This window comes from Sphingomonas sp. NFX23, assembly GCF_049887795.1.
Lineage (GTDB): Bacteria > Pseudomonadota > Alphaproteobacteria > Sphingomonadales > Sphingomonadaceae > Sphingomonas.
This window is the reverse complement of record NZ_JAGEKH010000004.1, coordinates 112,643-170,313: the sequence shown is the minus strand read 5'-3', so window position 1 is coordinate 170,313 and position 57,671 is coordinate 112,643. Positions and strand designations below refer to the sequence as shown.

At 66.4% G+C, this 57,671-nt stretch carries 43 protein-coding genes (2 of these 43 running past the window's edge); 20 read left to right on the top strand and 23 right to left on the bottom strand.

Going from position 1 to position 57,671, the window contains the following annotated elements; translation table 11 throughout:
- The 10 genes from trxA to J4O76_RS11695 form a co-directional block, all read right to left on the bottom strand.
- On the bottom strand, nt 1-223 hold the 5' portion of the coding sequence (trxA, locus tag J4O76_RS11740; RefSeq protein WP_055877560.1) for a thioredoxin TrxA. It extends 101 nt beyond the left edge of the window; 223 of the gene's 324 nt are visible here — the first part of the coding sequence; its start codon is at nt 221-223; its stop codon lies beyond the left edge, outside the window.
- A gap of 64 nt (nt 224-287) precedes the next feature.
- Nucleotides 288-3,710, bottom strand: coding sequence for a double-strand break repair helicase AddA (gene addA / locus J4O76_RS11735; protein ID WP_426281996.1), 3,423 nt, complete (start codon nt 3,708-3,710; stop codon nt 288-290).
- Entirely contained in the window at nt 3,700-6,660 is a 2,961-nt protein-coding gene (addB, locus tag J4O76_RS11730; protein WP_426281995.1) for a double-strand break repair protein AddB, read from the bottom strand. The genes addA and addB overlap by 11 nt, the downstream gene beginning before the upstream one ends.
- The gene (locus tag J4O76_RS11725) at nt 6,653-7,408 is read right to left on the bottom strand and encodes a nucleotidyltransferase family protein (RefSeq protein ID WP_426281994.1); all 756 of its coding nucleotides are present in this window, start codon (nt 7,406-7,408) and stop codon (nt 6,653-6,655) included. Before J4O76_RS11725 ends, addB begins: the two co-directional genes overlap by 8 nt.
- Nucleotides 7,405-8,373, bottom strand: coding sequence for an aminoglycoside phosphotransferase family protein (locus J4O76_RS11720; RefSeq protein ID WP_426282436.1), 969 nt, complete (start codon nt 8,371-8,373; stop codon nt 7,405-7,407). Before J4O76_RS11720 ends, J4O76_RS11725 begins: the two co-directional genes overlap by 4 nt.
- The gene (gene tsaE, locus J4O76_RS11715) at nt 8,370-8,819 is read right to left on the bottom strand and encodes a tRNA (adenosine(37)-N6)-threonylcarbamoyltransferase complex ATPase subunit type 1 TsaE (protein ID WP_426281993.1); all 450 of its coding nucleotides are present in this window, start codon (nt 8,817-8,819) and stop codon (nt 8,370-8,372) included. Before tsaE ends, J4O76_RS11720 begins: the two co-directional genes overlap by 4 nt.
- A gap of 118 nt (nt 8,820-8,937) precedes the next feature.
- On the bottom strand, nt 8,938-11,298 hold the full coding sequence (locus J4O76_RS11710) for a PAS-domain containing protein (protein ID WP_426281991.1): 2,361 nt from the start codon (nt 11,296-11,298) through the stop codon (nt 8,938-8,940).
- Nucleotides 11,299-11,442: 144 nt separating this feature from the next.
- A complete protein-coding gene (locus J4O76_RS11705; RefSeq protein WP_426281989.1) occupies nt 11,443-14,598 on the bottom strand; it encodes a TonB-dependent receptor domain-containing protein in 3,156 nt (1,051 codons plus the stop codon).
- 184 nt (nt 14,599-14,782) lie between these two features.
- Nucleotides 14,783-16,216 carry an adenosylhomocysteinase gene (gene ahcY / locus J4O76_RS11700; RefSeq protein ID WP_107954828.1) on the bottom strand — a complete coding sequence of 478 codons (1,434 nt, stop codon included), beginning with the start codon at nt 16,214-16,216 and terminating at the stop codon, nt 14,783-14,785.
- Between the two features lie 229 nt (nt 16,217-16,445).
- Complete coding sequence (locus J4O76_RS11695) at nt 16,446-17,006, bottom strand: YqgE/AlgH family protein (RefSeq protein ID WP_426281987.1); 561 nt, start codon at nt 17,004-17,006, stop codon at nt 16,446-16,448.
- Nucleotides 17,007-17,115: 109 nt separating this feature from the next.
- Here J4O76_RS11695 and J4O76_RS11690 point away from each other — a divergent pair, with 109 nt between their 5' ends.
- The 3 genes from J4O76_RS11690 (at nt 17,116) to J4O76_RS11680 (ending at nt 19,772) form a co-directional block, all read left to right on the top strand.
- Nucleotides 17,116-17,595, top strand: coding sequence for a peroxiredoxin (locus J4O76_RS11690; RefSeq protein ID WP_107954829.1), 480 nt, complete (start codon nt 17,116-17,118; stop codon nt 17,593-17,595).
- Nucleotides 17,596-17,776: 181 nt separating this feature from the next.
- The gene (locus J4O76_RS11685; RefSeq protein WP_426281985.1) at nt 17,777-19,213 is read left to right on the top strand and encodes an AMP nucleosidase; all 1,437 of its coding nucleotides are present in this window, start codon (nt 17,777-17,779) and stop codon (nt 19,211-19,213) included.
- 64 nt (nt 19,214-19,277) lie between these two features.
- Nucleotides 19,278-19,772, top strand: a complete 495-nt coding sequence (locus tag J4O76_RS11680; protein ID WP_426281983.1) for a hypothetical protein — start codon at nt 19,278-19,280, stop codon at nt 19,770-19,772.
- Nucleotides 19,773-20,037: 265 nt separating this feature from the next.
- Here J4O76_RS11680 and J4O76_RS11675 read toward each other — a convergent pair whose 3' ends face one another.
- From J4O76_RS11675 to J4O76_RS11650, 6 genes are all read right to left on the bottom strand, one after another.
- Nucleotides 20,038-21,867 (bottom strand): M2 family metallopeptidase, encoded by a 1,830-nt coding sequence (locus J4O76_RS11675; protein ID WP_426281981.1) that lies wholly within the window; start codon nt 21,865-21,867, stop codon nt 20,038-20,040.
- Between the two features lie 206 nt (nt 21,868-22,073).
- Nucleotides 22,074-22,850, bottom strand: a complete 777-nt coding sequence (locus J4O76_RS11670; protein WP_426281979.1) for an alpha/beta fold hydrolase — start codon at nt 22,848-22,850, stop codon at nt 22,074-22,076.
- Between the two features lie 143 nt (nt 22,851-22,993).
- A complete protein-coding gene (locus J4O76_RS11665) occupies nt 22,994-27,736 on the bottom strand; it encodes a beta strand repeat-containing protein (RefSeq protein WP_426281977.1) in 4,743 nt (1,580 codons plus the stop codon).
- 457 nt (nt 27,737-28,193) lie between these two features.
- Nucleotides 28,194-29,219: an aspartate-semialdehyde dehydrogenase gene (locus J4O76_RS11660; RefSeq protein WP_426281975.1), complete on the bottom strand. Its 1,026-nt coding sequence runs from the start codon at nt 29,217-29,219 to the stop codon at nt 28,194-28,196.
- 382 nt (nt 29,220-29,601) lie between these two features.
- Nucleotides 29,602-30,318, bottom strand: coding sequence for an MgtC/SapB family protein (locus J4O76_RS11655; protein WP_426281974.1), 717 nt, complete (start codon nt 30,316-30,318; stop codon nt 29,602-29,604).
- A 6-nt stretch (nt 30,319-30,324) separates the two neighbouring features.
- A complete protein-coding gene (locus J4O76_RS11650; RefSeq protein ID WP_426281972.1) occupies nt 30,325-32,637 on the bottom strand; it encodes a DPP IV N-terminal domain-containing protein in 2,313 nt (770 codons plus the stop codon).
- Nucleotides 32,638-32,843: 206 nt separating this feature from the next.
- On the opposite strand from J4O76_RS11650, the gene J4O76_RS11645 reads away from it, so the two are divergent.
- Both J4O76_RS11645 and J4O76_RS11640 read left to right on the top strand, forming a co-directional pair.
- Nucleotides 32,844-33,578: a DUF6975 family protein gene (locus tag J4O76_RS11645; protein WP_426281971.1), complete on the top strand. Its 735-nt coding sequence runs from the start codon at nt 32,844-32,846 to the stop codon at nt 33,576-33,578.
- A gap of 66 nt (nt 33,579-33,644) precedes the next feature.
- Entirely contained in the window at nt 33,645-34,499 is an 855-nt protein-coding gene (locus J4O76_RS11640) for an AAA family ATPase (RefSeq protein WP_121885167.1), read from the top strand.
- Between the two features lie 57 nt (nt 34,500-34,556).
- Here J4O76_RS11640 and J4O76_RS11635 read toward each other — a convergent pair whose 3' ends face one another.
- The gene (locus J4O76_RS11635; protein WP_426281970.1) at nt 34,557-34,982 is read right to left on the bottom strand and encodes a hypothetical protein; all 426 of its coding nucleotides are present in this window, start codon (nt 34,980-34,982) and stop codon (nt 34,557-34,559) included.
- A 364-nt stretch (nt 34,983-35,346) separates the two neighbouring features.
- Between J4O76_RS11635 and J4O76_RS11630 the strand changes: the two genes are divergently transcribed.
- The 4 genes from J4O76_RS11630 (at nt 35,347) to J4O76_RS11615 (ending at nt 39,632) form a co-directional block, all read left to right on the top strand.
- Nucleotides 35,347-35,913, top strand: a complete 567-nt coding sequence (locus J4O76_RS11630; protein ID WP_056482168.1) for a CHAP domain-containing protein — start codon at nt 35,347-35,349, stop codon at nt 35,911-35,913.
- Nucleotides 35,914-36,111: 198 nt separating this feature from the next.
- Nucleotides 36,112-38,025: a CocE/NonD family hydrolase gene (locus J4O76_RS11625; protein ID WP_426281969.1), complete on the top strand. Its 1,914-nt coding sequence runs from the start codon at nt 36,112-36,114 to the stop codon at nt 38,023-38,025.
- Between the two features lie 12 nt (nt 38,026-38,037).
- The gene (locus tag J4O76_RS11620; protein ID WP_353442901.1) at nt 38,038-39,216 is read left to right on the top strand and encodes a vWA domain-containing protein; all 1,179 of its coding nucleotides are present in this window, start codon (nt 38,038-38,040) and stop codon (nt 39,214-39,216) included.
- Nucleotides 39,217-39,305: 89 nt separating this feature from the next.
- The gene (locus J4O76_RS11615; protein WP_136190376.1) at nt 39,306-39,632 is read left to right on the top strand and encodes a hypothetical protein; all 327 of its coding nucleotides are present in this window, start codon (nt 39,306-39,308) and stop codon (nt 39,630-39,632) included.
- A 292-nt stretch (nt 39,633-39,924) separates the two neighbouring features.
- Here the strand turns inward: J4O76_RS11615 and J4O76_RS11610 are convergent, their stop codons facing one another.
- Nucleotides 39,925-41,067, bottom strand: a complete 1,143-nt coding sequence (locus J4O76_RS11610) for an anhydro-N-acetylmuramic acid kinase (protein ID WP_426281968.1) — start codon at nt 41,065-41,067, stop codon at nt 39,925-39,927.
- A 94-nt stretch (nt 41,068-41,161) separates the two neighbouring features.
- On the opposite strand from J4O76_RS11610, the gene rimO reads away from it, so the two are divergent.
- Complete coding sequence (rimO, locus tag J4O76_RS11605; RefSeq protein WP_426281966.1) at nt 41,162-42,517, top strand: 30S ribosomal protein S12 methylthiotransferase RimO; 1,356 nt, start codon at nt 41,162-41,164, stop codon at nt 42,515-42,517.
- Between the two features lie 94 nt (nt 42,518-42,611).
- Here the strand turns inward: rimO and J4O76_RS11600 are convergent, their stop codons facing one another.
- Nucleotides 42,612-42,758 (bottom strand): lmo0937 family membrane protein, encoded by a 147-nt coding sequence (locus tag J4O76_RS11600; RefSeq protein ID WP_107954842.1) that lies wholly within the window; start codon nt 42,756-42,758, stop codon nt 42,612-42,614.
- A 167-nt stretch (nt 42,759-42,925) separates the two neighbouring features.
- Between J4O76_RS11600 and J4O76_RS11595 the strand changes: the two genes are divergently transcribed.
- Together J4O76_RS11595 and J4O76_RS11590 are read left to right on the top strand one after the other, a co-directional pair.
- Nucleotides 42,926-44,317 (top strand): serine hydrolase domain-containing protein, encoded by a 1,392-nt coding sequence (locus tag J4O76_RS11595; RefSeq protein WP_426281964.1) that lies wholly within the window; start codon nt 42,926-42,928, stop codon nt 44,315-44,317.
- Nucleotides 44,314-45,699, top strand: a complete 1,386-nt coding sequence (locus J4O76_RS11590; protein ID WP_426281962.1) for a leucyl aminopeptidase family protein — start codon at nt 44,314-44,316, stop codon at nt 45,697-45,699. The genes J4O76_RS11595 and J4O76_RS11590 overlap by 4 nt, the downstream gene beginning before the upstream one ends.
- Nucleotides 45,700-45,815: 116 nt before the next feature.
- Here J4O76_RS11590 and J4O76_RS11585 read toward each other — a convergent pair whose 3' ends face one another.
- Both J4O76_RS11585 and tpiA read right to left on the bottom strand, forming a co-directional pair.
- Nucleotides 45,816-46,514: a hypothetical protein gene (locus tag J4O76_RS11585; protein ID WP_426281961.1), complete on the bottom strand. Its 699-nt coding sequence runs from the start codon at nt 46,512-46,514 to the stop codon at nt 45,816-45,818.
- Nucleotides 46,515-46,681: 167 nt separating this feature from the next.
- Nucleotides 46,682-47,425 (bottom strand): triose-phosphate isomerase, encoded by a 744-nt coding sequence (gene tpiA, locus J4O76_RS11580; protein WP_426281960.1) that lies wholly within the window; start codon nt 47,423-47,425, stop codon nt 46,682-46,684.
- Between the two features lie 150 nt (nt 47,426-47,575).
- Between tpiA and J4O76_RS11575 the strand changes: the two genes are divergently transcribed.
- Nucleotides 47,576-49,531 (top strand): SurA N-terminal domain-containing protein, encoded by a 1,956-nt coding sequence (locus tag J4O76_RS11575; RefSeq protein WP_426281959.1) that lies wholly within the window; start codon nt 47,576-47,578, stop codon nt 49,529-49,531.
- Nucleotides 49,532-49,535: 4 nt separating this feature from the next.
- A complete protein-coding gene (trpE, locus tag J4O76_RS11570; RefSeq protein ID WP_426281957.1) occupies nt 49,536-51,029 on the top strand; it encodes an anthranilate synthase component I in 1,494 nt (497 codons plus the stop codon).
- Between the two features lie 151 nt (nt 51,030-51,180).
- On the opposite strand, the gene J4O76_RS11565 is transcribed toward trpE, so the two are convergent.
- Complete coding sequence (locus J4O76_RS11565) at nt 51,181-51,585, bottom strand: hypothetical protein (protein WP_426281956.1); 405 nt, start codon at nt 51,583-51,585, stop codon at nt 51,181-51,183.
- 184 nt (nt 51,586-51,769) lie between these two features.
- Here J4O76_RS11565 and J4O76_RS11560 point away from each other — a divergent pair, with 184 nt between their 5' ends.
- The 4 genes from J4O76_RS11560 to moaC are packed head-to-tail and all read left to right on the top strand — an operon-like array spanning nt 51,770 to nt 54,684.
- Nucleotides 51,770-52,453, top strand: coding sequence for an anthranilate synthase component II (locus tag J4O76_RS11560; protein WP_426281955.1), 684 nt, complete (start codon nt 51,770-51,772; stop codon nt 52,451-52,453).
- A complete protein-coding gene (gene trpD / locus J4O76_RS11555) occupies nt 52,450-53,442 on the top strand; it encodes an anthranilate phosphoribosyltransferase (protein WP_426281954.1) in 993 nt (330 codons plus the stop codon). Before J4O76_RS11560 ends, trpD begins: the two co-directional genes overlap by 4 nt.
- A 1-nt stretch (nt 53,443) precedes the next feature.
- Complete coding sequence (gene trpC, locus J4O76_RS11550) at nt 53,444-54,220, top strand: indole-3-glycerol phosphate synthase TrpC (protein ID WP_056048598.1); 777 nt, start codon at nt 53,444-53,446, stop codon at nt 54,218-54,220.
- A complete protein-coding gene (gene moaC, locus J4O76_RS11545) occupies nt 54,217-54,684 on the top strand; it encodes a cyclic pyranopterin monophosphate synthase MoaC (protein WP_426281953.1) in 468 nt (155 codons plus the stop codon). Before trpC ends, moaC begins: the two co-directional genes overlap by 4 nt.
- Before the next feature lie 85 nt (nt 54,685-54,769).
- On the opposite strand, the gene J4O76_RS11540 is transcribed toward moaC, so the two are convergent.
- Nucleotides 54,770-55,510, bottom strand: coding sequence for an energy transducer TonB (locus tag J4O76_RS11540; protein ID WP_426281952.1), 741 nt, complete (start codon nt 55,508-55,510; stop codon nt 54,770-54,772).
- 492 nt (nt 55,511-56,002) lie between these two features.
- Between J4O76_RS11540 and glp the strand changes: the two genes are divergently transcribed.
- A complete protein-coding gene (gene glp, locus J4O76_RS11535; protein WP_426281951.1) occupies nt 56,003-57,184 on the top strand; it encodes a gephyrin-like molybdotransferase Glp in 1,182 nt (393 codons plus the stop codon).
- Nucleotides 57,185-57,252: 68 nt separating this feature from the next.
- Nucleotides 57,253-57,671 carry the 5' portion of a transcriptional repressor LexA gene (gene lexA / locus J4O76_RS11530; RefSeq protein ID WP_426281950.1) on the top strand. The gene runs 256 nt beyond the window's last position, so the window shows 419 of its 675 coding nt (coding positions 1-419); the start codon lies at nt 57,253-57,255; the stop codon falls past the right edge of the window.

The window sequence follows — 57,671 nt, the reverse complement described above, 5'->3', positions numbered from 1 at the left end:
GGATGCCGCGGACGCCGTACTTGCCCGGCGCGTCGGGGTTTTCATCGATGTTGAGCTTGGCGATCGTGACCTTCTCGCCGAGCTCTTCCGAGATTTCCTCGAGCGACGGCCCGATCATCTTGCACGGGCCGCACCATTCCGCCCAGAAATCGACGAGCACGGGGCCGTCGGCGTTCAGTACGTCCGCATCGAAGCTGGCATCGGTAATCTGCTTGGTCGCCATCGTGAATTCTCCTTGGTTGAGTCGTATCTAAGGTCGCTCGCGTGTGCGCTCAACCACCGGGGCGCTAGCTTTGCTCCGTGGGGCGATAGTGCGGCTTGTTCGCGGCCAGCGTCTCGTCGTTCAGCACGATCAACCGCGGGCCGGCCGTGTACAGCAAGGCCGCCTCGACCGACCGCCCCGGAAAGATCACGCTCAAGGCTTCGGCATAGGCCGCCATCTGCTTCAGATGATATTCCGGGACGTCGTCGAGGCCACGGGGAGCGCGGCGGCCAGTCTTGAAGTCGACGACTCGGATGCGGTCGGGCTCGATCAGCAGGCGATCGACCGTGCCCGACACGACCATGCCGTTCGCGAGGGTGGCGGCGATCGGCGCCTCGGCCAGCGTCTCCGCGGTGAACAGTTCGGCAAAGCGCGGATCGTCGAGCACTGCGACCACGCTCTGCACGATTTCGGACCGTGCCGCGGCATCGTCGACGCCGCCTGCTTTCGCGAGCCAGCGATCGGCTGCCATCGCACGATCGGAGGAAGCAACGGCCGGCAGACGCTCGAACAGCGCATGGATCAGCCGCCCCCGCTCCGCCGCGACGCGCATAGCTGGCGTCGGCGGTGGATCGGACACCGCGTCGTCACCCAGCGCCGATGGCGACAGCGGACGAGGCGGACGCGCTTCTTGCGGTGCCGATTCATGCGCCCAGGCCGGCAGCTGCGTATTAGCCGCGATCTCGACCGAAGCCGAAGCCTTGGCGATCACCCCAGGCTGAGGCTCGACCCCGGCGAACGTCCGCGCGCCCTCACCCATCGGCACTTCGAGCGCCGTCAGTGCCCGATCGGATGCCGCATACCAGCTGTTCTCCGGCGGCACGCCCTTCGCGCGAGGCCCCAGCGCACCGGCGATCACCAGCCGCTCTTCGGCGCGCGTCGCGGCGACGTAGAACAGCCGCCAATGCTCCTCCAGTTCGCGCTGCTCGGCCGCCGATACGACCGCATCGAGCGGTCCGCCGCGCTCGCTCGACCGCGGCCGGAACACTGGGATCGGCGCGGCTCCTGGCTCGGGCGCCCATTTCAGGATCGAGCGCGGCGCCGCCGACGGGTCCGCCGTCGCATCCGCCAGAATCACCAGCGGCGCCTGCAAGCCCTTGGCGCCGTGTGCGGTCATCACCCGAACGGCATCGAGCGGCGCCGACGGATCGCGGACGATCTCGACATCGCCGCGGTCGAACCAGTCGAGGAAGCGCTGCAACGACGGCGTCGTCGTGCTCTCGAACGTCAGCGCGGCGTTGAGCAGTTCCTCGATCGGATCGCGCGCCTCGGTCCCCAACCGCCGGATCAGTTTGCGGCGTCCGTCGAGCGGCCCCGACAGTAGCTCCTCCAGAAACTGATACGGCGTGGCGATATCGGCTCGAGCGAGCATCGCCAGCAAGGGGGCGAGCCGCGTCGCGGGTTGCGTGCGTTGCAAGTGGCGCCAGAGCGGCCCGGCCTCGCGCGGGGCCGCCGCCATCAATTCGTCCTGCGTCCAGCCGATCAGCGGCGACACGAGCAGCGCCGCGACGGACAGGTCGTCCTCGGGCTGCAACACGAAGCGGATCGTCGCGAGCAGATCCTGCACCGCGAGCGGCGCGTTCAGTCGCAAGCGATCGACGCCCGCCACCGGCACGCCCTCGGCATAGAGCCGCGCGACGATCAGCGAGGCGAGATCGCCGCGACGCTTGACGAGGATCATAACATCCTCGGGCCGCAACCGCCGCCCCTTGCTCTCCAGCATGAGGCCGGTGTCGGGGGCGAGCCAGCCCTTCACCGCACGCGCGATATCGCTGGCGAGTTTGCGCACCGCGTCATCGACCCAGCCTTCTTCGTCGTCCTCACTGCCGCCCGCCGATACCGTCGGCCACAAGGTCACAGTGCCAGGCCCAGCTACCTCGCTGGCGTGCGGTTCCGTAGTCTCGATACCAAGCCCCGGTTCGCCGATTGCTTCAATAGCTGCGTCAACAAACTCTAGAACGGGCAGCGTCGACCTAAACGAATGCGTCAGCGACAGCGCCGATAAAGGCAAACCACGCTCGTTCTCCGGCCAGTCGTCGTCACCAAACGCCTCTTCGGCGCGCCGGGAGAAAGATATCTGCGCGGCTTCGAACTGTCGCGGATCGGTGCCCTGGAACCCGAAAATCGCCTGCTTGTAATCGCCGACCGTGAACAGCGTGCGCGTCGATGGCGCATAGATGCCGCGGCCGACGAAGAACTCGTCGGCCAGCGCGCGGACGATCCGCCACTGGTGGCCGTTGGTATCCTGCGCCTCGTCGATGAGCAAATGCTCGGTCGCCTGGTCGAGCTTGTAGCGGACCCATTCGCCGATCCCCGGCTGGTCGAGCAACGCCACCGTCGTCGCGATCAGGTCGTCGAAATCTACTGCGCCTACACGCCGCTTGGCCAACGCATACCCCCGCGCATAATCGCGCCCGACCTCCAGCCCGTCGGCGAGCAGGTCGCAATAGGTCGCGCGCTGGACCATCGACAACACGTCCGTGCACGCTTCGCCCAAGTCGCGCGCGAGGACTTCGTAATCGGGCTCGGCATCGATCAGTTTCTTCGAGGCTTTGCGCTGCGTGCCCGTGCCGGTCAGCACGACGCTGGCAAGTTCGTCCAACGTCGCCGCGCGATCCTCGGAGTCGAGCCAGCGCTGCACGGTCGCTGCCGCGGCCTGTCCGGTAGCGGTCCCCCAGGCGCGATTGGCCGCTGCAATGCGCGCGATCGCGTCGAGGTCGAGCGCGTCGCACCACTCCGCGATCGCTTCGTCGATGTCGCCGGACGGAAGCCCGAGTTCGCGACGGAGCCATGGCTGGATCCCGACTGGGAGGGCCTCCAACGCCGGCAGCGCGCGCGCGCAGGCGAGCAGGAAGGCCTCCGCCCCGCCCTCGCCCATCCTTAGCGACAAGCGACCGACGATCTCGACCGGGCGCTCGCGGCCTTCGCGCTCGGCGTCCGACAGCATCGACGCCAACGCTTCGCGTGCCAGGCCGGCTTCCTCGCGCGCTTCCAACGGGCGGAAGCCTGGCGTCAGCCCAGCCTCGACGGGGAACGCGGCTAGCAACCCCTGGCAAAAGCCGTGGATCGTCTGGATGCGCAGGCCCCCGCCCGGCGCGTCGAGCACCTTGGCGAACAGGGTGCGCGCGCGGTCCTGCAAGGCCTGTACCGGGCTCTCGCCGAGCGCGATCAGGTCCGCGGCGAGTGCCGGGGCGGGCATCCGCACCCATGCGGCGAGCCGCCCGTTGATGCGCTGCGCCATCTCGGCCGCGCCCGCCTTGGTGAAGGTCAGGCACAGGATCGCGCCGGGATCGACGCCGCGCAAGAGGAGCCGGAACACGCGGGCCGCCAGCACTTGCGTCTTGCCCGTGCCGGCCGACGCGGACAGCCAGACGTGCGAGGCGGGGTTGCTCGCATCGGCCTGCGCGCCCCTCAGCCGGGGCAGCGTGGCGCGCGCGTCACCGCTCACGACCGTACCATTCGTCGCGTCGCATCAACTGGTCATACTCGGCATAGGGGGCGTATTCGGGGACGAGTTTGGCGGTGAACGCGGCGCTGCCGGTGAGCCATTCGCCGACGACTTCGGTGAAGTTGTGCGCAGCGATCGACGTGAATTCGGCGGTCGGGATCTTGTCGCGCTTACCCTCGGGATCGACCGGGCTCTCGATATAGCCGAACGCGTCGCGCTTCTTGCCGAGCGACCAATATTCGAACGCGCCCGCGATGCCGGAGACGTCTGGGAACCCGCCGCGTTCGGCGATCAGGCCGAGCAGCCCGAGCTGGAGGCTGTACCCGGCGCGCACCGCGGTTGGGGACGGTGGCTTCCCGGTCTTGTAGTCGATCACGGCCAAGCGCCCGTCGGGCAGCTTGTCGATGCGGTCGTAGCGACCCGATAGCGTCACCCCCGCGATCTCGATCTTGCCCTTGCCCTCGGCGCTGGCGACGCTCCGGCCGTCCTCACCTTGTGCGACGATAGCGCCGGCGATCCAGTCGATCGCCTCCAGCAAGCGCGGTTGCCAGAGCGCGCGCATCATCGGATGCGTCCGCTCGTCGTCGAGCATCGCCTTCGCACGCTGGCGCAGCGTGTCGACGGTGCAGTTGTCCTGCTTCCACCACTGCTCGAGGATGTCGTGCACCGCAGTCCCGCGCCACGCCGCGCTCGGATCGGCATCCACCGGATCGAGCGGCATGAGCCCGAGCACGCGGCGTGCGTAGAAGGCGTAGGGGTCGGCCTTCAGGCGATCCACCTCGGTGACGGAGATCGCCTTCGGACGCAGCAGCGCAGGCGGCGACGGCGCGGGACGGTCGGCGGGCAGATGCTTGCCCGGATCGTCGAGCGCGCGGGTCCAGCGTTCCAGTGCCGACGCGCGTTCGAACCGGTCGCCTGCAAGCGCCTGCAACCGTAGCCAGAGACGCGAGGCCAGAGCCGGCGACTTCGCATCTTGCCGCGCTCGGGTTACGACCGCCCGCGGGGCGCCCAAAGCCTGCGCGAAATCATGCGCCGCGGTGCCGACACGCCGCTCCAACCCCGGCAGCCCAAGCTCCATGCGGATACGCGGCGCCAGCCAGGGGTCAGGCGCAGGCCGCCCCGGCCACACGCCTTCGTTCAGCCCGCCGAGCACCATGACGTCGGCGGTCTGCAACCGCGCTTCGATCAGGCCGTAGATCGCTAGCCGTGGGTGACCACCCGGCGCCGGACGCACCGCGACTTCGTCGAGCAACGTGCGCAACAGTTGCGGCAGTTCGCGCGGATCGATCCGCGGCGGCCCGGCGGGGGCTTCCGCTTCCAGATCGGCGAGGAACTCCGCTGCGGCACGCCCCGCAAGACCCGACCATAGATTGTCGCCGCACAAGGTCTGCGCCGTCTCGCGCAGGCACGCGAGCACCGACGCCAGGGGCTGCGGTCCCTGATCGAACGCGTTCGCCAGCGGCGTCAGCAAAGGCTGGACGTCGGTCCACCATGTCGATGCCGTCCCCTTCCGCTCCTCAAGATGCCCGGCGATTCCGTCGAGCCCCGCCGCCGGCCTTGGTCCACGCAACCGCCGATCGAGCGCGCGTGCGCCGTCGAGCCATAGCAAGCGATCCTCGCCCGCCCGCACCAGCGGATGCTTCAGCAACGCCAGCAGCGCGAGCGGCGAGAAACGCTGCGCCGCCGCTTCGGCCAGCGCGAGCAGCAATGTCCCCGGCGGCAGGATCGACAAGGGCCGCCCCGCGCTGTCGTCGATGCCGATACCCCAGCGCCCGAGATGCGCCGCCACTCGTCGCGCCAGCGCGCGATCAGGCGTGACCAGCGCGGCGGTGCGCTCGGGCACTTCCAACGCCTCGCGCAAGACGAGCGCGATCGCTTGTGCTTCCTCTGCGGGCGTTGCGAGTTCGGCGGCGGTCACGCCTTTCAAGCGGCGATCCTCCGCCGCGATCTGCGTCCATTTGCCGGTGAAATCCGCGGGTGCCAGCGCGTTGGCGATGGCCCGGCCGCGCGCGGGGTCGGCGTCGTGCCCGCCGCCCTCGCGCCAAGTCTGCACCTCGCCGCGGGCGACGCCCATGCGCAGGAGCATCAGCTTCGCATCGAACTGCGGATGCGTTTCGATCGAACGACGCGTGAGCCCGGTGACCGGGTTCGGATCGTCCGGGCCAAGCGCGTCCCACTCCTCGTCGGGCAGCGCAAGGTCGAGGCCGGCGAATACCACCATGCCCTGCGGCATGTCGGCGATGCAGCGGAGCAGGCGCGCGACCGCGGGCGCGGAATCGGTCACGCCGGCCGCGCAGACTATCCCGGCGGGCGGCGCGTTCCGCCAGCGCTGGGCGAGCCGGTCGAGCAACGCCGAGCGCCGCGTCGCCGCATCGATCCGCTCAAGCCGCGCGAGTTCGCCCGGCCAGCGTTGCAGCACGATCTCGAATGTGGCCAGCGCGCGCCGCCAATGTTCGGTCAGTTCGGGGCCAAGCTCGATATCGCGCAGCTTGGTCGGCGGCACTTCCTCGACCAGCAACTGATCGAGCGTCCGTGCGAGTTCGCCCGCGAGGCGCACCGCTTCGGCTGCATCGACCGGATGGCCTTCGCGCGCGCGCTCTTCGGACACTAGCCGCGCGAGGATCATGCGCCGCTGATACGGCGGTACCGCGGGCAGCGGCGGATCGATATCGTCGGCCGGATCGAGTGCGGCGCCGACTGCCTCGCCCATCTCCGGATCGCCCAGTGCGACCAGACGTGGCAAGACGAGCCCGCCGCCGCTCGCGCGCACGAACGCCTCGGTTACGGCCTTCACCGCGCGGTTGTTCGGCAGCACGACGAGCGCGCGGGCGAGTGCGAGCGGATCGCGCCCCGCCCGCCGGGTCAGTCCGGCGACCAGCGCATCGGCGAACGCCCGGTGCGCGGGGATCGTGTAGAGCGTCGGGCGATCCGCCGTGGCAATATCAGCCATCCGCGAGGATCGCCTCGGTCCTCGGGATCGCGGCGGGCGTGCCGACGTCGAACCACAGGCCCTGATGGACCTGCCCAAAAGCGCGTCCGGCGGCGATCGCGCGGTTCCAGAAGATGTTGGTCGAGAACGGCCCCTCCGGCCAGTCGGCGATCAACCGCGGGTGGAGGATCTGGATGCCGGTATAGGCGAACGGGGCGACCCGGCCGGGCTTGCGGCGGCCGGCGATCCGCCCGTCGCTGCCGAGATAGAAATCGCCCATGCCGCCGTGATTGTTCGCGCGCGCGAGCGGCACCATCAGCAGCAGCGCGTCCATCTTCGCATCGTCCCAGCGCGATGCGAGCAACTTGATCGCGTCGACCGGCCCGTCGATCCAGAGATTGTCGCTGTTGACCACCAGCACCGGCGCGTCGCCGAGCAGGTGTCGCGCCTGGACGAGCCCCCCGCCCGTCTCCATCAGCATCTTCCGCTCGTCGGAGATCACCACGTCGATCCCCTCGAACCGGTCGGTGACGTGCGCCTCCAGCGTGTCCGCGAGGTAATGCACGTTGACGACCGCGCGCTTGATCCCGGCGGCCTGCAATCGCTCGAAGACGTGATCGATCAGTGGTTTCCCTGCGACCTGCACCAGCGGCTTGGGTCGCGTCGCGGTCAGCGGGCGCATCCGCTTGCCCAGTCCCGCCGCCATCACCATCGCCGTCTCGGGCACGATCCCGCGCGGGACAGGCCGGATCGTCTGCTGTCGGGTCACGCGCTCAAGGCCAGCGGATCGCCACGCAACTCTGACGGCACATTTGCGGCGAACCATGCCGCGACCGGCGCCATGACCGGCTGGGCCAGATCGCGGTCCAGATACGTCCAGACGCGCGGGCACATCGTCGCGTAATGCGGCTTGCCGTCGCGCTTCCATAGCCGCGTGAAGATGCCGAGGATCTTCGCATTCCGCTGCGCGCCGAGCACGTGATACGCGTTCATGAAGTCTTCTCCCGCATCCGCCGCCGCGCTATATCGCGCCAGCATCGCCGCCTCGACCGCCGGATCGACCGTCCGCCGCGCATCCTGCAACAGCGACACGAGGTCATAGGCCGGATGCCCCGCCAAGGCGTCCTGGAAATCGAGCAGGCCGAGCGATCGCTCCGGCCCGACCAGCATCAGGTTTTCGGCGTGATAATCGCGCAGTACCGTAACTGGAGTCTCGGCGATCGCATGATCGAACACCGACTCCCAAGCCGCGTCCCACCCAGCAAGATCTGCCTCGATTCCGACCGCCGGGCAGTACCATTCGACGAATAGCCCCGCCTCGCGCTTCAGCACGGCGCGATCATAGGGGGGGACGGGCCCAGCCGGCTCGGCGCGCAGCCGCACCAGCAAGTCGATCGCCGGCGCATACAGCGACAGTTCCTCTTCCGGTGAAGCGTCGACTGCCTCACGCAGCCGATCGTCGCCGAAATCCTCGATCAGCACGAGCCCTTGGTCGAGATCGCACGCCAGGATTGCCGGCGCCGCGAAGTCGCGTTCGACAAGCCATTCGGCGACCGCGATGAACGGGCGGGGATCTTCGTGTGGCGGTGGCGCGTCCATGAGGATCGCTTGCCGCCCGCTCTCGACTGCGCGGAAATAGCGGCGGAACGACGCGTCGCCGGCGACCGGGAGGATCTGTGCCCCACCCCAGCCATGAGCGTCGAGAAAAGCGGCGGCGCCGGGCGGCGGGGTCATGTCGGCCATCGCGACCTCCAAGCTCCCGGGACTCCGACTGTCAAGCTGCGCGTGCCGTCCGGCTCGATCGTCAGGCTCAGGCGAAGCGCATCCGGCCAGTGATCCGGGCCTGCGCGTTCCGGCCACTCGACGAGCAGCAGCGAATCATAGCGGGCGTCGTCGAGTGCTAGTTCCTCGATCTCGGCTGGTCCGTCGATGCGGTAGAGGTCGACGTGAAGTACGGGAATGCGGACTTCGGGTGGCTCGTAGGGCTGGACGATCGCGAAGCTGGGCGATGGCGCTTCGCCGGCTAGGCCGAGTGCGGCGAGGAGTCCGCGGGCGACGCTGGTCTTGCCGGCGCCGAGCGTGCCTTCGAGGGTGATGACGTCGCCCGGGCGGACGCGGTCGGCCAATAGCGCCCCGAACGCTTCGGTCGCTTGGGGATCGGGTAGGAGGATTGCACGCATTAGCCCTCTCCCCCTCGGGGAGAGGGTTGGGTGAGGGGCTGTTCGAAGCGGTACATTGCTTGGCGGCCCCTCACCCCGGCCCTCTCCCCAGAGGGGAGAGGGAGCAGTAGATGCGCATTCATCGCCGCGGCAATTCTACGGTGATCAGCGTACCCGCACCGGGCTCCGACACCAGTTCGATCGTCCCGCCATGCGCTTCCACGAACTGTTTCGCCAACGGCAGTCCGAGACCCAAAGCGCGATCCCCCATAGGCTTCGATTCCGCGAACCGATCAAAAGCATGCGCCACCGCCTCCGCATCCATTCCGACACCATCATCCGAAACCACGATCCGCGCCGACGTCGCATTGCCATCGGTATGCAGCAGCACGCGCCCACCGTCGGGCGTCGCCGCGACCGCATGCCGCAGCAGATGCTCGACGACCTCCTTCAACCGCTTCGGATTGCCGTTCACGCGCCCAGTCGACCGCGCGACCTCGATCGCGAAATCGAGTTTGCGTCGCTTGGCCGAGGGCAGGATCGTTTCCGCCGCCGCGCGCACGGTGGCCGCGAGTTCCACGTCGCTGCGGTCGGTTTCCGCACGGTCGCTCTCCGCGCGCGTCAGGTCGAGCACGTCGTCGACCAGCAAGCCCAGCCGCTCGACTGATTCGAGGATCGCCCCGACATACCCTTCGGCTTGCGGCGTCAGCGCGCCCGCGTAGCCGCCGTGGAGCATCTCCGCGAACCCGCTGATCGACGTCAGTGGCGTGCGCAGCTCATAGCTCATGTTCGCGACGAACGCGGTCTTCACCTTGTCGGTCGCCTCGAGCGCATCCGCCCGGTCACGCAACGCCTGCTCCGCGCGGCGGCTGTCGGTGATGTCGAGCATCGTGAACAGCGCATTCCCATCCGGCAACGGCACACCCGCAAACTCGAAATGCCGCCCGTCCGCGAACGCCACGCGCCCGCCGCGCTGCTGGCGCCCGACCGTCGCCGACCGCACCAGATCCGGGATCAATGCCGACCGGCCAGGTGTCGCGAGTTTCGCACCGGCGGCTTCGGCGAACGCATCGACGCGGGGATGCGAAGCAAGGAATTCTTCCTCCAGGCCCCACAGCGCGCGAAACCGGTTGTTCCACAACTGCAACCGACCATCCGCCGCGAACACGCCAAGCGCCTCGAACAGATTGTCGAACGTCGCGGTCCGCACCCGCAGCAACGTGTCGCGCGCGCTGGCGAGCTGGACCTGCTCGGTGCGATCCTCGAAGATGAGCAACAAGCCACCATCGGGAAGCGGCTGCGCGACCACGCGGAGATGCGTGCCACCGCGCAGGTGCCAATTCTCCTCCATCGCGCCGCCACCCTGGGCCGAGCCGGTCTGCATGAACCAGTCGCGCCGCTCCGCCTTCCAGCTTGGAAAGTCGCGGACTTCAGGTAGCCGGTTAGCCTCGCGCATCCGCTCCAGCACGCGGTCGAACTCGGGGCGGTCGGCGAGCCATTCGCTCCGCATCGCGAACATCCGCCGGAACGGCTGGTTGCAGAATACGAGCGAGCGATCCCCGCCGAACTGCGCGACGCCTGCCGACAGCCGGTCGAGCATCGCTCGCTGGGCTTCCGCAAAACGCTTGGCGCCCGACCGTGCCTGCTCCAGTTCCTCGATATCGATCGCGAACCCGGCCACGCCGCCGCTCGGCAACGGTACGTCGTAGATCTGCAGCGATCGCCGCGCGCCGTCGATCGTCGCGGGCAGGACCTGTTGATGCGGACGCCCCTGCTCCCGCGCGACCGCGGCGCCAGCGAGCGGCCCACCCCGCCCCGATCCCTCGACCAATTCTAGTCCACGCGCCACGACATCCGCGGCATCGCGCCCCTCGACCGCATCGACGTAAGCCGAGTTCACCATCGCCAGCCGCAAGTCGGTCGCACGGTACCACATCGGCATCGGCGCGGCCTCGATCAGCCCGGTCAGCGACTCATACGCCTCGCCGAGCCGTGCAGTCTCGGAACCAAGTCGCGCGATCTCCGCCTCGCTGTCGGTCGCATCGAACGCCCATAGCAAGACCGCCCCGGTCGCCCCCATCTCGCCCGGCGCGCGCCCGCCGCGAAAGGTGATCGCCCGCGTCGAGCCCTGCAATCGCACCGACCGCACGAACGCCCGCCCCGACCGCTGCGCCGCCGTGACGTCGGCAATCAATCGCGCGGCATCGTCCGCAGACAGCCCCGCCCCCCCGGCAGCAAGCTCCGCGATCGACCGCGGTGCCGCGTCGAGCCCCAGCCAGTCCGCCATCCGCTGCGTCATCTCGATCCGCCCGCCCGAGCGGATCACCGTCACGATCGCCGGCGACCCATCGAGGATCGTCTGCAACTGCGCGCTTGCCTCGACTGCTTCCATCGCCCCGGCACGGGCACGCAGACCGACGTAAACCAACGCCAACCCAGCAAGGATTAGCAGAAGGAGTATTGCTCCGATCGTCACGGCGACACCGGTCCCGATGATCATGTTTAGGGAGCGCATCGCGATATCATTCGACCATGTAGGCCAAACCGTCCCCCGGGGGAAAGCCACGAAACAAGGAAAAGGGCAGGCCCGACATACGGACCCGCCCTTCGCGGTCTTTCGACCTTCAGCGATGGAGGATGCGGTTTAGAGCTTCACACGCGCGCCAACGTACATGGAGCGGCCGACGTTATCGAAAATCGCACCGTCTGCAACACCCAGCTGGCCGTAGGGCGGCTTCTTATCGGTCAGGTTGTCGACGCCACCATAGAAGGTGAAGCGCTTGTCAACGTCAACCGATGCACGCAGCGCATGATAGACGACCGACGGGTAATAGACGCGATCAGCATAGTACGGATCGAGTGCGGCCACGCCATTGGTTTCGTGCTGCGCTTCCCAATCTGTAATCGACTGGCGACCGATGTAGCGGAGCTGGTAGCCGAACGTGACTGGACCATGCGTATAATCGGCCGAGACGTTGAAGTTGTAGACCGGGTCGCCCAGCTCGCCCTTGACGCGCTCCTTCTGGCCAGGGTTGTCGAGGTACGGATAATCCGTGCGGTCGCGAACCCAGGTACCGACGAACCGCAGTGCGATCTTGTCATCGGCGAAGATGCGGCGGTTGTACGACACATCCACGTCGATGCCCTTGGCCCGCAGCGCCGCGAAGTTGACCGTGCTCTGGAGCAGTGCAGTCTGGGCGAACTCACCACTCGACTGGCGCGGATTGATCAGGCCGCAGAACTGGTTGTCCAGCGACGCTGCGTCGTAGCAGGCGTCGAGGATGGTCTGCGCGCCGACTGCGGCGATGACGTTACTGATCTTGATGTCGTAATAATCAGCCGTGATCGCAAGGCCGGGAATGAACGACGGCTGGAGGATGACGCCGTACGTCCAGCTCCGCGACGTCTCCGCCTCGAGGTTGGGGTTGCCGCCCGACAGGAACTCGGTGCTGCCGCCGCGTGCCGCATTGTTGATGAAGTTGGCGGGAACGCCAGCTGCGGCGCAGTTGGCGGCGCGCGTCGAGCGACCAGTCTTGATGAAGTTGATGTCGCAGGGATCGTTCAGAATGTCGAAGTTCTGCGACGGCGACGAGTAGAGGTCGCTCAGCGTCGGCGCGCGGACGGCCTTGGCGTAGCTTACGCGGAACTTGATATCGCGAACCGGCGCATACAGCGCCCCTGCATTCCAGGTCCAGACGGTACCCGCCGAGCCCTTATAGTCCGCAACGCGAACGGCAGCATTCGCCGACAGTTCCTCGGCAAAACGCGTTCCCTTGAGCAGTGGCAGGTTGATCTCGCCATATGCTTCTTTCACCGCAAACGATGGCGGAGCAAAATCGGGAATGGCATTGAGGAAGGTCGCGCCCGACTTCACCTGGTCGTCATACGAATACGAAGCAGTCTCACGGCGATATTCGCCGCCGAGTGCGAACTGGACCGGACCGCCGGGGAGTTCGAACAGCTGCGAACTGTCGCCGACGATATTTGCCGTCACGTCGAACTCGGTCGCCTTGCCGGTACGCTGCGAAGTCGTGTTGATGTAATTGAGGGCCGCCTGGCTGGGGGCGCCATTACCGAGCACGTTCAACGGCACGCAGTTCGGATCGGTGACGCTGGTCTGGTTGATCCGGCAGACGATGGTACCCGCGCCGTTCCGAACCGTATCTACCGCATTGTAGAAGTTCTGGTTGATGCGGTTGTTGAAGAACGACGAGCGGGTCCGGAACTCGCCATAGTTGACCGAAAAATCATACTTCCAGTCAGTGTTGAACGTTCCTTCCGCGCCGCCGACGATCCGATAGGTATCGCGGCGGTCGAATTCGTCGCGTGTCCCGAAATCGTTGTTATTGCGGTTCAAGCGGAAGAACTGTGCGCCAGCTGGCAGCAACGAACGGATCGTCGCGGCATCGCCGGGCTGCAGATATGGGTTATCGAACGAGATCGGAATGCCGATCGTCTGCCGGCTAAACCCGCCAATGGCCGCGCGCGTGAAGGGATTCCCGTCTGCGTCCTCGTCCGCGACGGTGCCTTGCTCGCCGCCCTGGGCAAAGGTCGGCGTGCCTTGGTTGAAGCTCTCGACGCGAACGAACTTCGCTTCGATGAACGGCTTGAAGGCATCGGACACGTCGAAGTGGCCGAGCAGGTTGGCGACGTAGCGCTTCAACGCCGGCTGAAGCGTGCCGCGGTCGTTGAGGATGCCGCCGTCGCCGCCGTTGTTGTTGTTCGAGCCCGCCGGGCGGAAGTCGGTACCGTAGTTATATTCGTACAGCGATCCGCCGGAGTTGAAACCGAACACGCGGGGATAGCCGTTGGCGAGGCAGCCTGCCGCCACGGTGCCGTTGGCGCAGCTGCCGATCCCGGAGCCGTTATAGGCGATGAAATTGCCGCCATTGTCGTAACCGAAGCTATGAACATTGTTGAGGAAGGTGCGGTTCGGAACCGTGTTGTCGAGCGCCGGGCTGTCCACCAGCTGGAATTGTCGACGTCCGCTATACGCACCCGTCAGACCTGGCCGGTCGGCATAGGTGACGAGGTCGGACTGGTTATATTCAAGGTTCAGCGCGATGTTGCCGCGGCCGTCTGCGAAGTTCTGACCGTAAGTACCACTGAGACGATACGTGCCGTGATCGCCCTTGTCGCTCAACCCGCTTTGCGCGTTGAGCGTGAGGCCCTCGAAGTTCCGCTTGAGCACGAAGTTGACGACGCCCGCCATCGCGTCCGAACCGTAGACCGCGGACTGGCCGCCAGTGACCGCATCGACGCGTTCGATCAGATCGGTCGGGATGGTGTTGGTATCGACCAGGAAATCACCTTCGGACGAGGTGATGTGCCGACGGCCGTTGACCAGCACCAGCGTGCGGGTAACGCCGAGACCGCGCATATCTAGGAAGTTCAGGCCCGAGGTGCCGATGAACTGCGTCGAACTGGCTTGGCTGTAGGTCGAGCGCAACGACGGAAGATCGTTCAGAACGTCGCCGACCGTGATAGCACCGGTGCGCGTGAGATCGGCAATCGTCAGCGTGGTGACCGGAGCAGGCGAGTCGAGTGTGGGACGCGCAATACGCGAGCCGGTCACGACGATTTCACTGCCGGCATTGGCCTCCGGCGCAACAGTCTGCGCAACCGCGCCCGTCGTGGTATCCGAACCTACGGGAGCGGCCGGATCGGTGCCGGGTGCCTGTGTCTGCGCGTCCACCGGCGTCGCTGTCTGCGCTGCTGCCGGAATTGCCGAGGCCAATACGAATGCGACCGTGGACGCAGTTACGAACAATCCGGACTTCCGGATCGAGATGCCAACCATACTGAGTAACCCTCTGAACCTAAGCTTTATACTGAGCCCAGAAGGACACCTTTTCTGTCTATTTTTCAATCCTTACAACGAAACATTGCGGTTATGTGACATCCTCGCAACACGGATGCGTAACGAAAAGGCCGCGCCTACCTGATGGTGGACGCGGCCCTTTACGCAGCGATCGTGTGGACGATCAGTAGCGGTAGTGGTCCGGCTTGAACGGGCCTTCGACCGGCACGCCGATGTAACCGGCCTGCTTGTCCGAGAGCTTCGACAGCTTCACGCCGAGCTTCTCGAGGTGGAGCATCGCGACCTTCTCGTCGAGGTGCTTCGGCAGGACGTAGACTTCGTTCTTGTAGTTCTCACCCTTGGTCCAGAGCTCGATCTGCGCGAGCGTCTGGTTGGTGAACGACGCCGACATCACGAACGACGGGTGGCCGGTGGCGCAACCCAGGTTCACCAGGCGACCCTTCGCCAGGATGATGATCTGCTTGCCGTCCGGGAACTTCACCAGGTCGGTGCCGGGCTTCACTTCGGTCCAGTCGTAGTTCGACAGCGCGGCGATCTGGATCTCCGAGTCGAAGTGACCGATGTTGCAGACGATCGACATCGGCTTCATCGCCTTCATGTGATCGGCGGTGATGACGTCGGCGTTGCCGGTCGCGGTGCAGAAGATGTCGGCGCGCTTCACGGCCTCTTCCATCGTCACGACTTCGAAGCCCTCCATCGCCGCCTGCAGTGCGCAGATCGGATCGACTTCGGTGACCATCACGCGCGCGCCGCCGTTGCGGAGCGACTGGGCCGAGCCCTTGCCGACGTCACCGAAACCGGCAACGCAGGCGACCTTGCCGGCGAGCATGACGTCGGTCGCGCGACGGATCGCGTCGACCAGCGATTCCTTGCAGCCGTAGAGGTTGTCGAACTTCGACTTGGTGACCGAGTCGTTCACGTTGATCGCCGGGAAGGGAAGCTCGCCCTTCTTGGCGATCTCGTACAGGCGGTGGACACCCGTGGTGGTCTCTTCCGAGACGCCCTTCAGATTCTTGACGGTCTCGGTCAAGTAGCCCGGGTTCTTCGCGACGTACGCCTTCAGCGCACGCTGCATCTCGACCTCTTCCTCGTTCTCGGGCTCGGGCATCGTGTGGCCGGCTTCGAGCTTGGCGCCCCAGAGTGCGAACATCGTCGCGTCGCCGCCGTCATCGAGGATGATGTTGGCGGTCTGGCCCTCTACGTCGCGATCCCACGAGAAGATGTCGCCGACATAGTTCCAGTAATCCGCGAGGCTCTCGCCCTTGATCGCGAACACCGGCACGCCGGTCGCGGCGATCGCTGCGGCGGCGTGGTCCTGCGTCGAGAAGATGTTGCACGTCGCCCAGCGGACGTCGGCGCCGAGCGCGGTCAGCGTCTCGATCAGCACCGCGGTCTGGATCGTCATGTGCAGCGAGCCGGTGATGCGCGCGCCCTTGAGCGGCTGCGCTGCGCCGAACTCGGTACGCAGCGACATCAGGCCGGGCATTTCGGTCTCGGCGATGTTGATCTCGGCGCGGCCGAAATCGGCGAGGCTGATGTCGGCGACGACGTAGTCGGTCGCATTGCCGGACTGCGCGGGGGCGAGGGTGGTGGCCACGATGGGTCTCCTGGAAATTCTGTGATCGGCGAGCCTCATGCCCGTGCCGGATGCCGTGCCACTTAGGCGATCGGAGGCCTCAAATCAAATATAAAGATATCTTTATATGATGCCTGGAGGAGGTCACGACGATACTCCCTGATACCCATGTTCTCCTGCGAACGCAGGAGCCCAGGGTAACGAACGGTGGCCTATGTGATCCTGGGCTCCTGCGTTCGCAGGAGAACGGCTAGGCCCGCCCCGTCTCCGCGACAAGCAAGCGCGGATCCACGCCGGCCTGCGCAAACGCCATCGTCCAGCGATCCTCCGCCACGGTCTCAAACAGCAGTTCGGCATCCCCGGCCACGTTGAACCACCCCGGCCGCGACAGCTCACCCTCGAGCTGTCCGCCATCCCAACCGGCATAGCCGAGCGCCACCACCCACTCCGAAGGGCCCTTCCCCTCGGCGATCGCGCGGAGCACGTCGACCGTGCTCGACAGCTTCCACCGCCCGGCGACGTCGACCGAATCCTGCCCACCCCAGTCGGACGAATGCACGACGAACCCGCGCCGCGACTCGACCGGCCCGCCGAAATGCACCGGCGCGTTGGGGGCGTCGCCCGGCTCGATCCCGAACTGTTCGAGCAGATCGTGAAAACCCAGACCGTCGATCGTCGCGCCGATCCCGATGCCGATCGCGCCATTCTCGTCATGGCTGCACATCGCGATCACCGCGCGGGCGAACCGCGGATCGCTCATCCCCGGCATCGCGAGCAGGAATTGTCCGGAAAGAAAGGGCGTCTTGTCCATGCGTTCGACCATAGCGACGCGGACGATCGCCCGCCACGCTTGAAATACGCGCTTCCGCGTCCAAGGTACGGCTCGCCCGCGAGAAACGCGCGGCGACAGGAGATTTCAGATGACGATCAGCGTCGGCGACCGGCTTCCCACCACCAATCTCGTCAAGGCGACCGCAGACGGCCCCGACCAGGTCGACACCGACAGCTTCTTCAAGGGCCGCAAGGTCGCGCTGTTCGCGGTCCCCGGCGCGTTCACGCCGACCTGTTCGGCCAAGCACCTTCCCGGTTTCGTCGAGAAGGAAGCCGAACTGAAGGCCAAGGGCATCGACGAGGTCGCCTGCGTCTCGGTCAACGACGCGTTCGTGATGGGTGCGTGGGGCAAGTCGGCGGGCGCTGGCGACATCACCATGCTGGCGGACGGCAATGGCGATTTCGCCAAGGCGATCGGGCTGACGATGGACGGCTCGGGCTTCGGCATGGGCACGCGCAGCCAGCGTTACTCGATGCTGGTCAACGACGGCGTGGTCGAGCAGCTGAACGTCGAGGCACCCGGCGAATTCAAGGTGAGCTCGGCGGAACATCTGCTCAGCGAGATCTGATCCTCCCCGGCACGGGGAGGGGGACCGTTCGGCACCTTTGCCGAAGGGTGGAGGGGGCTCACCGCGAGCGTTACGGTCGCGGAGCGCCCCCTCCGTCAGCCCGAGTGGGCTGCCACCTCCCCGACACGGGGAGGATTTAGGTGGTCTTGCCACCGTAACGTCCGCCACCTAACACTGCCCGATGACAATCGCATCCGACCTCGTCGCCGAACTCGACCGCCTCTACCGCGCCTCCGTCGAGCGCCTCCAAGCCGCCATGAGCGCCTATATCGCCGACGGCACGACGCCCGATCCCGACAGCCGCACCGACGGTTCGTTCGCCTATCCCGAGATCCGGCTGACCTATAAGGGCGGCGTCGACCGCCCGACCCCGCTGCGATCGTTCGGCCGTCTGGTCAACGCGGGCGAATACCGCATCAGCGTCACCAAGCCCGCGATCTTTGCCGAATATCTGATCGAACAGCTGACGCTGCTGATCGAGGATTACGACGTCACTGTCGAAGCCGTCGAAGGCCGCCAGGAAATCCCGTTCCCTTACGTGATCGAACCCGGCCACGCGCTGAGCCTCGACGAGGTGTCTGCCACCGAATTGTCGCGGCATTTCCCCGCGACCGAACTCGCGCATATCGGCGACGAAATCGCCGACGGCCTCTGGGTCGCCAACGACGAGACGCGTCCGCTCGCGCTGTTCGACGGCCTGCGCACCGATTTCAGCCTTGCCCGCCTGCGCCATTACATGGGCACGCCCGCCGAACACGCGCAGCGCTTCGTGCTGTTCACCAACTATCACCGCTATGTCGACGAGTTCGTCCGCTGGGCCGGCACGCAGTTGGGCGAAGGCTCGCGCTTCACCAGCCTGTCGGGCGCGGGCGGGATCACGATCTCGTCGGGTGACGACATCGACAAGATCATTTCCGACAGCGCCTGGCGCCGCCACCAGATGCCCGCCTATCACCTGATGGCGGACGACCGCACCGGTATCACGCTCGTCAACATCGGCGTCGGCCCGTCCAACGCCAAGACGATCTGCGATCACCTCGCCGTGCTGCGTCCCGAGGCGTGGCTGATGATCGGCCATTGCGGCGGCCTTCGCCCGAGCCAGCGGATCGGCGATTACGTCCTCGCGCATGCGTATCTGCGCGACGACCACGTCCTCGACGACGTCCTGCCCCCCGAAATTCCGATCCCCGCGATCGCCGAAGTCCAGCTCGCCATGGCCAAGGCGGCCGAGATCGTCTCGGGTCAGTCGGGCGAGGAACTCAAGCGCCGCCTTCGCACCGGCACGATCGTCACCACCGACGACCGCAACTGGGAGCTTCGTTACTCGAAGTCCGCGCTGCGCTTCTCGCTCAGCCGCGCCGTTGGGATCGACATGGAGTCCGCGACGATCGCCGCGCAAGGGTATCGCTTCCGCGTCCCCTACGGCACGTTGCTCTGCGTCTCCGACAAGCCTCTCCATGGCGAGCTTAAGCTGCCGGGCCAGGCCAACCGCTTCTACGAGCGCGCGATCAGCGAGCATCTGCGGATCGGGATCGAGACCTGCGAGCAACTCCGCCTCGAAGGGTCGAAGCTCCACAGCCGCAAGCTCCGCGCGTTCGACGAGCCGCCGTTCCGGTAAAAATCGGAGCGGATCGCACGGGAATGCGTTACGCTTCCGGAATCATTGCTGAGGGAAGATAGAAGTGGCCGACACCGACACGCCCGATACGGAAGCAAAGAAGCCCGCCGCCCGCCGTCGCGCGCCGCGCAAGACGAGCGCGCCGAAGGCTGCTCCGGCAGCGACGTCGTCCGCCAAGCCGGTCGCGTCCAAGCCCGTGCCGGTTGCGGACAAGCCTGTCACCGCCGCGTCGTCGAAACCAGTGGCCAAGCCGACGCCAAAGCCGCGCTCGACCAAGCGCAGCACGCCACGGCCTGTTCCTGCACGCAATACGGCCACGCCGGTCGCGGTCGCCAAGCCTCCGGAGAAGACCCGTGGCAAATGGGGGGCTGCTGCGATCTTCAGCGGGGTGGCGGTTGCTGGCGCAGCGGTTGGGGCGCTGCTGACCTTGCGCGGGAGCACGCCGAAGGCTCAGCCAGCGCCCAAGCCGAAGGGTACGCACGCGCATCAAGCGGACGGCACGGACTCGTCGAAGTCGTTCGACGCGGGCATTGCCGATCCAGGGACGGTCCCGGAGTAAGTATCCCCAAGATACTCCACCCCGGCGAAGGCCGGGGCCCAGTTGGAACGTCTTGTGTAACGAAGCTCATCACTCCGTTAGCGACGTTTCCCAACTGGACCCCGGCCTTCGCGGGGGTGGTGCGTTGTAGGTGTCGCCCTCGCTACTAACGTTCCCCCGCGGAGGCGGGGGCCCAGCTAAAGCCACGGAAGCGTTCATAACCCTGGGCCCCCGCCTCCGCGGGGGAACTAGGAGGAAGCGTTAGCGGCCGGTTACCCGGCGCCCCTCACCACCCAGTCGGCTTCCCCTTGTTCTGCACGTCCAGCCAAGCCTTCAACGGCGCGAAATACTCGACCAGCGCCGCGCCCGACATCTCCCGACTCCCCGTGAACACCTGCAACGCATCCGGCCAAGGCTTCGATTGCCCCATGCTCAGCATCGCGTTCAGCTTCGTACCGACCGCCTTGTCACCGTAGAACGAACAGCGATGCAGCGGCCCCTTCCAGCCCGACTGGTCGCACGCCGCTTTGTAGAACTGGAACTGCAACACCCGCGCCAGGAAGTAGCGCGTGTAAGGCACCGCTGCCGGGATATGGTATTTCGCGCCCGCATCGAACTTGGTCTCGTCGCGCGCGACCGGCGGCTTGATACCCTGATACTGAAGCCGCAACTGATCCCACGCCGCCTGATAACCAGTCGTCGGGATTGCGCCCGAGAACACGCCCCAGCGCCATTTGTCGATCAGCAGCCCGAACGGCAGGAACGCGACCTTGTCCATCGCCTGTCGTAGCAGCAGCCCGATGTCCTTGTCCGCGCTCGGCACCTTCGCCTGGTCGAGCAGCCCGATCTTCACCAGGTAATCCGGCGTGATCGACAGCGCGACGGTATCGCCGATCGCCTCGTGGAAACCGTCGTTCGCACCGTTCGCGTACAGAAACGGCTGCGCCTTGTACGCGCGCTGATAGTAATTGTGGCCGAGTTCGTGGTGGATCGTGACGAAATCGTCGGCGTTCACCTTCGTGCACATCTTGACCCGGATATCGTCCTTGGCATCGATATCCCACGCCGACGCATGGCAGATCACGTCGCGGTCGGCAGGCTTGGTGATCTGCGACCGCTTCCAGAACGTCTCCGGCAGCGGTGCGAAGCCGAGCGACGAATAGAAGCCCTCGCCCTGCTTCACCATCTTGAGCGGATCATAGCCCTTGGCCTTGAGCAGGTCGCCGGTGTCGAAACCCAGGTCGCCCGCGCCCTTGGGGGCAACGATGTCGTAGATATTGCCCCATTCCTGCGCCCACATGTTGCCGAGCAGGTCGCTGCGGATCGGCCCGGTCTTCGCCTGCACCGCATCGCCGTATTTCTCGTTCAGCTTCCACCGCGTGTAGGTGTGCAGCGCCATGTAGAGCGGCTCGACCTGCTTCCAGATCTTGTCGGTCAGCGCCGCGAACTGCTCGGGCGTCATGTCGTAGCCAGAGCGCCACAGCGCGCCGACGTCCTTGTAGCCGAGCTCGCGCGCGCCTTCGTTGGAGATCGACGTCATCTTCGCATAGTCGCCGCGCATCGGCGCACCGACCTTGTCGTTCCAGCTCGTCCACATCTCGGTCAGCTTGGCCGGATCGCGCGTCGAGCCCATCGCCGCCTCGATATCCGACCCGTTGATCGGCTTGCCGGCGAGCGTCCCCATGCCCTTGCCGTAGGACGACGACATCTTGGTGGTCAGCGTCGACAGTTCCTCGGAAGCGCCCGGCCGCGTCGGTGCCGGCAGCGTCAGCCCACCGCGCAGCAAATCGAGCTTGCGCTTGGTATCGAACGACAGCCCCGGCAGCGACGCATACCGCGCGGCGCCTAGCGCATACTTCACCCCGAGATCGGTCATCTCCGCGCCCGACTTCGCCGCCAGCGCATCGGTATCGTCAGTGATGTAGGTCGCGTTGACCCACGCCACGCGGTTCGCGTCGAGCGAGGCCGTGGCCATCGCCTTCTCGGCCTCGGCGACGAACGCGTCAGCCTGCGCGACGGTCGGCTTGCCGGTTGCGGCGGGTGCGGTTTGGGCCTGTGCGGACACGGGCGCGGCAATCGCGCACGCGAGCGCGATCAGAGAGACGGTACGGATCATGATCTTCCCCTGGATTATGCCTCCAGAGTGAGCATCCGACCCCGTCTGGTCAACGCCGATCTTTCGAATCCTCCCCCGCCAGGGGGAGGTGGCGCCGAAGGCGACGGAGGGGGAGGAACGCGCAACGGAGGTGGTCGATTACCTCCCCCTCCGTCTGGCAAGCGCCAGCCACCTCCCCCTGGCGGGGGAGGATCGAGGACGGGGCGTCAGCCTGCAAGGAAGTCCGCGATCGCCTGGCCGAGTTCGGGCTTCACCACCGCGCTCATATGCCCACCGGGAGTCTCGACATACGTCCCGTTCGGCAACGCCGCCGCCAGATCCGGTGCCGAACCATTATCCTGATCCTCACCGCCGCACACGACCAACGTCGGCTGCTGTATAGCCTTCACCGACTCCAGCGGCGTATCGACGAACGTCTCGAGGATACCGAGCAACGCGACCGGATCGCCGCCCGTCGTCTTCAGGAACGCCTCCGCCAGCCACTCCGGCGTACCCTGCACATGCTGCCCCAGCTTGGTCAGGATATTGCGGAAATGCCCGGCCCGGCGCGACGTCTGCGTCAGCCCTTCGAGACCCATCCCGGAGAAGATCACCCGCCGCGGCGTCGCGCCCGTCGCCAGCATCCGCGACGTCGTCCGCGCGCCCAGCGAATAGCCGCCAAGGTCATAGTCCGTCAGCCCGAGATGCGCGACCAGCGCGTGGCCATCCTGCGTCAGCGCATCCGCCGGATACGCTTCGAGCCCATGCGGCTTCTCGCTCTCACCGTGCGCGCGCAGGTCCGGCATGATCACCCGGAAACCCTTGGCGGCGATCTTGGCCGCGTGGCCGTAGCGGATCCAGTTGGTCTTCGCATCAGAGAAATAGCCGTGGATCAGCACCACCGGCCGTCCCTCGCCGACCTCGCGCCACGCGATCCGCGTGCCGTCGAAGCTCTCGAAAAACTGGGTCTCGGTCGGGGTGCTGGCCACGGTCACATCCTGCATTGGTTCGCCGCCAATTCGTAGCCGCCGCTTCCCAAGTCAACCCGCGCCCTCGTCTTCCCTGGTCTCCAACTCCCCGCGACCCTGAGCCTCAAACGAAAACGGGCGACCCGAAGGCCGCCCGTTCCCAACGTCCAAAGACAGGATCAGAACTGATACCCGATCCCGCCCGATGCACCGGCACGGCCCTGCGAGTCATAGGTGCCGCTCAGCTTGACGACCGTGTGGCCATCGCTGAACGCCTTCGACATCCCGACCGCGACCGCCGACTGGCCGGCATAGGTGCCGCCACCCATCGCGATCATCCCCTTGCCCGCTTCATACGCCTGCGGGAGGCCGGCGGCTGCCAGCGCGTTGGAGGTCCCGGCGAAGCTGTCCCGCCGGAGGTTGCGCAGATCGAAGTCGAGCGCCGCGATCCGTCCGTCGGTATAGGCGTTCGCCTGCGTCACCGCGGAGTTGATGCCCGAGTTCAGCTGGCCGACATTGACCGCGTCGGTGGTCGACACGCCCGCCGCGACGTTGCTCAGCACGGTCGCCTGACCGCCTGCGTTGAACGTCACGTTGGTACGCGAAGGACCGTATTGCACCGAGTTGCTGCCCAGCGCGAGCGCACTGTTCGCGGTGCCCTGTGCCGTCGCGACCGCCTGATTGGTGGTGTAGAGTTGCCCACCGTTCACCGCTTCGGCAGACCCCGCCGCGACCGTACCTGCGGCCACGTTGGCGATCGTCACCGGCGCCGCCGCATTGCCGCCCGCCAGCGTCACGGTGTTGGTCCGCACGCCGTTGGCATCGGTATTGTACGACACCGCGTTCACCGCCGTCAGCGCCAGGGCATAGACCTGCCCGCCATTGACCGCGTCGGTCGAACCCGCCGCGATCGAACCGCCCGCGACATTGTGCAGGCCGACGGGGCCAGCCGCCGCACCGACCAGCGTCAGGTCGTTGGTCTTCGTGCCACCGTTCGGCGTGGTGGCGCTGCCGGGGTTCGAGTATTGCACCGGCCCGGTCGCACCATTGCTGATCTGGTTGCCCAGGTTGGTGATCGCGGTCGTGTTGTTCGCCACCTGCGTGTTGGTCGCCGCAAGCTGCGCGCCGTTGACCGCGTCGGTAGACCCGGCGGCAACGTTGCCGGCGGCGACGTTGGTGATGACCGTCCCGCCGGCACCGCCGAGCGTGATCGCGTTCTTCGTGCCGTTGTCGTACTGGACGGTCGTGGTGCCCAAGGCCGCGACCTGCGCCGCGACGCCTGCGACCTGGCCGACGTTGGCGGCATCGGTCGCCGCGGTGCCTGCCGCGACGTTGGTGATCTGCCGAGCGCCACCGGCCGACCCGACCGACACTTCACCGACCGAGTTCTGCAAGCCCGCGAGCCCCAGTGCCGCATAACCAAGCGTACCGCCACGAAGCGCCGAGGACCCGGTGCCGATGGCGACACTGTTGTCCGCGGTCGCGGTCGCTTCCGGACCGATCGCGATGCTGTCGGTACCCGTCACGACGCTGTCGCCGCGGGTCGAGAGAACCCGGAAATACCGGATGCCCGCACCGCCGTTGATAGCGCCATCGACCGCATCGAAGACCGACTGGACGTTGCCATATTGCACCCCGCCGAACCCGATCGAGGCGAGCACGCGGTTGGTGGCAGCGTCGTAGCTCGACAGTCCACCCAGGCCTGCCGCGACACTGGTGCCGAGCCCCACGAGCTGCCCGCCGTTGACCGCTTCGGTCGACCCTGCCGCGAGCGTACCCGCCGCGACGTTGCCGAGCACGACCGGCGCGTTGCCTGCCCCACCGAACGTCACGCGCGTCCGGGTCGGATCGTCATACTGCACCGACAGCGCGGCGAGGTTGCCGACCTGGCCGGAGACGGTCGCCAGCTGGCCGCCGTTGACCGCATCGGTCGAGCCGGCCGCAACCACGCCGTTGCCGACATTGTGCAAGGCGACGGCACCAGCGGCACCTCCGACGAGCGTCACGTCGTTCGACGGTACGCCGCCGTTCGGCGTGGTTGGTGCGCCTGCGCTCGAATATTGCAGCGCACCGATCGCGCCATTCGCGATGCTCGTCGTCAGGTTGGTGACGTTGGTGTTGGTCGCGAACAACTGGCTACCGTTGACCGCCTCGGTCGAGGTCGCGCCAAGCGCGCCTGCCGCGACATTGCCTATCACGACGGGCGCTGCGCCCGTACCGACGCCGCCGAGCGTGATCCGCGAGCGGCCGACATCGTCATACTGGACCGCGAGTGCGGACAGGCCGCTGACTTGCCCGGAGACGCTGGCGAGCTGTCCACCGTTGACCGCGTCGGTCGACCCCACCGCGACATTGCCATTCGCGACATTGTGCAGTCCGACCGCGCCAGCCGCCGCACCGACCAGCGCGACGTCGTTGCTCGGCACGCCGCCATTTGGGGTGGTCGGCGTCGCGGCGTTGGAATATTGCACCGCGCCGATACCGCCATTGGCGATGTTGGTCGTGAGATTGGTCAGTGCCGTGTTGGTGTTCGTGACGTTGGCGTTGGTCGTGAACAACTGGCTGCCGTTCACCGCCTCGAGCGAGGTTGCGCCCAGCGTTCCCGCGGCGACGTTGCCGAGCACGACGGGTGCCGCACCCACGCCGCCGAAGGTCACGCGCGATCGGCTGAGGTCGTCATACTGTACCGCCAAACCGTTCAGCGTGCCGACCTGCCCCGAGACCAGGGCAAGCTGACCGCCATTGACCGCGTCGGTAGAACCCACCGCGACCGCGCCATCGGCCACGTTGTGCAGCGCGACCGCGCCGGCGGCACCGCCCACCAGCGTGGCGTCGTTCGACGGCACGCCTCCGTTCGGCGTGGTCGGCGCACCCGCGCTGGAATATTGCAGCGCACCGATCGCGCCATTGGCGATGTTGGTCGTCAGGTTGGTGACGTTGGTATTGGTCGCGAACAGCTGGCTGCCGTTGACCGCATCGGTGGAGGTCGCGCCGAGCGCACCTGCCGCGACGTTGCCGATCGCCACCGGAGCGGCCCCCGTGCCGAGACCGCCCAGAGTGACCCGAGCCCGCGTCGCGTCGTCATACTGGACCGACAGCGCGGCGAGGTTCCCGACCTGGCCGGTCACCGTGGCAAGCTGACCGCCATTCACGGCGTCGGTCGACCCGGTCGCGACAGTGCCATCGGCAACGTTGTGCAGAGCGACCGGTCCTGCCGTTGCACCGACCAGCGCGACGTCGTTGGTCGGAACGCCACCGTTCGGCACGGTCGGCGTCGCCGCGTTCGAATATTGCAGCGCGCCGATGCCGCCATTGGCGATGTTGGTCGTCAGGTTGGTCAGCGCGGTATTGGTGGTGGTGACGTTGGTGTTGGTCGCGAACAGCTGGCTGCCGTTGACCGCGTCGGTCGAGGTCGCACCGAGCGTGCCGGCCGCGACGTTGCCGAGCGCGACGGGCGCTGCACCAGTCCCGACACCGCCCAACGTCGCCCGCGTCCGCGTCGCGTCGTCATACTGGACGGCGAGCCCGGCCAGCGTGCCGACCTGATCCGTCACAGTCGACAATTGTCCGCCGTTGACCGCGTCGGTCGATCCGGCGGCAACGACGCCATTGGCGACATTGTGCAGCCCGACCGGGCCCGCCGCGACACCGACCAGCGCAGCGTCGTTGGAGGGAACGCCGCCATTCGGAACGGTCGGCGTCGCGGCGTTGGAATATTGCAGCGCGCCGATCGCGCCATTGCTGATGTTGGTCGTCAGGTTCGTGACGTTGGCGTTGGTCGCGAACAGCTGACTGCCGTTGACCGCATCGGTCGAGGTCGCGCCGAGCGTGCCTGCCGCAACGTTGCGGAGCGCCACCGCCGGCGCGCCGGTACCGGCTCCCCCCAGCGTCACGCTGGTACGGGTCGTACCGTCATATTGGACCGCACCGCTTGCGAGCGTGCCGATCTGCGCCTGGACGCCGGTGAGCTGGGCGACGTTGACCGCATCGGTTGCCGCGGTGCCCGCCGCGACGTTAGTGATCTGGCGTTCGGCACCCGCCGCGCCGACCGAGACTTCGCCGGCCGAGTTCTGGGGAACAGCGAGCCCGATCGCGGTATAGCCGGTTGCGGCCGCCCGCGAGGATACGCTGCCCGCGCCGAGCGCGACGCCGTTCGCTGCGGTCGCACTGGCACCGGTGCCGAGAGCGATCGCGCCGGTTGCATTGTCGGCGACCTGCGCCTGGCCGCCGAATGCGATCGCGCCAACCGCGCCCGCTCCGGTCCGAGCGGAGTTGCCGAACGCGATGGCATTGGGATCGGCTGCGAAGGCCTCGAATCCGTTCGCGCCGAGCCCGGTGATCCGATTGCCGCCGATCGCGATACCGGCCGGCGTCCGCAAGGTGAACCCGTCCGCCTGGGTGACGCAGGAGTCGTTCGGGCCGACCGCGACGCCATTGGAGTTGAGCACCGACAACGTGAGCGGCGCATTGTTCGCCGCATCGTTCAGGATACCGGCAACGTCGATGCTGAGCGCCGGGGTCGGCACGCTCGGCAGGTTGGCAACGAGCGGCGGCAGACCGAGAACGGACACCGTCAGTACCCCGGAGATGCTCTTGACGTTGCTGAGGATCGGGTTGACGGTGCTCTGGACCGGGTTTGCGATGCCGGTAACGACCGGGCTGAGGATGTCCGTAACTACCGAACGCGGTAGGCTGACCCCCGAGCAGGCTCCAACGATGTTCGGCGCGGGCGTCGTCTGCGCCGACGCCGACTGCGCCGCGAACAGCGACGTCGTCGCCAGCCCGATCAATGAAGCGCCATCGCGCAGGCGGCGCAGCGTGCGGGTAAAGGTGGGCGACTTTGCAGGATGCGAAGCGAACGTCTTGGCGCCAGTCGGCGTCACGGCGTCTCGATCTTGCGGGCGAACAAACGCGTTGGACATCAAACAACCTCCACTGACGACTGCAACAGCAGCCCTGATTTTCCGCATCGTCGAACTCTAGATTCGACTATCGGAACGGAAGGATGTTCACCCCTGTAATACTAATAGTCTGTTACCGTAATAAATAAGCATACACACGGAACATAGAAAGCAAGTCGTCGTTATTCTACACAACTTCAATTCATTTCGATTGAAACATAAAACCGTTCTTGTTGCATAGATCAAGTTAGCGACCAGACTGTTGCTGTATCCGGTATTTTTGATCGTTAATGAACACATCCAAATTGGTCGCTATCCAATAGCCAGAACAAATTTACCGCATTTCGGTTCGATCGGTGCGTCCAGCCGCTCGCGCTCGTCATCCGAAGCGAATCGCAAAACCGCGCCGTCACACGAGGTGACGACGCGGTTTTGATCGGTCTTTTGAAAGGTGTTGGAGGCCCGATGGCCCCCCGGACTACGCCTTCTGCAGATGCCGGCGCCCCAGCAGTTCGGCGATCTGCACCGCGTTCAGTGCCGCCCCCTTGCGGAGATTGTCGCTGACGCACCACAAGTTCAGGCCGTTCTCGACGGTCGGATCCTCGCGCACGCGGCTGATATATGTCGCAAAGTCGCCGACGCATTCGATCGGGGTAATGTAGCCGCCGTCCTCGCGCTTATCGACCAGCATGATGCCGGGCGCCTCGCGGAGGATGTTCTGCGCTTCCTCGGCCGTGATCTCGTTCTCGAACTCGATGTTGATCGCTTCCGAATGGCCGACGAACACCGGCACGCGGACGCAGGTCGCGGTGACCTTGATCTTCCTGTCGAGGATCTTCTTGGTCTCGACGACCATCTTCCACTCTTCCTTGGTCGAGCCGTCGTCGAGGAAGCTGTCGATGTGCGGGATCACGTTGAACGCGATCTGCTTGGTGAACAGCTTGGGCTCTGCGGGATCGCCGACGAAGATGTTGCGGCTCTGCTCGAACAGCTCGTCCATGCCCGCCTTGCCCGCGCCGGACACCGACTGATAGGTCGAGACGACCACGCGCAGGATCTTCGCCGCGTCGTGCAGCGGCTTCAGCGCGACGACCATCTGCGCGGTCGAGCAGTTCGGGTTGGCGATGATGTTGCGGACCTTGTAGCCGTCGATCGCCTCGGGGTTCACCTCGGGCACGATCAGCGGCACGTCGGGGTCCATGCGGTACAGCGACGAATTGTCGATCACCACGCAGCCGGCGGCCGCAGCGATCGGTGCATAGATCGCCGAACCCTCGGAGCCGATCGCGAACAGCGCCATGTCCCAGCCGTTCCAGTCGAAATGCTCGATGTTCGTGCATTTGATCTGCTTGCCGGTGTCGCCGTAGTCGACCATCAACCCCTGGCTGCGCGACGACGCGACGCAGGCGATCTCGTCCGCCGGAAACTCGCGTTCCGCCAGGATGTTGAGGATCTCACGCCCGACATTGCCGGTCGCCCCTGCGACCACCACCCGATAACCCATGTTGTCACTCCGATTGGACTTGAGGCGGGCAGTACCGACGTTGCGCGGCGAGGTCCAACGGCTTTCGACTTGTTGCGCGGATAGGGGGAGTTTGGGGGGGCGGAAGGTTTGGCCGGACCTGGGAGACGGCACCCCTGCCTTCCGTGTTCTCCCGCGAAGGCGGGAGCCCAGTCTGGGCCCCCGCCTTCGCGGGGGAACAAGCTAGTGTTCAGCGATATGTATCAGCACCTGCCCCAGCAGTAGCACCACCCCGGCGGAGGCCGGGGCCCAGTTGGGGGACGTTGCCAACTAAGCGCTGTGGTCCATTACTGCGACCTTTCCAACTGGGCCCCGGCCTTCGCCGGGGTGGTGGCTGGGGAAGGTGCACCGTTAAACCCGGCCCTCAGTCGTGCGTCCGCGCCTGCCAAGTCGCATGCTCGATCCCGTGCACCTTCGCCAGGTGATCCGTAATCGCATCCAGCTCCTCCGCCGGCACGTTCGTCGCCACCAGCGTCGCGGCAACCTCGACCCGGTCCTCCCCCCGCTCGGTCACGTCCAGTTCCGCCACCTGTAACTGAGCAGCTTCCAGATGCTCGACCACCAGATCGCCGATCGGCCCCGCATCCCCCGCCGCAACCGTCACCATCACGCTATAGGTGGCCTCGATCGTCCGCCCCTCGGTCGGGATCCGGTTGATCCCGTCGACCAGCGGCCGCAGCGCGGTGTTCGCCAGCAGCACGACGAACGTCAGCAACCCAGCCTCCGCGATCATGTCGCTGCCCGCGCACGATCCCACCGCCGCCGAGCACCACAAGGTCGCCGCGGTGTTAAGCCCGCGGACGTTCATCCCCTCCTTCATGATCACGCCCGCGCCGAGGAAGCCGATCCCCGACACGACATAGGCGATGATCCGGATCGACTCGACGTCGCCGCCCAGCCGCTGCCCGAGATCGACGAACGCCGCCGACCCGAGCGCGACCAGCGTGTTGGTCCGCAACCCCGCGGTGCGCTGGCGATATTGCCGCTCCGCCCCGATCAGCGTCCCGAACACGAACGCGGCGATATAGCTCACCAGCGTGTCGAGGAACGGCCACAGGTGAAACGTCTCGACGAACCGCACCGGCGTTTACTTCGCAGGCGCGGGTGCAGCTTCAGCCACCGGCTTGTCCCTCACCGTCCGGTCGAGGAAGTTCAGGATCGTCCCCCAGACATGCTCGCTGATCCCCGGCCCCGCCACGCGGTGCGTATACCCCGGGTAGAACATCATCTCGAACGGCGTCGCAGTCGCCTGCATCCTTGCTGCGACCTTGGTCGAGTTGTCGAGGAACACATTGTCGTCCGCCATGCCATGGATCAGCAGCAACGGATCGACGATCCGGTTCGCCTCCTCGACTGCCGCCGACGTCGAATAGCTCGCCGGATCCTTCGCCGGATCGCCCAGATAGCGCTCGGTATAATGCGTGTCGTACAGTTGCCAGTCGGTGACCGGAGCGCCCGAGACCGCGGCCGCATACACGCCCGGCGTCTTCTCCAGCATCTTCAGCGACATATAGCCGCCGTACGACCAGCCATAGGTCGCGATCTTGCTCGACTCGACGAACGGCAGCGACTTCAGGAAGTTCGCACCCGACAGCTGGTCCTCGACCTCGACCGTGCCCATCGCATGATAGATCTGGTCCTCGAACGCCTTGCCGCGGTTGTACGAGCCGCGATTGTCGATCTTGAAATAGATCCAGCCGCGATCGACGAGGTATTGCGGCAGCGCGCCCTGCCAACCGCGCGTGACGACCTGACCAGTGCCGGGGCCGCCGTAATGTTCGAAGAACACCGGGTATTTCTTGCCCGGCTCCAGCGGCGGCGTGATCATCTCGTAGTGGAGCGTCATGCCGTTCTTCGCCTTCAGCGTCCCGAACTTGGTCTCCTGATGGCTCGACAGATACGGGTAGTAGGGATGCCCCTCGACCACCGCATTCTCATTGATCCACGAGAGCCGCTTGCCGGTCGCATCCGCCAGATACACCTGCGTCGGTTGCTTCGGGTTCGAGCGCGAGATGATGAACCGGCTCGCGGCCGCGTCCATCGTCGCGCTGTTCCACCAGCCCGCTTCGGTCAGCTTGGTGATCACGTTCGGCTTGGCGACGTCGACCGAATAGAGCTGCTGCTCGAGCACGTCGTCCTTGTTGCCGAGGAAGAACAGGCGCCCCTTGGTTTCATCCACACCGACCAGATCGGTGACGACCCAGTCGCCCTTCGTGAGCTGCGTCCATTTCCCCGACGCGAACCGGTAGAGCTGTCCGTAGCCGCTCCGCTCCGACCGCCAGATCAGGCTCCCGTCCTTGAGCACGTGATACGCATCGGACAGGTTGAGCCAGCTTTTTACGCCCGACTTCTCGGTGAACAGCACGGTCGATTTGCCCGTCGCCGGATCGACGCGGAGCATCTCCAGTAGTTTCTGGTCGCGGCTCTGGCGCTGGACCAGCAGCATCCGGCCATCCGGCGTCCAGTCGACCCGCGCCAGATAGATGTCGGGGTTGGTGCCGAGATCGACCTTCACCTGCCCCGAGCCATCGGACTTCATGATGTACAGGTCGACCAGCACGTTGGGCGTACCGGCGGCCGGATAGCGCTGTTCGTAAACCTTGGTTCCGGTCGCGCCGATCGACGCACGCGTCGCGGTATGGACCGGCGCCTCGTCGAACCGCTCGACCGCGACATATTGCTCGTCGGGCGACCACCAATAGCCGGTGCGGCGGTCCATTTCCTCCTGCGCGACGAACTCCGCCTCGCCGAAATGGACCGTGCCGCCGCCGCCCGTCGTCACCGCGCGCGCGTCGCCGCCGGCGAGCGGCTGCACGAAGACGTTCTGGTCGCGGACGAACGAGACGAAGCTGCCCTTGGGGCTCACCACCGGGTTCAGCTCGCCGCCGGGCGTATTGGTCAGCCGCTTCACCTTGCCGTCGAGGCCGGCGAGATACAGGTCGCCGTCGAGCGGTACGAGGATCGACTTGCCGTCGGGCGCCCAGTCATACGCGACGATGCCCTTCTGCCCGCCGATCCGTGCACGCTCGCGCTGCATCTTCTCGGCCTCGGTCAGCTCCGCGCCGCTGCCGACGGTCTTCGAATCGACCAGCATCCGCGCTTGGCCCGTCGCGGTATCGACCGCCCATAGATCGAAGCGCTCCTTCTCGTCGTCGCGGTTGCGGAGGGACGTCAGCAGCGTGCCGTCGGGCGACAGCCGCACCGCTTTCGGCTGCGATCCCGACAGGTCGGGATTGCCGAACACGCGCGCCATCGTCAGGTCGCCGGGCTTGGCCGCCTCGACCGGGCGGACAGGTGCAGGAGCCGGCGTGGCAGGCGCTGCCGGCGGCGTGACCTGATCAGCGGCCATCGCGGCGGTTCCGACCGAAGCAAGTGCAAGCCCGAGCAACCATGTGCGCATCCTGTAGTCTCCGTGGGATCATCCCGCCGGATACCGCCCGACGGACCCGAAAATCTTCGGTCGCGCGTTATCGCGGCGGCATGGCCCGGCGTAAAGGGCGCATCGTGATGCCGAGCGAGCCGAAGCGCCCCCGACTCGCAAACGTCATTTCCCTCCAACACGGCATAATGAACGCTCCGTAAACTCCGTCTTTACGTCCTTCGTTTATGGCAAGCGGGACATCGTCGCGGATCGAGCTTTCCGTGGTGCAGCACGGCCGGGGAATGATGGTTTCGAACGCGGGCATACAGGACGGGGAGCCGAGCGAGCGGAGCGCATGGGATGCGTTCGTCACGCTCGCCGACGCGGACGGCAGCGCAGCGCATCCGCATCATGCGCGCCTGATCGCCGGCGGTCTGGGCCAGCGCAACCTCTCCGACGCGGTCCACGCGCTGTGCGCGGTCCACGGCGACCATCCCGGCCTGATCGTCGACGTGCTCGCCCGCGCGATCCAGCCCGAAGCCTCGGATTGGCTCGCCGTCGCAGCCAGCGGCTTCGCCGACGAGCGCACCTATCTCGCACACCTCACCGCCGCGGTCGGCCCCCTACCCTCGACCCCAGGCCAGGCGGAGAGCGAGTCGGCACTGGTCGGCGAACGTCATGCGCTCGAAATGCTTGCCCGCTCGGAGCGCCGTGGATGTGCGACCGGGGCGGTGGCTGCGCTGCTCTATGACTGGCGCGCGATCCGCCGCGTCCTCGATGTCGCCGCCGAGCGGTTCGGGGTAGCAGTCCCCCCGATCACCCTTCCGTCCGAGACCGGCACCGCCGCGCTCGTCGCGGAACTCGGTGCATCGCCCGGTTGCCAGCGCGCGATCCTGTTCGGCGCGCAGCAACTTTTCGCGCAGCACCGCGGCCTGTGGTCGCTGCTCGAAGCGCGATCGAGTGCGCGCGGCGACCTCTGACCGCTTGCGCTGACCGACGCTTCCCCTCTATCCATACCCGGTATTCAGAACCGGACGGGACATCGCATGAAGCGCTTCGAGGGCACCCAGAGCTACGTCGCGACCGACGATTTGAAAGTCGCGGTCAACGCCGCCGTGACGCTGCGCCGCCCGTTGCTGATCAAGGGCGAACCCGGCACCGGCAAGACCGTGCTCGCCTACGAGATCGCCAAGGCTTTGGGCGCGCCGCTGATCGAGTGGAACATCAAGTCGACCACCAAGGCGCAACAGGGCCTGTACGAGTACGACGCGGTCGCCCGCCTGCGCGACGGCCAACTCGGCGATGCGCGCGTCCACGACATCGGCAACTATATCCGCAAGGGCAAGCTGTGGGAGGCTTTCACCCAGCCCGCCCCGCCCGTCCTGCTGATCGACGAGATCGACAAGGCCGATATCGAGTTCCCGAACGACCTGTTGCAGGAACTCGATCGGATGGAATTCCACGTTTACGAGACCAAGGAAACGGTGCGCGCGGTCGAGCGCCCGATCGTCATCATCACCAGCAACAACGAGAAGGAACTGCCCGACGCGTTCCTGCGCCGGTGTTTCTTCCATTACATCAAGTTCCCTGATCGCGGCACGATGCAGGCGATCGTCGACGTCCATTTTCCCGGCATCCAGAAGATCCTCGTCAGCAAGGCGATGGACCTGTTCTACGACGTCCGCGACGTGCCGGGCCTCAAGAAAAAGCCCTCGACCAGCGAGCTGCTCGACTGGCTGAAGCTGCTGCTGCACGAGGACATGCCGCTCGACATCCTCCAGAACCGCGACCCGACCAAGGCGATCCCGCCCCTGCACGGTGCGCTGCTGAAGAACGAGCAGGACGTCATGCTGTTCGAACGCCTCGCCTTCATGGCGAAGCGCCAGAAGAACCAGGGGTAAGCTATCGAGGAACCGGCGGCGTGCATGAGCACCGCCGCCGGTCCGATAGTTCGAGCGTTACGTGACGTTCGGACCCGTCGGGATATAGTCCAGCGCCAGATGCGGCAGCGAGATCGGGCTGCGGAAGTTGAAGCGATTCACCGTCGCTGGATCGGGGATGTGCAACTTCTTGCCGAGCGTCACGAAATACCACGCCGGCGACGCTCCGCTGATCGCGATGAACGAACCGGGTGCCAGCGACAACGCCTTCGGCATGTTGTCGACGATGTAATCGCTGTTGACGATCCCGTTCCAGTCCTTGAACACGCTATTGAAGGTCGCGGCATCCGGGATCCAGTGAAGCTGGCCCCACATCACCAGATAGACTGCCCCGCTGGTGTGCGATGTAACGCGCAATCCGTCATACTGCTTCCAGTCTACAGCCTTGCCCAGCAGCGCTTCTGCGGCGCCTGCATCGATTGTATCGCTGATATCGACCGACATGATCACAATCCTTTTATGGTGAAACCGTGATCACTCAGTCGGACAAGCGAAGTATTCCGATCGGGGAACCACCTAGCCTCTTTGAACGCAAATCCTGGAATCGGTCCGTCGATACGCGACCACTTCGGAGTTATTGCACGACGCCGCAGTTTTCGTGGGCCGTGTTCGAGAACTATACGTATTTGAATCAACAGGATCGACGTCACCGTCCGTTCAGCTATTCGGCGCCATTGTGACCGCAATTCGTCGAGACGGTCACGGCGATTGGCGAGCAGATCGCGGCAAAGTCCGACGGATTGGATATTGATGCACATTAACCATCTGCGGCAACAATAATGCCATACCTGTCCGGCAAGGTGACGGCATGAGATTGTATGCTTTCCGTCGTTGGGCGCCGGCACTGCTGGCAATCGGCATGGCCGCCCCCGCATCCGCCTCTCTGCTCGACTATGTCGGCCAGTGCGTCCCCTTCGCGCGCGCCGCGTCGGGCATCCAGATCTACGGCAACGCCTGGACCTGGTGGGAGCAGGCCGACGGAAAATACGAACGCACGCACAAGCCCAAGGAAGGCGCGGTGATCGTGTTCGCCAAGACCCCGCGCCTGCCGTTCGGCCACGTCGCGGTCGTCAGTCGGGTGGTCGAGAAGCGCGTCGTCATGCTCACCCACGCCAACTGGTCACGCCAGAACGGCGAGCGCGGCCATGCCGAGCAGGACGTCACGCTGTTCGACGTCTCGCGCAACAACGACTGGAGCGACGTGAAGGTCTGGTACAAGGACGTCGACGGCCTCGGCGGCGGGGTGTATCCGGTGTACGGCTTCATCTACGGTCATGCGCACGCCGCCGCTGAATTGACGAGCCGGAACCCGGATTATGTCGGTGCGCTGATCGACGCGTATGTGCCGGTAAGCGGCGAGCCCATCGCCCGCTAATCTCGTTCCCGTCGGACCAACGCCCCCGTCATCCTGACGAAAGTCAGGATCCAGGGTTACGCACGCCGCCCGTCATGGCTCTGGATCCTGACTTTCGTCAGGATGACGGCGTGATTCGTCAGGATGACGGTGCGAATGGATTGCCGCCACCTGCCAAACCGTGCCACCACCGTATCCGAAAAGACGGTGAGGATAGCGATGCGGTTCAAGGCTCTTACGACGTTCACGCTGGCCTTGCTCGCGACCACCGCTCCCGCGATCGTCGGCGCGCAGAAGGAAAAGTCCCCGCCCCCCGGTGGCGACATCCCCGCCAAGTTCGTCCCCGCCAACGCCACCTTCGACTTCGACCGCCGCGAGGTCGACATCCCGATGCGCGACGGCGTCACGCTCCACGCGGTCATCGTCCAGCGCAAGGGCGTCACCGACGCCCCGATCCTGCTCCAGCGCACACCCTACAACGCCGAAAGCGTCGCCAGCCGATCCTCCAGCCCGAGCGGCGCGATGAACCTCCGCGCATCCGACGCGATGTTCTTCGACGCGGGCTATATCCGCGTGTTCGAGGACGTCCGCGGCAAGAACGGCTCGAACGGCGCGTACATCAACGAACGCCCGCTGATCGGCCCGCTCAACAAAACGAAAGTCGATCACTCCACCGACGCTTACGACACGATCGACTGGCTTGTGAAGAACCTCAAGAACAGCAACGGCCGGGTCGGCATCATCGGCGGCAGCTACGACGGCATGATGGCGGCGATGGCGCTGGTGAACCCGCATCCTGCGCTGAAAGCCGCCGTCCCGATGAACCCGGTGATCAACACCTGGAAGGGCGACGACGACTTCCACGGCGGCGCGTTCCGCCAGATCGGCTACGATTATTACTACACGCAGGACGCCGCGAAGGGTGAAGCCGGCGACCTCTGGCGCGATGCCTACGACGATTACGACACATTCCTGCGCGCCGGATCCGCCAGCGCGTTCGTGAAGAGCCGCGGGCTCGAACAGCTGCCGTTCGTCAACCGCCTTCACGATCACCCGACCTACGACGCGTTCTGGCAGGGCCAAGCGCTCGAGACGATCCTGCCGAAGCAGCCACAGACCGTGCAGACGCTCTGGGTCGCCAGCCAATGGGACCAGGAGGACATCTACGGCGCAGTCGCAGCCTACGAAGCCGTATCGAAAGTCGACCCCAACCACGTCAACCACCTCGCGCTAGGCCCTTGGGCGCATGGCGGCGCAAACGGTGACGGCTCGACGCTCGGCGCGATCCGCTTCGATGCCGACACCGCGCTCTGGTTCCGCAAGAACGTCCTGCTCCCGTTCCTGAACGGCGCGCTGAAGACCGGCGCGACACCGCCCGCGCTCCCTACCGTCACCGCGTTCCAGACCGGCACCAACCAGTGGCAGGCGCTAGCCGGTTGGCCGAACTCGACCGCCACGCAGAAACTCTACTTCCAGCCCGCCAGCGGTCTCGGCGCCACCGCCCCCGCGCAGGACGGCCACGACGACTATATCTCCGATCCCGCCAAGCCGATCCCGTACCGCCTCCGCCCGATCCGCCCGACCTACGCGACCGGCTCGACCTGGCGGCAATGGCTGGTCGACGACCAGCGCCCGTTCTCCGACCGCACCGACGTCCTCACCTACCAGACACCGCCGCTGACCAGCCCGGTCGCGATCGCCGGCGCGCCAGTCGCGGACCTGATCGCCAGCACCACCGGCACCGACGGCGATTTCGTGGTGAAGCTGATCGACGTCTACCCTGCCGAATATTCCGACAAGCCCGAGATGGGGGGCTACCAGCTCGCCGTCTCGATGGACATCTTGCGCGGCCGCTACCGCGACGGCTTCGAGAAGCCGACCCCGATCGTCGCCGGCCAGCCCACGCATTTCCGCGTCGTGCTACCCAACGCCAACCACGTCTTCCTCCCCGGCCACCGGATCATGGTGCAGGTCCAGTCGAGCTGGTTCCCGCTCTACGACCGCAACCCGCAGACCTACGTCGCCAACATCTTCGACGCCAAGCCCGCCGACTACCGCAAGGCCACGATCAGCGTCTTCCACTCGGCCGCGCAGCCCAGCGCGATCGAACTGCCGATCGCCGCGGCGAAGTGACGGAGTGATCTCATGTTCCTGAACTTCCTCGACGAACTCCGCAGCGCCGGCATCCCCGCTAGCCTCAAGGAGCACCTCATCCTGCTCGAGGCGCTCGACGCCGAGGTGATCGAGCGGACGCCCGAGGATTTCTACTACCTCTCCCGCGCGGTATACGTGAAGGACGAGGGGCTGCTCGACAAGTTCGACCAGGTCTTCGCCAAGGTCTTTCGCGGACTCGCCACCAGCTACGGCACGCCCGCCGGTGAAGTGCCCGAGGACTGGCTGAAGGCGGTCGCCGAGAAATTCTTGACCCCCGAGGAGATGGCCGCCATCAAGTCGCTCGGCTCGTGGGACGAGATCATGGAGACTCTCAAGAAACGCCTCGAGGAGCAGAAGGAACGCCACCAGGGCGGCAGCAAATGGGTCGGCACGGGCGGCACGAGCCCGTATGGAAACGGCGGCTACAACCCCGAAGGCGTCCGCATCGGTGGCGAAAGCACGCACAAGCGCGCACTGAAAGTCTGGGACCAGCGCGAGTTCCGCAACCTCGACAACACCAAGGAACTCGGCACCCGCAACATCAAGGTGGCACTCCGCCGCCTGCGCCGCTTCGCGCGCGACGGCGCCGCCGACGAACTCGACATCGACGGCACGATCGCCGGCACCGCACGGCAGGGCTATCTCGACATCGTCATGCGCGCCGAACGCCGCAATGCGGTGAAACTGCTACTGTTCCTCGACGTCGGCGGCTCGATGGACCCGTTCGTCAAGCTCTGCGAGGAACTGTTCTCCGCCGCGACGACCGAGTTCAAGAACCTCGAATTCTTCTACTTCCACAATTGCCCGTACGAAGGCGTGTGGAAGGACAATACGCGGCGCTTCGCCGAGCGTACGCCGATGTGGGACCTGCTCCACAAATACGGCCACGACTACAAGCTGATCTTCGTCGGCGACGCGTCGATGAGCCCGTACGAGATCACCCACCCCGGCGGCTCGGTCGAGCATTTCAACGAGGAGCCGGGCGCGGTCTGGATGCAGCGGTTGACCAACACCTATCCGGCGGCGGCGTGGCTCAACCCGGTGCCCGAGGCGCAATGGGGCTATTCGCAGTCGGTGCGGATCATCCGCGAACTGATGACCGACCGGATGTACCCCCTGAGCCTCGCCGGGCTCGACGACGCGATGCGCGAACTGACGCGGAAACGGTGAGTTTGGCGCGGTAAGCGGCTGACCGTAACGGAACCGTCACGGACGCGGTCGGTTTATCGGGCATCATCCCTTACCGAAGGACAAGCCCTATGTCGTCGATCCCAAACTCCGCCATGCCGCACGCCAAGGTCCATCACGACGACGACCACAAGCCGAAGCCGGACGCGAAGAAGACCGCGGCGACCAGCGACTGGGTCGAGGATGCGACCGACGCGGCCAAGGCTGGCCTCGCGACGGCAACGGATGCGGTGAAGTCGCACCCGAAGACCGCGATTGCGGTTGGCGCGACGGTGATCGCGGGTATTGCAGCGGCGATCGCAGCGCCTGCGTTGCGCGCGAAGGATGCGGCGGAGAAGAAGGCACCGGCAAAGAAGCCCGAGCCGAAGAAGCCGGCCAAGGCGAAGAAGCCGCACTGATACATCAATACGAAAATACGAAAATACGAGAATACGAGGCCGCCGCCCACTCCACCCTGCACCACCCCGGCGAAGGCCGGGGCCCAGTTGGAAAGGTCGCAGTGGTGGGGTGCAGCCTCAGTTAGCAACGTCCCCCAACTGGGCCCCGGCCTCCGCCGGGGTGGAGATGCAACACCGGACGGGCTTGCACTTCCTTGTTCTCCCGCGAAGGCGGGAGCCCAGGCTGGGCTCCCGCCTTCGCGGGAGAACAAGCTTTCTTCTTAAAAAAGGGCAAGCGTCAGGCGAAAAGCACTCAAACCCGATCCACAACTCCACCACTCATCGCCACCGGCACGCCCGTCGTCCCCGGAAAACTAATAGCCAGGCCCTTCAACGTCCGCACCGCCATATACGCGAACCCCTCGGCCTCCAGCGCATCGCCGTTCCACCCGAGCACATCGGTAGGCTCAACCACCAACCCGGTCCGCGCGGCGATCATCGCCAGCATAGTCGGATTATGCCGACCACCCCCCGCAACCAGCAACCGCACCGGCCGAGCCGGCAAATGCCGCATAGCCTCAGCCACGGTAGCGGCCGTAAACGCCGTCAAAGTCGCCGCGCCGTCCGCAGCCGACAACCCCCGAGCCGGCTGGATCGTAAAGTCATTCCGATCCAAAGACTTCGGCGGAGGAGCATCGAAAAACGGATGGTCCAGCATCGCCGTCAACACCGTCTCGTCTACCCGCCCAGACGCCGCCAACGCCCCCCCGGCATCATACCGTGCGCCGGTCTCCGCCTCGACCCAGCTATCGATCAACCCATTCGCCGGCCCGGTATCGAACGCCACCAGCCCATCGCGATCCATCATCTGCGCCCGCTCCGGCGACATCTCGCGCGAATCATGCATGTCGCGCCCGCCAGGAATGAAGGTGATGTTCCCCACCCCGCCAAGATTCAGCACCGCAACCGGTCCCTCCAGCCTCGCCGCCAGCGCCGCATGATACACCGGCAGCAACGGAGCCCCCTGCCCGCCAGCCGCCACATCCGCAGACCGAAAATCCGACACCGTCGTGATCCCGGTCGCCCGAGCGACCGCAGCCCCATCGCCGATCTGCCACGTCCAGCGCCGATCGGGCCGATGCGCGATCGTCTGCCCGTGGAAACCGATCACGTCGACATCCGCCGCCGCAACCCCCGCGTCCGCCAGCAACTTGTGCACCGCAAACACATGCGCGCGCGTAATCAGCTCCCCCGCCGCGACCACCGGCGGACTGGCCCGCGGCTTGTCGAACGTCAGCGCCATCCGCGTAGCTTCCGCCAACTGCGCCCGCGCCGCATCCGAATAAGGCTCGCCACGAAACGCGATCGGCCGCACGAACGCCTCGCCGTCGGTCTCGATCAACGCCGCGTCGATCCCGTCGAGCGACGTCCCCGACATCAGTCCAATCGCCAGCATATCGGTTCCTTCCCGCGCAATCTCCCCACCCATGGCGGATGCATTTTCCACCGCCTAGAAAAAACCGAACTTTGCGCCTATGTGCGCGGGCTTCATGGCAACAACACTCCCCTCCCCGCCGAAGATCGGCATGGTCTCGCTCGGCTGTCCGAAGAACCTCGTCGATAGCGAGCGGATCCTCACGCAGCTCCGCGGCGACGGCTATCAGATGTCGCCCGATTATGCCGGCGCCGACATCGTCCTCGTCAACACTTGCGGCTTCCTCGATTCCGCCAAGGAGGAAAGCCTCGAGGCGATCGGCGAGGCCATCGCCGAGAATGGCCGCGTCATCGTCACCGGCTGCATGGGCAAGGAAGCCGACGCGATCCGCGCGCGCTTCCCGCAGGTCCTCGCGATCACCGGTGCGCACGAATACGAGCAGGTCGTCGGCGCGGTCCACGAGGCTGCCCCGATGCCGCCGTCCGCATTCCTCAACCTGATCCCCGATGCCGGCCTGAAGCTGACCCCGCGCCACTACAGCTATCTGAAGATCTCGGAGGGCTGCAACCATCGCTGCTCGTTCTGCATCATCCCGTCCTTGCGCGGCGACCTCGTCAGCCGCCGCCCCGACGCTATCCTTCGCGAGGCCGAAAAGCTGGTCGAAGCCGGCACCAAGGAACTGCTGGTCATCAGCCAGGACACGTCGGCGTACGGCGTCGACCTCCGCCACGCCAGCTGGCCGGTGAAGACCGGCGGCCCGATGTCCCGCAACGAAGCCCGAGACGTCCGCGCGCACATGACCGACCTGTCGCGCGAACTCGGCAAGATCGCGCCGTGGGTCCGCCTTCACTACGTCTACCCGTATCCGCACGTCGACCACGTCATCCCGCTGATGGCGGAAGGCCTCGTGCTGCCGTATCTCGACATCCCGTTCCAGCACGCGTCGCCATCGGTGCTGCGCCGGATGAAGCGTCCCGGCAACGATGCGAAGGTGCTCCAGCGCATCCACAACTGGCGGACGATCGCACCCGACATCACGATCCGCTCGACCTTCGTCGTCGGTTTCCCCGGCGAGACCGAGGAGGATTTCCAGTATCTGCTAGACTGGCTCGACGAGGCGCAACTCGACCGCGTCGGCGCATTCCGCTTCGAGCCGGTCGAAGGGGCGGCGGCTAACCTGCTGCCCGACCATGTGCCCGAAGAGCTCAAGGAAGAGCGCTACGCCCGCATCATGGAAAAGACCGCGGCAATCTCCGCGGCGAAGTTGCAGGCCAAGATCGGCCGCACGCTCGACGTCATCATCGACGCGGTCGACGAAGAAGGCGCCACCGGCCGCTCACAGGCGGATGCGCCCGAGATCGACGGCGAGGTCTTCCTCCGCGACGCGTGCCACCTGACGGTCGGCGACATCGTCCCAGTCACGATCGAAGACGCTGACGATCACGACCTTTATGGCGTGCCCGTCGCCTAACCCCGCTTACTGTTCTCCCGCGAAAGCGGGAGCCCAGGGTCCGGAGCGATACCGCCCGTAACCCTGGACTCCTGCGTCCGCAGGAGAACCAAAGTCAGACGACGTTGCGACCGGTGAACAGCTTCACCAGAACGACGATGACCGCGATCACCAGCAGGATGTGGATCAGCCCGCCTGCGACATGGAAGGCGAAGCCTGCCAGCCAGAGGATCAGCAGGATGACGGCGATGGTGTACAGCATGGTTGTGTCCCCTAAGACGTAAAAAAGGCTCCCGGTCGGACGATGAAACGTGCGTGTAACACGGCGTGTTCCGTCAACATTTCTGCCCTAGCCTAACTCCTTCAACCGCCACGGAATAAAAATCGTGGGCGTTGCGCGCGCACGCCGGTTCTGCTTCGTTGCGCGCCATGATCCTCCGTCTTCTCGCCGTCGCCGCGCTTCTCCCGGCCCCCGCCATCGCGCAGTCGCTCACCCCCACCGAAACCGCGCAGATCGACACGCTGGTCACCGGCGCGCTCGGCGATACCGGTGTGCCCTCAGCCTCGATCGCCGTAGTCCGCGGCGGCCGGATCGTGTTTGCCAAGGCGTATGGCAAACCGTCCGAGGCGATCGCCGTCGCGGACCCCAAGCTCCCCTACCAGATCGCCTCGATCTCCAAGCAGTTCACCGCCGCCGCGATCCTGCTGCTCGAAGACGAAGGCAAGCTCAGCCTCGACGACACCGTCGCGAAATACATTCCCGGCATCACCGGCGGCGACCGCATCACGATCCGCCAGCTGCTCAGCCACACGTCGGGCCTCCAGGATTACTGGCCGCAGGATTACAGTTTCGCGGCGATGGCAAAGCCCGTCACGCCGCAGCAGATCGTCGATCGCTGGGCCAAGAAGCAGCTCGATTTCCAGCCCGGTACGCAGTGGCAATATTCCAACACGGGCTACGTCGTCGCCGGGCTGATCGTCGAGAAGGTCGCGAAAGAGCCTCTCCTCACCTTCCTCCAGCAACGCATCTTCAAGCCGCTCGACATCCGCGCACTCGACCAGGACAAGGCGATCGGCAAAGCCTACCCGCAAGGCTATGGCCGCTTCGCCCTCGGCCCGGTTCGCCCCGAGACGCCGAGCGCGGACGGCTGGCTCTACGCCGCCGGCGAACTCTCGATGAGCGCCGAAGACCTCGCCAAATGGGACGTCGCGCGCCTCAACCGCACCACGCTCCCTGCCGACGACTGGGCTGCGCAGGAAACGCCGGTCAAACTCGCTGACGGGTCGAGCAACGGCTACGGCCTCGGCGTGTTCACCGGCAGCGCGAACGGCCGCCGCTATGTCGAGCACAGCGGCGAAGCGGTCGGCTTCCTGTCCGAGAACACCGTCTACCCCGACGACAAGGCGGCCATCGTCGTCCTCACCAACAGCTGGTTCAGCGACGCAACGGGCCGGATCGCCGCGGGCGTTGCCAAGATCGTCCTGCCTACCGCACCCGCCAATGCCGAAGACACCGCCGCGCTCGCCCGCGCCCGCACGGTCTACGACCAGCTCCGCACCGGCACGCTCGACCGCAAGGGGCTGACCGAAGACGCCAACTATTACTTCAAGCCCGTCGCGCTCGCCGACTACAAGGCCAGCCTCGGCGTACTCGGCGAGCCCACTGCATTCGCACAAACCGGCAAGACCCGCTTGCGCGGCGGCTTCGTCAACCGCACCTACCGCATCACCTATCCCGACCGCACGCTCTCGCTCAGCACCTATGCCGAACCCGGCGCGAGCGGCCGATACGAACAACTTTTGGTGGCGCCCGCACAATGACCGACTTCGCCTCGATGCTCCAACCCGACCGCAGCCAGCCCGCACGGACGATCCACGTCGTCCACCCCGACGCCTATGAAGGCTGGCTCGCGAAACAGTCGCAGCGCGTCCGCACGACGATCGCCGCGCACCGCCTGACCGGCAAGCCCGGCGACCGCGCGGTGCTGCCCGGCGAGACCGCGGAAGATTGGTCGATGCTCCTGGTCTGCAACGAAGCCGTGACGTCGCGGTGGCGGATCGCCTCGCTCGGCGCGTCGTTACCCGCGGGCACCTATCGTCTCGCCGAAGGCCCGGTCGGCGCGGCCGGGCTCGGCTGGATGCTCGCCCAGCACCAGTTCACGCGGTACGTGAAGCCCGACGCAACCGGCCCGCGCGTGCTCCTGACCACCGACGCCGCGCATATCGACGAGACAATCCGCCTCGCCGAAGCCACCGCGCTCGTCCGCGACCTCGTCAACACCGGCGCCTCCGACATGGGCCCCGCCGACCTGGAAGCCGCTGCCGAGACGCTCGCCAAACGCCACGGCGGGACCGTCACCACCACGCGCGGCGATGCGCTCGCGACCGGCTACCCGATGATCCACGCGGTCGGCCAAGCCGCGAGCAAGGACCGCGCGCCACGGCTGATCGAACTCGAATGGGGCGACCCGTCGCACCCCCGCATCGCACTGGTCGGCAAGGGCGTCACCTTCGACACCGGCGGGCTCGACATCAAGCCGTCGGCCGGCATGCGACTGATGAAGAAGGACATGGGCGGCGCGGCGCATGCCCTGGCGCTCGCGAGCCTGGTGATGGCCGCCAAACTCCCGGTCCGCCTCCACCTCCTGATTCCCGCGGTCGAGAACTCCATCGCCGGCAACGCCTTCCGCCCCGGCGACGTGCTGGCCACGCGCAAGGGCCTGACGGTCGAGAACACAAACACCGACGCGGAAGGTCGCCTCGTGCTCGGCGACGCGCTGACCAAGGCGGGCGAGAGCAACCCGGAGCTGATCCTCGACTTCGCAACGCTCACTGGCGCAGCGCGTGTCGCGCTCGGCCCGGACCTTCCGCCGATGTTCACCGACGACGAATCGCTCGCGGCGGACCTGCTCGCGTCGGGGCTGGAACAGAACGACCAGATGTGGCGGCTGCCGCTCTGGAACGGCTATGACGAGATGCTCAAGTCCGACATTGCCGACATGGTCAACGCCCCCGATGGCGGGTTCGCGGGCGCGATCACCGCCGCGCTGTTTCTCCGGCGGTTCGTGCCGAAGACCGCGGCGTGGGCGCATCTTGACGTGTTCGCATGGCGGCCGTCCGCCAAGCCGGGGCGGCCTAAGGGCGGCGAGGCTTACGCCCTTCGCGCGACGTTCGCGATGTTGGCGAAGCGGTACGGCGCCTAGCCGTTCCCCCGCGGAGGCGGGGGTCCAGGGTCACGGACGTCAGCCTGTGAGATCCTGGGCCCCCGCCTCCGCGGGGGAACAAGCTGGTGCTTAGAACAGCGCAAGCGAAGACGACGTCAACTCGTCGCGAATTGCCCGAACGGAAGCAACTTGTCCGCCAGAGCCTTCGTCGCATTCGCATCGCCAGCCCGCAACGGCACCAGCACCGCCACCGCAGCCTTGCGCACATATCCGTCGATCGCAGTCGGCGTCGGCGCCTTGCTCGCCGTCTCGACCAAAGCCCGTCCCCGAGCATCGTTCGGATCCAGCTCCAGCCGCAACAACCCGGCAAGCCCTGCAAACATCGCGCGATTGCCACCCAGCGCCACCGACTTGTCCAAAGCCTCGAACCCGGTCGCCTTCTGCGCCCCCGCGACCGCACGCCCGACGAACCGCCCGAGCTTCGCGATCACCCCGACATGCCACGCGCCAAGCGCCGCCTGCGCCTCCGCATTGCGCGGATAGCGGACGACCAGCGCCTCATATTGCCTCCGCGCGGCGATCGCCTCGCTCCGGTTGCCGAGCAGCTTGGCGCGATACCCTTTCGCCATCGCCTGCATGATCGCGGCCTCGGCATCGTTGGGCGAGCGGCTCAGCGCCTGCCCCGCCGCCGCCGCCGCCCGGTCGATCCGCGCCAGCGCGACATTACGATCGCGGTCGACGAACCCGGCCTGCGTCAGCAACTCGCGCGGCGTCTCCGCGCGCGCAGCGATCGGACACAGGACGGCGCTCGCGATCAGCGAGGCACTCACGCAACCGGGAAACCACCTGGCCATATCAACCCTCGCACCGAAGTTGTCCGATCAAAGTCCCGGCCCGAAACTTGGCCGTCGAATCGTTTCACGGACCATAAGACCGCCATGTTTATCGAGACTTAACACGCTCTACCCGAGATCCGGATCATAAACGTCCAGATCAGGATCAAGATCGACCGGACCGCCCGTCACAACCCCGCCGCTGCCTCGATGATCGGCACGAACTTCTCCGCGGTCAGGCTAGCGCCACCGACCAGCGCCCCGTCGACATTCGGCGTATCGAGAATCGACGCTGCATTCGCCCCCGTCACCGACCCGCCGTACAGGATTCGCACCCCGGCCGCCGCATCGCCGATCAGCATCCGCAGTTTCGCACGCGCAATCGCGTGGATCGCCGCGATTTCGTCCAGCGTCGGCGTGCGACCCGTCCCGATCGCCCAGCGCGGCTCATAGGCCAGCGTGAACCAGCTTCCGTCCGCATTGTCCGGCACCGACTTCTCGATCTGCGCCTGCACGACACGTTCTGCACGGTCCGCATCGCGTTCCGCCTCGGTCTCGCCGCAGCACAGGATCACGTTCAGCCCCTGCCGCCGCGCCGCCGCCGCCTTCGCCCAGGCGTCATGGCTGGTCTCGTGCTGGTCCGCGCGACGCTCGGAATGGCCGACGATCGTGAAGCGCGCGCCGACTTCCTTGACCATCGACGCCGACACGCACCCGGTATGCGCGCCCGAATCCGCCTCGTGCACATCCTCAGCGCCGATCGCCAACCCCGGTACGCGCTGCGACGCCGCGTCGATCAGCGTGAACGGCACCGCCACCGCGACATCGACGCCCGGCGCGGCGGCCGCTGCCGCAGCGATCGTATCGAGCTCGGCCAGCGCCGCGCGCGACCCGTTCATCTTCCAGTTTCCGGCTACAAGCTTACGCCGCATCGTCATCTCCCGAGTGTTTTGCCCAGCGATAGCGCCGCACCCGCCCCGCACAACCCCGCACAACCCCAAGCAACGTTGCGCGCCCGACTTGAAGAGCCGCCCTCGCCCCCGTAAAGCAACCGCGTTCCTATCCCTGTCGATCGGCTGTCCATGCTCGCTTTCTTCCGCCGCCTTACCCATTCGAAGGTCGGCGTGATCATCACGTTCCTGGTACTCGGCGTGATCGCGCTCGCGTTCGCGGCGGGTGACGTCACCGGGCTCAGCTCGATGACCGGCGGTGCCGGGATCACCGGCGGCGACGTCGCCAAGGTCGGCAAGGCGGACGTCACCGCGAACCAGCTGAAGACGCAGGCGCAGACCGAGATGGAGGGCTTCCGCCAGCAGCAGCCGACGCTCGACATGGCGACCTTCGTCAACCAGGGCGGCTTCGACGGCACGCTCGACCGGATCATCTCCAGCATGGCGCTCGAGCAGTTCGGCCGCGCACAGGGCATGGTCGTCAGCAAGCGCGCGATCGACGGCCAGATCGCCAGCATCCCCGCGCTGCAGGGCCCGACCGGCAAGTTCGACGAGAATCTCTACCGCCAGGTGCTCGCCCAGCGGAAGCTGACCGACGCGCAGATCCGCAGCGATATCGAGCGTGACACGTTCGCGCAGCAGCTGACGCTGCCCTCGAACGGCGCGACCCAGGTCGCCAGCCAGCTCGCGCTTCCCTACGCGTCGCTGCTGCTCGAAAAGCGCACCGGCACGATCGGCTTCATTCCTGCCGCCGTCGTCCCCGCAGGCCCCGCGCCGAGCGATGCGGACCTCAACACCTTCTATCAGCGCAACATCGCGCGCTACACCGTCCCCGAGCGCCGCGTCGTCCGCTACGCGATGATCACGCCCGAAGCCGTCAAGGCACAGGCCGTCCCGACCGACGCCGAGATCGCCAAGACCTATCAGCAGGACAGCGCACGCTACGCCGCGACCGAAAAACGTGACATCACGCAGGTCGTCGTCGCCGACCAGGCCGGTGCCGCCGCGATCGCCGCCAAGGTGAAAGGTGGCGCCAGCCTCGCCGACGCCGCTCGCGGTGCCGGTCTCGAAGCCTCGACCCAGACCGGTGTCGAGAAGGCCGCCTATGCCGGAACGACGTCCGCGCAGGTCGCCGATGCCGTCTTCGCGGCCGCCAGCGGCGCGGTGATCGGCCCGGTCCGCACGCCACTCGGCTGGACCGTCGCCAAGGTCGACAAGATCGAAAAGGTCGCGGCGCGTTCGCTCGATCAGGTCCGTGGCGAAATAGCCGCCGCGCTCGGTATCCAGAAGTCGGCCGAGGCGCTCTCGTCGATCCACGACAAGATCGACGACTCGCTGTCGAAGAACGCGACGTTCGACGAAGTCATCGCCGACCAGAAGCTCGCGGCCGTCACCACGCCCGCGCTGATCGCCAGCGGCATCAACCCCGACGATCCCGCCAGCAAGCCCGACCCTGCGCTTACGCCGCTCGTCGCCGCAGCGTTCCAGGCTGCCGATGGCGACGGCCCGCAGCTGGTCCAGGTCGGCACCGATGGCGGCTTCGCAGTCGTCGCGCTCGGTCGTGTCGTCCATTCCGCCCCGCGTCCGCTGGCACAGGTTCGCGCCGCGGTGCTCAAGGACGTGACCGCCGATCGCGCGCGCCAAGCCGCGCGTCGCGTCGCCGGCGAAGTGCTTGCGCGCATCAACAAGGGCATGCCGATCCAGCAGTCGCTCGCGCAGACCAAGCTGCCGATGCCGCCCGCGCGCACGCTGACCGCCGCCCGTGCGCAACTCGCCGCCGATCCGCGCGGCGCCCCGCCCGCGCTCGCGCTGATGTTCAGCATGGCGCCTAACACCGCCAAGACGCTCGCCGCACCGGACGACAGCGGCTGGTTCGTCATCAAGCTCGACAACGTCCAGAGCGGCAACGCGACCGGCAACGACGCGGCGATCAAGGCGGCGCGTGGCAACATCGCCCGCTCGGTCGGTCGCGAATATGTCGAGCAGTTCGCCAAGGCGGTCCGCGCCGATGTCGGCGTGAAGACCAACCCGTCCGCACTCGCGCGCGTCCGTTCCGACCTGCTCGGCCAGGGCGGCTCGGGCAACTGATCGCATGACCAGCGCGCGTGAAGCCTTGGCCGAAGGGCGTCCCGCGCTCGTCTGGCGTCGTCAGGTTGCCGATACCGAGACGCCGGTCGCCGCCGCGCTGAAGCTGATCGAGCCCGGGCGCGGCGACTTCCTGCTCGAGTCGGTCGAGGGCGGCGAGACCCGCGGCCGCCACAGCCTGATCGGCCTCGCGCCCGACCTGCTGTTCCGCGCGCACGGCCACCGCGCGGAGATCAACCGCCACTGGGCAACCGATCGCGAGACGTTCGCGCCGTGCCCGATGCCCACGCTCGATGCGTTGCGCGCACTGGTCGCCGAATGTCGTGCGGAAGTTCCCGCCGAACTGCCCCGCGCGCTAGCCTGCCTCGTCGGCTATTTCGGCTACGAGACGATCGGGCTGGTCGAGACCCTGCCACAGCCGCCGGTCGATCCGCTCGGCCTGCCCGACATGATCTTCGTACGGCCGACCGTCATCCTGGTGTTCGATCGTCTGACCGACGCGCTCTACCTCGTCGCGCCGGCCTGGCCCGATCCCGCACGCGATGCCGACTCGATCGTGACCGAAGCCGAAGAGCGCCTCGACGCGGTCGCCGCCAAGCTCGCCAGCACCCCCGTCCCCGCGCCGATCCGTGCCGACGTCGCCGAACCGACCTACACGCCAGCGCTCCCCGAAGGCCGCTACCGCAAGATGGTCGCCACCGCGAAGGACTACATCCTCGCCGGCGACATCTTCCAGGTCGTGCTCGCGCAGCGCTTCAGCACGCCGTTCGCGCTGCCGCCGTTCGAGCTCTACCGCTCGCTACGCCGCATCAATCCGTCGCCGTTCCTGTACCACCTCGACCTCCCCGGCTTCGCGCTGATCGGCTCGAGCCCTGAAATCCTCGTCCGCGTCCGCGACGACGAAGTCACGATCCGCCCGATCGCCGGCACGCGCCCACGCGGCAAGACCGCCGCCGAGGACGAAGCGAACCGCATCAGCCTGCTCGCTGACCCCAAGGAGCGCGCGGAGCATCTGATGCTCCTCGATCTCGGCCGCAACGACGTCGGCCGTGCTGCGTCGCCGGGTTCGGTGAAGGTGACAGCCAGCTACGGCGTGGAATTCTACAGCCACGTCATGCACATCGTCTCGAACGTCGTCGGCACGCTGTCCCCCGACAAGGACGCGCTCGACGCGCTGTTCGCCGGCTTCCCAGCCGGCACGGTCAGCGGCGCGCCCAAAGTCCGCGCCTGCCAAATCATCGCCGAACTCGAACCCGAACGCCGCGGCGCGTATGCGGGCGGAGTCGGCTATTTCTCGCCCGACGGCTCGATGGACTCGTGCATCGTGCTGCGGACCGCGGTGGTGAAGGACGGCACGATCAATGTCCAGGCCGGTGCGGGAATCGTCGCGGACAGTATTCCCGAATACGAACAACGCGAATGCGAAGCCAAGGCCGGCGCGATTCTCGCCGCTGCGCGCGAGGCTGTCGGTCGAGCGAAAGCTCCAGGCTTCGGTCAGTAGATCACAGCCCATTATCACCACCCCGGCGAAGGCCGGGGCCCAGTTGGAAAGGCCGTAGTAACTAAGCGCAGCGATCCGTTGGCGCCGCCCTTTACTGGGCCCCGGCCTTCGCCGGGGGGGTGTAAATCTCAAATATCTCTTACGGGAAAGCTTACGGCGTAGTCGTGGTCTCGCTAGCCGGCGCACGGCGCTCCTGGGCATAGGCATTGTTCCGCGCCAGGAAGCAGCCCGACTGGCCACCAGTCCCTACCGCCGAGCATGTATCCGGCAACCCGCCGGCAACACGCCCGAGCTGATCCATCGACGCCGCACGATTGACCCAGCTCTGGTTCTGCGCCGCGATCGGCTTGTCGTCGCGCAACTGCTTCGGAATGCGATACGGCTGGTCGAGCGTCGAACACACCACGACTTCACCCGCGGTCGACTTCGGGCACGCCTGGTCCCCGGTCAGCGTCACGCTGCGAATGCGCTGCGGCGGCGTGTCGACCTGCGCCTCCTGCGCGTACGCCATGGCGGGGAATGCGATCAGTGCGGCGAGGACGGCGGTACGAAACATGGATCAGGCTCCTTTGAGCGAATAACGTCCGTCATGCAGCATTGCTCCGCACTGAATGATAGTCGCCTACCCAGGCTATATAGTAACCACCAACGCCGTTCGCGACCTTGCCGAGGACAATTAGCGCCGAACCGTCCCGGCCGAGCGCTGTTGCACCGCGCCCCGCATCGGCTATGGCGGCGCCATGATCCTCGTCGTCGACAATTACGACAGCTTCACCTGGAACCTCGTCCATTATCTGATGGAACTGGGTACCGAGGTCGAAGTCGTCCGCAACGATGCGATCTCCGCCGGGCAGGCTCTGTCGTCGGGCGCGGACGCGTTCCTTATTTCCCCCGGCCCCTGCACGCCGACCGAGGCAGGCGTGAGCCTCGACCTCGTCGCCGCGTGCGCAGACGCCGGCAAGCCGCTGCTTGGCGTGTGCCTCGGCCACCAGGCGATCGGCCAGCATTTCGGCGGCAAGGTCGAGCGCGGCGGCCTGATGCACGGCAAGACCTCGCCCGTCGTCCACGACGACACCGGGCTGTACGCTGGGTTGCCCTCGCCGTTCATCGCCACGCGCTATCACTCGCTGATCGTCAACGCGGTCCCCGACACACTGGTGGTGAACGCGACCGCGCAGGACGGCACGGTCATGGGCTTCCGCCACAAGACGCTGCCGATCCACGGCGTCCAGTTCCACCCGGAGAGCATCGCCACCGAACACGGCCACGAAATGCTCGCCAACTTCCTGAAGATGGCGAACATTCCCCACCAACTCCCCTCCCGCCTCCGGGAGGGGTCGGGGGAGGGCCGCGCCGCGCTCACGACCTCGGCTGGACAGGACGCCCCTCCCCTGACCCCTCCCGCAAGCGGGAGGGTAATGTGACCACCACCACGCTCCTGCCTGACCCCGGCTCCCCCCTCTCGCGCGAATCCGCCCGAGAAGCGTTTGCCGACATCCTCGACGCCCGCGCCAGCGACCGCGCGATCGCCACCTTCCTCACCGATCTCGCGACCCGCGGCGAAACCAGCATCGAGATCGCCGAAGCCGCACGCGCGCTCCGCAACCGGATGATCCCGATCGACGCCCCCGCCGGCGCGATCGACGTCTGCGGCACCGGCGGTGACGGCCACCACACCCTGAACGTCTCGACCGCCGTCGCGCTCGTCGTCGCCGCGTGCGGAGTCCCCGTCGCCAAGCACGGCAACCGCGCCGCCTCCAGCAAGGCCGGCGCCGCCGACACGCTGGAAGTCCTCGGCCTCGACATGGACCGCGCCGGCGCCACCGCGGAGGCAAGCCTCAACGAGATCGGCATCGCCTTCCTCTTCGCCGCCAACCACCACCCGGCGATGAAGCGCATCACCCCGATCCGCCAACGCATCGGCAAGCGGACGATCTTCAACCTGATGGGCCCGCTCGCCAACCCGGCGGGCACCACCCGCCAGCTCATCGGCATCGCCCGCCCCGACTATGTGTCGCTCTACGCCGAAGCCCTCGAACAGCTCGGCACCGAAGCCGCGCTCGTCGTCTCCGGCGAAGAAGGCCTCGACGAACTGTCGGGCGCCGGCCCCAGCATCGTCGCCTCGGTCGGCACCGTCGCGCTCCCCGGCAAGGTCACGCCCGAAGACGCCGGCCTCACCCGCCACGCCATCACCGACATCCGCGGCGGCGACGCGCACCACAACGCCGACGCGCTCCGCCACCTGCTCAAGGGCGAGACCGGCGCCTACCGCGACGCCGTCCTGCTCAACGCCGCCGCCGCCTTGATGGTCGCCGGCACCGTCCCCACTCTCGTCGACGGCGCGGCCAAGGCCGCCGCCGCCCTCGACACCGGCAGCGCCGACGCGCTGCTCGCCCGCTGGATCGCCTACTGACATGACCATGCTCGACCGTATCCTCGAGACCAAGCGCGCCGAAGTCGCCGCGCGCAAGGCAACCACCTCGCTCGCCGACATCGACGCCGGCATCGCCCGCATGTCGAAGCCGCGCGGCTTCCGCGCCGCGCTTGACGCCAAGACCGGCTACGCGCTGGTCGCCGAAGTCAAGAAAGCCAGTCCCTCGAAAGGCCTGATCCGCGCCGACTTCGATCCCGTAGCCCACGCTCGCGCCTACGAAGCCGGCGGCGCCGCGTGCCTGTCGGTGCTGACCGACGAAAAGTGGTTCCAGGGCTCCGACGCCTATCTGACCGCGGCGCGCGACGCCGTCTCGATCCCCGTGTTGCGCAAGGACTTCATGGTCGACCCATGGCAGTCGACCGAGGCGCGCGCGATCGGTGCCGACTGCATCCTGATCATCGTCGCAGCACTCGACGACATCCAGATGGCCGAGATCGAAGCCTCCGCGCTCGAATGCGGCATGGATGTGCTGGTCGAAGTCCACGACGCGCACGAGATGGAGCGCGCGCTGAGGCTCAAGTCGCGCCTGATCGGCGTCAACAACCGCGACCTGCGCGACTTCTCGGTCGATTTCCAGCGCACCTACGACCTCGTCGGCAAGGCGCCCAAGGACTGCACCTTCGTCGCCGAAAGCGGCCTGACGACGCGCGCGGAACTCGACGCGATGGCCGAACACGACATCCACTGCTTCCTGATCGGCGAAGCGCTCATGCGCCAGGACGATGTCGAAGCGGCTACACGGGCGCTGGTGGGATGACCGGCCTCACCCATATCGACGAAGCCGGCGCGGCCCGCATGGTCGACGTCGGCGGCAAGGCCGTCACCGCCCGCGAAGCCATCGCCTCCGGCCGCATCACCATGTCCGCCGAAGCCGCCGCAGCGATCGGCGCCGGCACCGCGAAAAAGGGCGACGTCCTGGCTGTCGCGCGCGTCGCGGGCATCATGGCCGCCAAGCGCACCAGCGACCTCATCCCCCTCTGCCACCCGCTCCCGCTCACGAAGGTGGAAATCGACTTGGTCGTCGACGAAACCGGCGTAACCGCCACCGCCACGGCCTCGACCGAAGGCAAGACAGGCGTCGAGATGGAAGCTCTGACGGCTGCCACGGTAACGCTCCTGACGATCTACGACATGGCCAAAGCGATCGACAAGAGCATGGTCCTCACTGACATCCGCGTCCGCGCAAAGTCCGGCGGCAAATCCGGCGACTGGACCGCCTAAAACAAAACCCTCGCCCCAAAGGGGAGAGGGAAAGACGCCAAAGGCGGCGAGGGTGAGGGCAAGCCAAGCAGAACGCGCCTAGCTTTCAGTCATCATCGATAGACCAGTCGTGGCTCTCGACGATCGTAGACTCAACTGGTCGCCCCGCCGCATCCAGCGAAGGGTCATACCGAAACCGCTGCTCGATCAACCGACAGGTCAGTGCATCAAGCTCCCGGCTCCCGCTAGACCGAGTCACCCGACACCCCGACACGCGCCCATTGGTTTCAACCACGTACCGCACGAATACGCGCCCTCTGATCCCGGTCTCCGCACCGTCATCCGGATAATCCGAATCCTTCAACCGCCCCTTTCGCCACCGCGGCGGCGTCTCCTCGCCACCCCCGCCGTCGCCATCGCCATATCCCCCACTCCCGGTGCCATTGCCGATCCCCCCACTCCCGGTCCCCGGCCCGCGAATATCCGAAGCCCCCGCCGTCGCCTGCGCCCCCACTCCAGCCTTCTCCGCAACCACGACAGGCGGCGGCACCACAACCGGTACCACCGGAGGCGGCGCCACCACCTCGGTAGCCTTCGACTTCAAATTAGGAGGCGACGCAGCCCCCTCCGGCTTCCGGCTAGGCGAAGGCCGAGGCCTCACCTTCTCCTCGGGCGGCGGTGGCGGACGCGGCGCCGCATCGAACACCTTCAACGCATCACTCACCGCCGCCGACATCGGCACCACCAGCCCATTGAGCAGGGCATAGCCCAGCACCCCCGGCAACAGGACAGCACCCACCGCCGCCCCGATCCTGTCTCTCGCCCGAGGCTGATTGCGTGTCATCATGCTGATCTGGTGTCTCTTTCCCCCAAACAAAGCCCCGCAAGCGATGAACCCGCGCTGGCCGAGCGTGCGAAGAGGTGATCGACGACTATCCCGAACTCCGCGTCGGGCCGCGGAGAAAACAGTGGAGCACTATCAACACCACCCCGGCGAAGGCCGGGGCCCAGTTGGGAAAGCCGCGGTAATTCAACGCGACCGCCCCGCCCAACCCTGTTTCCCCGCGAAGGCGGGGACCCAGACTGGACTCCCGCCCCTCGAGGCAGTGGCTGCGCCGATCGCCCCGCCGTCCTGCCGCAACCCCAACAACACCTGTCCTACGTTCCAAACCCATGGCAAAGCGCCAGATACGCCAAAACTCACCCCCTCCCGCCGGACCTTCTACCGGACGAGACCGTTCCAAACCTGAATCTCAGAACCGCACCCGCCAAATGTCTCCCAGCGTGTGAACTTCCTGCACTTCCAGCAGGAAAACCACGTAATATCAGAGCCAAAAGCATGACCCTAGTCCCCGTCGCCGAAGCCCAGTCCCGCCTCTTCGCCATGGCCCCCCGCGTCGGCCACGAGACCGTGACGCTACGCGAAGCCGCCGGCCGCTGGGCCGCCGAGGACATCCTCGCCCGCCGCACGCAACCGGCAGCAGACCTCTCGGCGATGGACGGCTACGCGATCCGCTACGCCGACCTCCCCGGCCCCTGGACCGTCATCGGCGAAAGCGCAGCCGGCCGCCCCTTCGCAGGCCATGTCGCCCCCGGCCAAGCCACCCGCATCTTCACCGGTGCCGCAATGCCCGACGGCGCCGACACCGTCATGGTCCAGGAAGAAGCCCAGCGTGATGGCGAAACCCTGATCCTGGCCGGCGAAGGCCCCCCGACGCTCGGCCGCAACACCCGCCGCAAGGGCCTCGATTTCTCCACCGGCACCCGCCTGATCGCCGCGGGCGATCGCCTCAGCCCCGCGCGCATCGCCGTCGCCGCAACCGGCGGCCACGGCAGCCTCACCGTCAACCGCCGCGTCCGCGTCGCCGTCGCCGCCACCGGCGACGAACTCGTCCCCCCCGGCTCGACCACCGACGGCGTCGCGCTTCCCGAATCGAACGGGATTATGCTCGCCGCGATGCTCGCCGACATGCCCGTCGACATCATCGACCTCGGCATACTCCCCGACAATCTCGAGATCCTCCGCGAAGCCTTCGCCAGCGTCGAGGCAGACCTGCTAGTCACTACCGGCGGCGCGTCGGTCGGCGACCACGACCTCGTCCGCCCGGCAATCGAAGCCGCCGGCGGCACCATCGACTTCTGGCGGATCGCCCTGCGCCCCGGCAAGCCGATGATGGCCGGCCGGATCGGCGAGATGATGGTACTCGGCCTCCCCGGCAATCCGGTCTCCGCGTTCGTCACCGCGACGTTGTTCGTCAAACCCGTCGTCGCGCACATGGCCGGCGCTAGAGACCCGCTCCCCCAGTCGACCCACGCGCTGCTCGGCGAAGACCTGCCCGCCAACAACGCCCGCACCGACTATCTCCGCGCCGAACTGCGCGACGGGAAAGCCTATGCCTCGACGATACAGGACAGTTCGATGCTGCTGACACTCGCCCGCTCGACCTGCCTCATCGTCCGCCCCGGCAACGCTCCCGTCGCGAGGACCGGCGAATCGGCCGAAATCCTCGTAATCGCGTGATACGGACGCTTGACGGCGTTAGTTATGTTCCATAGAAGTTCCCAGTCTGTTCCGGACGGAGAACCGCCATGCTCACGCGCAAGCAGCACGAACTCGTCTGCTTCATCAACGATCGCCTCAACGAAACCGGCGTCTCGCCGTCGTTCGAGGAGATGAAGGACGCGCTCGACCTCAAATCGAAGTCGGGCGTCCATCGTCTGATCAGCGCGCTCGAGGAGCGCAACTTCATCCGCCGCCTGCCGAACCGCGCGCGCGCGCTCGAAGTGTTGCGCATGCCCGAACGTGCGGAGAAAAAGGCGCCGTCAAAGGCATCGAACGTCAAGGCAGCTCCCGCCGCCGCGACCCCGCAACCGGCCAACGACGTCATCGAGATTCCCCTCCACGGCCGCATCGCTGCCGGCGTCCCGATCGAGGCGTTCGAAGGCAGCACCATGCTAGCCGTCCCCGCCGCGCTGCTCGGCACCGGCGAACACTACGCTCTCGAAGT

Excerpts from the sequence above, each read along its gene's own strand:
- addB (WP_426281995.1), bottom strand. The coding sequence starts at position 6,660 with ATGGCTGATATTGCCACGGCGGATCGCCCGACGCTCTACACGATCCCC.
- J4O76_RS11720 (WP_426282436.1), bottom strand. The coding sequence starts at position 8,373 with ATGACCCCGCCGCCCGGCGCCGCCGCTTTTCTCGACGCTCATGGCTGG.
- tsaE (WP_426281993.1), bottom strand. The coding sequence starts at position 8,819 with ATGCGTGCAATCCTCCTACCCGATCCCCAAGCGACCGAAGCGTTCGGG.
- J4O76_RS11710 (WP_426281991.1), bottom strand. The coding sequence starts at position 11,298 with ATGATCATCGGGACCGGTGTCGCCGTGACGATCGGAGCAATACTCCTT.
- J4O76_RS11705 (WP_426281989.1), bottom strand. The coding sequence starts at position 14,598 with ATGGTTGGCATCTCGATCCGGAAGTCCGGATTGTTCGTAACTGCGTCC.
- J4O76_RS11695 (WP_426281987.1), bottom strand. The coding sequence starts at position 17,006 with ATGGACAAGACGCCCTTTCTTTCCGGACAATTCCTGCTCGCGATGCCG.
- J4O76_RS11690 (WP_107954829.1), top strand. The coding sequence starts at position 17,116 with ATGACGATCAGCGTCGGCGACCGGCTTCCCACCACCAATCTCGTCAAG.
- J4O76_RS11685 (WP_426281985.1), top strand. The coding sequence starts at position 17,777 with ATGACAATCGCATCCGACCTCGTCGCCGAACTCGACCGCCTCTACCGC.
- J4O76_RS11675 (WP_426281981.1), bottom strand. The coding sequence starts at position 21,867 with ATGATCCGTACCGTCTCTCTGATCGCGCTCGCGTGCGCGATTGCCGCG.
- J4O76_RS11670 (WP_426281979.1), bottom strand. The coding sequence starts at position 22,850 with ATGCAGGATGTGACCGTGGCCAGCACCCCGACCGAGACCCAGTTTTTC.
- J4O76_RS11665 (WP_426281977.1), bottom strand. The coding sequence starts at position 27,736 with ATGTCCAACGCGTTTGTTCGCCCGCAAGATCGAGACGCCGTGACGCCG.
- J4O76_RS11660 (WP_426281975.1), bottom strand. The coding sequence starts at position 29,219 with ATGGGTTATCGGGTGGTGGTCGCAGGGGCGACCGGCAATGTCGGGCGT.
- J4O76_RS11650 (WP_426281972.1), bottom strand. The coding sequence starts at position 32,637 with ATGCGCACATGGTTGCTCGGGCTTGCACTTGCTTCGGTCGGAACCGCC.
- J4O76_RS11645 (WP_426281971.1), top strand. The coding sequence starts at position 32,844 with ATGGCAAGCGGGACATCGTCGCGGATCGAGCTTTCCGTGGTGCAGCAC.
- J4O76_RS11640 (WP_121885167.1), top strand. The coding sequence starts at position 33,645 with ATGAAGCGCTTCGAGGGCACCCAGAGCTACGTCGCGACCGACGATTTG.
- J4O76_RS11635 (WP_426281970.1), bottom strand. The coding sequence starts at position 34,982 with ATGTCGGTCGATATCAGCGATACAATCGATGCAGGCGCCGCAGAAGCG.
- J4O76_RS11630 (WP_056482168.1), top strand. The coding sequence starts at position 35,347 with ATGAGATTGTATGCTTTCCGTCGTTGGGCGCCGGCACTGCTGGCAATC.
- J4O76_RS11625 (WP_426281969.1), top strand. The coding sequence starts at position 36,112 with ATGCGGTTCAAGGCTCTTACGACGTTCACGCTGGCCTTGCTCGCGACC.
- J4O76_RS11620 (WP_353442901.1), top strand. The coding sequence starts at position 38,038 with ATGTTCCTGAACTTCCTCGACGAACTCCGCAGCGCCGGCATCCCCGCT.
- J4O76_RS11615 (WP_136190376.1), top strand. The coding sequence starts at position 39,306 with ATGTCGTCGATCCCAAACTCCGCCATGCCGCACGCCAAGGTCCATCAC.
- J4O76_RS11610 (WP_426281968.1), bottom strand. The coding sequence starts at position 41,067 with ATGCTGGCGATTGGACTGATGTCGGGGACGTCGCTCGACGGGATCGAC.
- rimO (WP_426281966.1), top strand. The coding sequence starts at position 41,162 with ATGGCAACAACACTCCCCTCCCCGCCGAAGATCGGCATGGTCTCGCTC.
- J4O76_RS11600 (WP_107954842.1), bottom strand. The coding sequence starts at position 42,758 with ATGCTGTACACCATCGCCGTCATCCTGCTGATCCTCTGGCTGGCAGGC.
- J4O76_RS11595 (WP_426281964.1), top strand. The coding sequence starts at position 42,926 with ATGATCCTCCGTCTTCTCGCCGTCGCCGCGCTTCTCCCGGCCCCCGCC.
- J4O76_RS11590 (WP_426281962.1), top strand. The coding sequence starts at position 44,314 with ATGACCGACTTCGCCTCGATGCTCCAACCCGACCGCAGCCAGCCCGCA.
- J4O76_RS11585 (WP_426281961.1), bottom strand. The coding sequence starts at position 46,514 with ATGGCCAGGTGGTTTCCCGGTTGCGTGAGTGCCTCGCTGATCGCGAGC.
- tpiA (WP_426281960.1), bottom strand. The coding sequence starts at position 47,425 with ATGCGGCGTAAGCTTGTAGCCGGAAACTGGAAGATGAACGGGTCGCGC.
- J4O76_RS11575 (WP_426281959.1), top strand. The coding sequence starts at position 47,576 with ATGCTCGCTTTCTTCCGCCGCCTTACCCATTCGAAGGTCGGCGTGATC.
- trpE (WP_426281957.1), top strand. The coding sequence starts at position 49,536 with ATGACCAGCGCGCGTGAAGCCTTGGCCGAAGGGCGTCCCGCGCTCGTC.
- J4O76_RS11565 (WP_426281956.1), bottom strand. The coding sequence starts at position 51,585 with ATGTTTCGTACCGCCGTCCTCGCCGCACTGATCGCATTCCCCGCCATG.
- J4O76_RS11560 (WP_426281955.1), top strand. The coding sequence starts at position 51,770 with ATGATCCTCGTCGTCGACAATTACGACAGCTTCACCTGGAACCTCGTC.
- trpC (WP_056048598.1), top strand. The coding sequence starts at position 53,444 with ATGACCATGCTCGACCGTATCCTCGAGACCAAGCGCGCCGAAGTCGCC.
- moaC (WP_426281953.1), top strand. The coding sequence starts at position 54,217 with ATGACCGGCCTCACCCATATCGACGAAGCCGGCGCGGCCCGCATGGTC.
- J4O76_RS11540 (WP_426281952.1), bottom strand. The coding sequence starts at position 55,510 with ATGATGACACGCAATCAGCCTCGGGCGAGAGACAGGATCGGGGCGGCG.
- glp (WP_426281951.1), top strand. The coding sequence starts at position 56,003 with ATGACCCTAGTCCCCGTCGCCGAAGCCCAGTCCCGCCTCTTCGCCATG.